52 protein-coding genes, 2 tRNA genes and 1 riboswitch (2 of these 55 only partly in view) are annotated in these 56,437 nt (G+C 72.1%); of the genes, 34 read left to right on the forward strand and 20 right to left on the reverse strand.

Going from position 1 to position 56,437, the window contains the following annotated elements:
* From gyrA to ACFYE1_RS02495, 6 genes are all read left to right on the forward strand, one after another.
* A protein-coding gene (gyrA, locus tag ACFYE1_RS02470) for a DNA gyrase subunit A (RefSeq protein WP_387739592.1) crosses the window boundary here: on the forward strand, positions 1–2,662 show its 3' portion. It extends 32 nt beyond the left edge of the window; 2,662 of the gene's 2,694 nt are visible here — the last part of the coding sequence; the start codon falls outside the window, past its left edge; the stop codon is at positions 2,660–2,662.
* Positions 2,659–3,267 (forward strand): DUF3566 domain-containing protein, encoded by a 609-nt coding sequence (locus ACFYE1_RS02475; protein WP_387739594.1) that lies wholly within the window; start codon positions 2,659–2,661, stop codon positions 3,265–3,267. Before gyrA ends, ACFYE1_RS02475 begins: the two co-directional genes overlap by 4 nt.
* Positions 3,268–3,361: 94 nt before the next feature.
* Positions 3,362–3,435: transfer RNA gene (locus tag ACFYE1_RS02480), tRNA-Ile, on the forward strand.
* A 32-nt stretch (positions 3,436–3,467) separates the two neighbouring features.
* Positions 3,468–3,590 (forward strand): DLW-39 family protein, encoded by a 123-nt coding sequence (locus ACFYE1_RS02485; RefSeq protein WP_387739596.1) that lies wholly within the window; start codon positions 3,468–3,470, stop codon positions 3,588–3,590.
* 12 nt (positions 3,591–3,602) lie between these two features.
* A tRNA-Ala gene (locus ACFYE1_RS02490) sits at positions 3,603–3,678 on the forward strand.
* 224 nt (positions 3,679–3,902) lie between these two features.
* Positions 3,903–5,180: an Nramp family divalent metal transporter gene (locus ACFYE1_RS02495; protein ID WP_387739908.1), complete on the forward strand. Its 1,278-nt coding sequence runs from the start codon at positions 3,903–3,905 to the stop codon at positions 5,178–5,180.
* A gap of 76 nt (positions 5,181–5,256) precedes the next feature.
* On the opposite strand, the gene ACFYE1_RS02500 is transcribed toward ACFYE1_RS02495, so the two are convergent.
* Positions 5,257–6,129: a hypothetical protein gene (locus tag ACFYE1_RS02500; RefSeq protein ID WP_387739598.1), complete on the reverse strand. Its 873-nt coding sequence runs from the start codon at positions 6,127–6,129 to the stop codon at positions 5,257–5,259.
* A gap of 159 nt (positions 6,130–6,288) precedes the next feature.
* Here ACFYE1_RS02500 and ACFYE1_RS02505 point away from each other — a divergent pair, with 159 nt between their 5' ends.
* The 4 genes from ACFYE1_RS02505 to ACFYE1_RS02520 all read left to right on the forward strand — a co-directional run bounded on the left by ACFYE1_RS02505 (position 6,289) and on the right by ACFYE1_RS02520 (position 10,268).
* The gene (locus tag ACFYE1_RS02505; protein WP_387739601.1) at positions 6,289–6,834 is read left to right on the forward strand and encodes a peptidylprolyl isomerase; all 546 of its coding nucleotides are present in this window, start codon (positions 6,289–6,291) and stop codon (positions 6,832–6,834) included.
* A gap of 154 nt (positions 6,835–6,988) precedes the next feature.
* Positions 6,989–7,789: a rhomboid family intramembrane serine protease gene (locus tag ACFYE1_RS02510; protein WP_387739602.1), complete on the forward strand. Its 801-nt coding sequence runs from the start codon at positions 6,989–6,991 to the stop codon at positions 7,787–7,789.
* Between the two features lie 341 nt (positions 7,790–8,130).
* On the forward strand, positions 8,131–8,823 hold the full coding sequence (locus ACFYE1_RS02515) for a response regulator transcription factor (protein WP_387739604.1): 693 nt from the start codon (positions 8,131–8,133) through the stop codon (positions 8,821–8,823).
* Positions 8,820–10,268 (forward strand): sensor histidine kinase, encoded by a 1,449-nt coding sequence (locus ACFYE1_RS02520; protein ID WP_387739606.1) that lies wholly within the window; start codon positions 8,820–8,822, stop codon positions 10,266–10,268. Before ACFYE1_RS02515 ends, ACFYE1_RS02520 begins: the two co-directional genes overlap by 4 nt.
* 7 nt (positions 10,269–10,275) lie before the next feature.
* On the opposite strand, the gene ACFYE1_RS02525 is transcribed toward ACFYE1_RS02520, so the two are convergent.
* From ACFYE1_RS02525 to ACFYE1_RS02535, 3 genes are all read right to left on the reverse strand, one after another.
* Positions 10,276–11,076, reverse strand: a complete 801-nt coding sequence (locus ACFYE1_RS02525; RefSeq protein WP_387739608.1) for a GntR family transcriptional regulator — start codon at positions 11,074–11,076, stop codon at positions 10,276–10,278.
* Positions 11,073–12,074, reverse strand: coding sequence for a zinc-binding dehydrogenase (locus ACFYE1_RS02530; RefSeq protein ID WP_387739611.1), 1,002 nt, complete (start codon positions 12,072–12,074; stop codon positions 11,073–11,075). The genes ACFYE1_RS02525 and ACFYE1_RS02530 overlap by 4 nt, the downstream gene beginning before the upstream one ends.
* Positions 12,075–12,160: 86 nt before the next feature.
* Entirely contained in the window at positions 12,161–13,003 is an 843-nt protein-coding gene (locus tag ACFYE1_RS02535) for an MSMEG_6728 family protein (protein WP_387739613.1), read from the reverse strand.
* Positions 13,004–13,085: 82 nt separating this feature from the next.
* Between ACFYE1_RS02535 and ACFYE1_RS02540 the strand changes: the two genes are divergently transcribed.
* Positions 13,086–14,444, forward strand: a complete 1,359-nt coding sequence (locus tag ACFYE1_RS02540; protein WP_387739615.1) for an MFS transporter — start codon at positions 13,086–13,088, stop codon at positions 14,442–14,444.
* Between the two features lie 100 nt (positions 14,445–14,544).
* Here the strand turns inward: ACFYE1_RS02540 and ACFYE1_RS02545 are convergent, their stop codons facing one another.
* The 4 genes from ACFYE1_RS02545 to ACFYE1_RS02560 all read right to left on the reverse strand — a co-directional run bounded on the left by ACFYE1_RS02545 (position 14,545) and on the right by ACFYE1_RS02560 (position 19,796).
* Positions 14,545–16,221 (reverse strand): thiamine pyrophosphate-dependent enzyme, encoded by a 1,677-nt coding sequence (locus ACFYE1_RS02545; RefSeq protein ID WP_387739617.1) that lies wholly within the window; start codon positions 16,219–16,221, stop codon positions 14,545–14,547.
* Between the two features lie 285 nt (positions 16,222–16,506).
* Complete coding sequence (locus tag ACFYE1_RS02550; protein ID WP_387739619.1) at positions 16,507–17,922, reverse strand: sugar porter family MFS transporter; 1,416 nt, start codon at positions 17,920–17,922, stop codon at positions 16,507–16,509.
* A 222-nt stretch (positions 17,923–18,144) separates the two neighbouring features.
* On the reverse strand, positions 18,145–19,338 hold the full coding sequence (locus ACFYE1_RS02555) for an ROK family transcriptional regulator (protein WP_387739621.1): 1,194 nt from the start codon (positions 19,336–19,338) through the stop codon (positions 18,145–18,147).
* A gap of 125 nt (positions 19,339–19,463) precedes the next feature.
* Positions 19,464–19,796, reverse strand: coding sequence for a glutaredoxin domain-containing protein (locus tag ACFYE1_RS02560; protein WP_387739623.1), 333 nt, complete (start codon positions 19,794–19,796; stop codon positions 19,464–19,466).
* A 425-nt stretch (positions 19,797–20,221) separates the two neighbouring features.
* Between ACFYE1_RS02560 and ACFYE1_RS02565 the strand changes: the two genes are divergently transcribed.
* On the forward strand, positions 20,222–21,055 hold the full coding sequence (locus ACFYE1_RS02565) for a phosphatase PAP2 family protein (RefSeq protein WP_387739626.1): 834 nt from the start codon (positions 20,222–20,224) through the stop codon (positions 21,053–21,055).
* 161 nt (positions 21,056–21,216) lie between these two features.
* Here the strand turns inward: ACFYE1_RS02565 and ACFYE1_RS02570 are convergent, their stop codons facing one another.
* From ACFYE1_RS02570 to ACFYE1_RS02580, 3 genes are all read right to left on the reverse strand, one after another.
* Positions 21,217–23,448: an MMPL family transporter gene (locus tag ACFYE1_RS02570; RefSeq protein WP_387739629.1), complete on the reverse strand. Its 2,232-nt coding sequence runs from the start codon at positions 23,446–23,448 to the stop codon at positions 21,217–21,219.
* A gap of 125 nt (positions 23,449–23,573) precedes the next feature.
* The gene (locus ACFYE1_RS02575) at positions 23,574–23,963 is read right to left on the reverse strand and encodes a universal stress protein (protein WP_387739631.1); all 390 of its coding nucleotides are present in this window, start codon (positions 23,961–23,963) and stop codon (positions 23,574–23,576) included.
* A 39-nt stretch (positions 23,964–24,002) separates the two neighbouring features.
* The gene (locus ACFYE1_RS02580; RefSeq protein WP_387739634.1) at positions 24,003–25,466 is read right to left on the reverse strand and encodes an APC family permease; all 1,464 of its coding nucleotides are present in this window, start codon (positions 25,464–25,466) and stop codon (positions 24,003–24,005) included.
* Positions 25,467–25,594: 128 nt separating this feature from the next.
* Between ACFYE1_RS02580 and ACFYE1_RS02585 the strand changes: the two genes are divergently transcribed.
* The gene (locus ACFYE1_RS02585) at positions 25,595–26,674 is read left to right on the forward strand and encodes a nitronate monooxygenase (RefSeq protein ID WP_387739636.1); all 1,080 of its coding nucleotides are present in this window, start codon (positions 25,595–25,597) and stop codon (positions 26,672–26,674) included.
* A 15-nt stretch (positions 26,675–26,689) separates the two neighbouring features.
* Here ACFYE1_RS02585 and ACFYE1_RS02590 read toward each other — a convergent pair whose 3' ends face one another.
* Both ACFYE1_RS02590 and ACFYE1_RS02595 read right to left on the reverse strand, forming a co-directional pair.
* On the reverse strand, positions 26,690–27,529 hold the full coding sequence (locus ACFYE1_RS02590; RefSeq protein WP_387739638.1) for an aldo/keto reductase: 840 nt from the start codon (positions 27,527–27,529) through the stop codon (positions 26,690–26,692).
* 180 nt (positions 27,530–27,709) lie between these two features.
* A complete protein-coding gene (locus ACFYE1_RS02595; RefSeq protein WP_387739639.1) occupies positions 27,710–28,534 on the reverse strand; it encodes an SIR2 family NAD-dependent protein deacylase in 825 nt (274 codons plus the stop codon).
* Positions 28,535–28,644: 110 nt separating this feature from the next.
* Between ACFYE1_RS02595 and ACFYE1_RS02600 the strand changes: the two genes are divergently transcribed.
* The 9 genes from ACFYE1_RS02600 to ACFYE1_RS02640 all read left to right on the forward strand — a co-directional run bounded on the left by ACFYE1_RS02600 (position 28,645) and on the right by ACFYE1_RS02640 (position 35,996).
* Complete coding sequence (locus ACFYE1_RS02600; protein ID WP_387739641.1) at positions 28,645–29,028, forward strand: hypothetical protein; 384 nt, start codon at positions 28,645–28,647, stop codon at positions 29,026–29,028.
* 103 nt (positions 29,029–29,131) lie between these two features.
* Positions 29,132–29,284, forward strand: coding sequence for a hypothetical protein (locus ACFYE1_RS02605; protein ID WP_387739643.1), 153 nt, complete (start codon positions 29,132–29,134; stop codon positions 29,282–29,284).
* A gap of 91 nt (positions 29,285–29,375) precedes the next feature.
* On the forward strand, positions 29,376–32,315 hold the full coding sequence (locus ACFYE1_RS02610) for a DUF4040 family protein (protein ID WP_387739646.1): 2,940 nt from the start codon (positions 29,376–29,378) through the stop codon (positions 32,313–32,315).
* A complete protein-coding gene (locus tag ACFYE1_RS02615) occupies positions 32,315–32,761 on the forward strand; it encodes a sodium:proton antiporter (protein WP_387739648.1) in 447 nt (148 codons plus the stop codon). The genes ACFYE1_RS02610 and ACFYE1_RS02615 overlap by 1 nt, the downstream gene beginning before the upstream one ends.
* On the forward strand, positions 32,758–34,263 hold the full coding sequence (locus tag ACFYE1_RS02620) for a monovalent cation/H+ antiporter subunit D family protein (protein ID WP_387739651.1): 1,506 nt from the start codon (positions 32,758–32,760) through the stop codon (positions 34,261–34,263). The genes ACFYE1_RS02615 and ACFYE1_RS02620 overlap by 4 nt, the downstream gene beginning before the upstream one ends.
* Positions 34,260–34,670: a Na+/H+ antiporter subunit E gene (locus ACFYE1_RS02625; RefSeq protein WP_387739653.1), complete on the forward strand. Its 411-nt coding sequence runs from the start codon at positions 34,260–34,262 to the stop codon at positions 34,668–34,670. Before ACFYE1_RS02620 ends, ACFYE1_RS02625 begins: the two co-directional genes overlap by 4 nt.
* Positions 34,667–34,924 carry a monovalent cation/H+ antiporter complex subunit F gene (locus ACFYE1_RS02630; protein ID WP_387739656.1) on the forward strand — a complete coding sequence of 86 codons (258 nt, stop codon included), beginning with the start codon at positions 34,667–34,669 and terminating at the stop codon, positions 34,922–34,924. Before ACFYE1_RS02625 ends, ACFYE1_RS02630 begins: the two co-directional genes overlap by 4 nt.
* On the forward strand, positions 34,921–35,322 hold the full coding sequence (locus tag ACFYE1_RS02635) for a cation:proton antiporter (protein ID WP_387739658.1): 402 nt from the start codon (positions 34,921–34,923) through the stop codon (positions 35,320–35,322). Before ACFYE1_RS02630 ends, ACFYE1_RS02635 begins: the two co-directional genes overlap by 4 nt.
* The gene (locus tag ACFYE1_RS02640; protein WP_387739661.1) at positions 35,319–35,996 is read left to right on the forward strand and encodes an MOSC domain-containing protein; all 678 of its coding nucleotides are present in this window, start codon (positions 35,319–35,321) and stop codon (positions 35,994–35,996) included. Before ACFYE1_RS02635 ends, ACFYE1_RS02640 begins: the two co-directional genes overlap by 4 nt.
* Before the next feature lie 73 nt (positions 35,997–36,069).
* Here ACFYE1_RS02640 and ACFYE1_RS02645 read toward each other — a convergent pair whose 3' ends face one another.
* A complete protein-coding gene (locus tag ACFYE1_RS02645; protein WP_387739663.1) occupies positions 36,070–36,750 on the reverse strand; it encodes a hypothetical protein in 681 nt (226 codons plus the stop codon).
* A 74-nt stretch (positions 36,751–36,824) separates the two neighbouring features.
* Here ACFYE1_RS02645 and ACFYE1_RS02650 point away from each other — a divergent pair, with 74 nt between their 5' ends.
* From ACFYE1_RS02650 to ACFYE1_RS02665, 4 genes are all read left to right on the forward strand, one after another.
* A complete protein-coding gene (locus ACFYE1_RS02650; RefSeq protein WP_387739665.1) occupies positions 36,825–37,313 on the forward strand; it encodes a MarR family winged helix-turn-helix transcriptional regulator in 489 nt (162 codons plus the stop codon).
* Between the two features lie 61 nt (positions 37,314–37,374).
* On the forward strand, positions 37,375–37,851 hold the full coding sequence (locus tag ACFYE1_RS02655; RefSeq protein WP_387739668.1) for a DoxX family protein: 477 nt from the start codon (positions 37,375–37,377) through the stop codon (positions 37,849–37,851).
* Positions 37,852–38,137: 286 nt separating this feature from the next.
* Positions 38,138–39,985 (forward strand): ABC transporter ATP-binding protein, encoded by a 1,848-nt coding sequence (locus ACFYE1_RS02660; protein WP_387739911.1) that lies wholly within the window; start codon positions 38,138–38,140, stop codon positions 39,983–39,985.
* Between the two features lie 60 nt (positions 39,986–40,045).
* Positions 40,046–40,558 carry a DUF421 domain-containing protein gene (locus ACFYE1_RS02665; protein ID WP_449274633.1) on the forward strand — a complete coding sequence of 171 codons (513 nt, stop codon included), beginning with the start codon at positions 40,046–40,048 and terminating at the stop codon, positions 40,556–40,558.
* Between the two features lie 126 nt (positions 40,559–40,684).
* Here the strand turns inward: ACFYE1_RS02665 and ACFYE1_RS02670 are convergent, their stop codons facing one another.
* The 6 genes from ACFYE1_RS02670 to ACFYE1_RS02695 all read right to left on the reverse strand — a co-directional run bounded on the left by ACFYE1_RS02670 (position 40,685) and on the right by ACFYE1_RS02695 (position 48,729).
* Complete coding sequence (locus ACFYE1_RS02670) at positions 40,685–42,115, reverse strand: L-serine ammonia-lyase (protein WP_387739672.1); 1,431 nt, start codon at positions 42,113–42,115, stop codon at positions 40,685–40,687.
* Between the two features lie 339 nt (positions 42,116–42,454).
* Positions 42,455–43,576, reverse strand: coding sequence for a glycine cleavage system aminomethyltransferase GcvT (gene gcvT / locus ACFYE1_RS02675; protein WP_387739675.1), 1,122 nt, complete (start codon positions 43,574–43,576; stop codon positions 42,455–42,457).
* A gap of 51 nt (positions 43,577–43,627) precedes the next feature.
* The gene (gene gcvP, locus ACFYE1_RS02680) at positions 43,628–46,498 is read right to left on the reverse strand and encodes an aminomethyl-transferring glycine dehydrogenase (protein WP_387739678.1); all 2,871 of its coding nucleotides are present in this window, start codon (positions 46,496–46,498) and stop codon (positions 43,628–43,630) included.
* Positions 46,499–46,647: 149 nt separating this feature from the next.
* Positions 46,648–46,749: riboswitch (glycine riboswitch) on the reverse strand.
* 126 nt (positions 46,750–46,875) lie between these two features.
* The gene (locus ACFYE1_RS02685) at positions 46,876–47,112 is read right to left on the reverse strand and encodes a DUF6953 family protein (protein ID WP_387739680.1); all 237 of its coding nucleotides are present in this window, start codon (positions 47,110–47,112) and stop codon (positions 46,876–46,878) included.
* Between the two features lie 34 nt (positions 47,113–47,146).
* Positions 47,147–48,163, reverse strand: a complete 1,017-nt coding sequence (locus ACFYE1_RS02690; RefSeq protein WP_387739683.1) for a class I SAM-dependent methyltransferase — start codon at positions 48,161–48,163, stop codon at positions 47,147–47,149.
* Between the two features lie 38 nt (positions 48,164–48,201).
* Positions 48,202–48,729: a 2'-5' RNA ligase family protein gene (locus tag ACFYE1_RS02695; RefSeq protein ID WP_387739684.1), complete on the reverse strand. Its 528-nt coding sequence runs from the start codon at positions 48,727–48,729 to the stop codon at positions 48,202–48,204.
* A gap of 118 nt (positions 48,730–48,847) precedes the next feature.
* Between ACFYE1_RS02695 and ACFYE1_RS02700 the strand changes: the two genes are divergently transcribed.
* The 8 genes from ACFYE1_RS02700 to ACFYE1_RS02735 all read left to right on the forward strand — a co-directional run.
* Positions 48,848–49,957: an ABC transporter ATP-binding protein gene (locus ACFYE1_RS02700; protein WP_387739686.1), complete on the forward strand. Its 1,110-nt coding sequence runs from the start codon at positions 48,848–48,850 to the stop codon at positions 49,955–49,957.
* Positions 49,954–50,628 (forward strand): ABC transporter permease, encoded by a 675-nt coding sequence (locus tag ACFYE1_RS02705; protein ID WP_387739687.1) that lies wholly within the window; start codon positions 49,954–49,956, stop codon positions 50,626–50,628. Before ACFYE1_RS02700 ends, ACFYE1_RS02705 begins: the two co-directional genes overlap by 4 nt.
* Entirely contained in the window at positions 50,625–51,296 is a 672-nt protein-coding gene (locus ACFYE1_RS02710; RefSeq protein ID WP_387739688.1) for an ABC transporter permease, read from the forward strand. Before ACFYE1_RS02705 ends, ACFYE1_RS02710 begins: the two co-directional genes overlap by 4 nt.
* A 41-nt stretch (positions 51,297–51,337) precedes the next feature.
* The gene (locus ACFYE1_RS02715) at positions 51,338–52,270 is read left to right on the forward strand and encodes an ABC transporter substrate-binding protein (protein ID WP_387739691.1); all 933 of its coding nucleotides are present in this window, start codon (positions 51,338–51,340) and stop codon (positions 52,268–52,270) included.
* Between the two features lie 383 nt (positions 52,271–52,653).
* Positions 52,654–54,609 carry an amylosucrase gene (locus tag ACFYE1_RS02720; RefSeq protein ID WP_387739693.1) on the forward strand — a complete coding sequence of 652 codons (1,956 nt, stop codon included), beginning with the start codon at positions 52,654–52,656 and terminating at the stop codon, positions 54,607–54,609.
* Between the two features lie 4 nt (positions 54,610–54,613).
* Positions 54,614–54,931: a DMT family transporter gene (locus tag ACFYE1_RS02725; RefSeq protein ID WP_387739695.1), complete on the forward strand. Its 318-nt coding sequence runs from the start codon at positions 54,614–54,616 to the stop codon at positions 54,929–54,931.
* The gene (locus ACFYE1_RS02730; protein ID WP_387739698.1) at positions 54,921–55,307 is read left to right on the forward strand and encodes a DMT family transporter; all 387 of its coding nucleotides are present in this window, start codon (positions 54,921–54,923) and stop codon (positions 55,305–55,307) included. The genes ACFYE1_RS02725 and ACFYE1_RS02730 overlap by 11 nt, the downstream gene beginning before the upstream one ends.
* 609 nt (positions 55,308–55,916) lie before the next feature.
* Positions 55,917–56,437, forward strand: partial view of an SRPBCC family protein gene (locus ACFYE1_RS02735; protein WP_387739700.1) — the 5' portion only. Its footprint extends 10 nt past the window's final position; only the first 521 of its 531 coding nucleotides appear in the window; it begins with the start codon at positions 55,917–55,919; the stop codon falls past the right edge of the window.

The raw sequence follows: 56,437 nt of genomic DNA on the forward strand, positions 1-56,437 counted from the left end.
GGAGGACGCCGGCCTCGCCGGCGACCTGGAGCACACCCCCGTGCTGACCGACCGCGTGGAGCAGGTGGACCTGCAGACCGAGATGCAGCGGTCCTACCTCGACTACGCGATGGCCGTCATCGTGGGCCGCGCCCTGCCGGACGTCCGCGACGGGCTCAAGCCGGTGCACCGGCGCGTGCTCTACGCGATGTACGACGGCGGCTACCGACCGGACCGCTCCTTCAACAAGTGCGCCCGCGTGGTGGGCGAGGTCATGGGCCAGTACCACCCGCATGGCGACTCCGCGATCTACGACGCCCTCGTGCGGCTGATCCAGGGCTGGGTGATGCGCTATCCGCTGGCCCTGGGCCAGGGCAACTTCGGCTCCCCGGGCAACGACGGCGCGGCAGCCCCGCGGTACACCGAGACCAAGATGGCGCCCATCGCCATGGAGATGGTCCGGGACATCCACGAGGAGACCGTCGACTTCCAGGACAACTACGACGGCAAGAATCAGGAGCCGTCGGTGCTGCCGTCCCGGTTCCCCAACCTGCTGGTGAACGGCTCCTCCGGCATCGCCGTGGGCATGGCCACCAACATCCCGCCGCACAACCTGCGCGAGGTCGCGGACGGCGTGCAGTGGTACCTGCAGCACCCGGACGTCTCCAACGAGACGCTGCTCGAGGAGCTCCTGCAGCGGATCAAGGGCCCGGACTTCCCGACCGGTGCCCAGATCCTCGGCCACAAGGGCATCGAGGACGCCTACCGCACCGGCCGCGGCTCGATCGCCATGCGCGCCGTGGTCAACGTCGAGGAGATCCACAACCGCACCTGCCTGGTGGTCACCGAGCTGCCCTACCAGGCGAACCCGGACAACCTCGCGATGAAGATCGCCGACCTCGTCAAGGACGGCCGGATCACCGGAATCGCCGACATCCGGGACGAGACCTCCGGGCGCACCGGCCAGCGCCTGGTGATCGTGCTCAAGCGCGACGCCGTGGCCAAGGTGGTGCTCAACAACCTCTACAAGCACACACAGCTGCAGGACAACTTCTCCGCCAACATGCTCGCGCTCGTGGACGGTGTGCCCCGCACCCTGAGCCTCGACGCGTTCATCCGGCACTGGGTCACCCACCAGATGGACGTCATCGTCCGCCGCACCCAGTACCGCCTGCGGCAGGCCGAGGCCGAGGCCCACATCCTGCGGGGCCTGCTCAAGGCGCTCGACGCCCTCGACGAGGTCATCGCGCTCATCCGCCGCTCCCCGACGGCCGACGACGCCCGCACCGGGCTCATGGAGCTCCTGCAGATCGACGAGGACCAGGCGCAGGCCATCCTCAACATGCAGCTGCGCCGGCTCGCGGCCCTCGAGCGGCAGAAGATCCAGGACCGGCACGCGGAACTCGAGCGGCTCATCGCCGAGTACACCGAGATCATCGCCTCCGAGGAGCGCCAGCGCGGCATCATCTCCTCCGAGCTCGACGAGATCGTCACCCGCTACGGTGACGACCGCCGGTCCGAGATCATGTACGGCTACGACGGCGACATGTCGATGGAGGACCTGATCCCCGAGGAGGAGATGGTCGTGACCATCACCCGCGGCGGATACGTCAAGCGCACGCGCTCCGACCAGTACCGCTCCCAGCGGCGCGGCGGCAAGGGCGTGAAGGGTGCGCAGCTGCGCGGGGACGACGTCGTGGAGCACTTCTTCGTCACCACCACCCACAACTGGATCCTGTTCTTCACGAACCTGGGGCGGGTCTACCGCACCAAGGCGTACGAGCTGCTCGAGGCGGGCCGGGACTCCAAGGGCCAGCACGTGGCCAACGTGATGGCCTTCCAGCCGGGGGAGCGGATCGCGCAGGTCATGGAGCTGCGCTCGTACAGCGACACCCCGTACCTGGTGCTCGCCACCCGCAAGGGGCTGATCAAGAAGTCCCGGCTGATGGACTACGACACCAACCGCACGGCCGGGGTGATCGCGATCAACCTGCGCGACGACGACGAGCTCGTCTCGGCCCAGCTGGCGTCCGCGCAGGACGACCTGCTCCTGGTCTCCCGCAACGGCATGTCCCTGCGCTTCACCGCGAGCGACGAGGTGCTGCGTCCCATGGGGCGGGCGACCTCCGGTGTCACCGGCATGAAGTTCCGCGACGGCGACGAGCTGCTCTCCGCGAACGTGGTCACCGACGACGCCTACGTCTTCGTGGTCACCGAGGGCGGCTACGCCAAGCGCACCAAGGTGGAGGACTACCGGGTCCAGGGCCGCGGCGGCATCGGTATCAAGGTGGCGAAGCTCGCGGAGCAGCGCGGCCGGCTGGTCGGCGGGATCATCGTGGGCGAGGAGGACGAGGTCCTCGTGGTCATGGAGTCCGGCAAGGTCGTGCGCACCGGTGCCTCCGAGGTCCCGGCCAAGGGCCGTGACACGATGGGCGTGATCTTCGCGAAGCCCGCCCTGGGCGACGCGATCACCGGGGTGGCCCGCAACGCCGACCGGGAGATCGCCGAGGAGGTCGACGCCGAGGCCGTGGCCGAGGTCGACGTCCAGCTCGACGAGACGATGGAGACGGCCGACGTCCTGGACACCGGAGAGGACGACGAGCTCGGCCGCGTCCCCGGTTCCGGGGACATGACGGACGATGAAGTAGCGTTGGACCCGAACAACAACGGAGGTAACGCATGAGCTCGAGTTCCGGCTCCAACGCCGCCGGCAAGTCCGGACGCTCCCCGCTGGCGTCCGCACCCCGCGCAGGGACCGGGGCGCCGTCCGGGACGGCGAAGCCCTCGACGAGCGCCCGGACCGCGCCGAAGCCGGCGAAGTCCGGTCCCGCGAAGTCGAGCACCACCTCGTCCGGCTCCGGCCCGGCGAAGAGCTCCCGTCCCGCGAGCTCGACCAAGGGCCTGGTCCGCCCGGCCCCCCGTCCGCGGGTGCGCCGGGCAAGGCTCGTGGTCTCGAAGGTGGACACCTGGTCGGTGCTCAAGCTCGCGTTCCTGCTGTCGGTGGCGCTGGGGATCATCACGGTGGTCGCCGCGGTCGTGCTGTGGATCGTCCTGGACCTCACGGGCCTGTTCGACGGGATCAACGAGCTGCTCGGGATGCTGGGCGGCGCGGGCGGGGCCCTGAACATCAAGGACTTCCTGTCCCTGGGGCAGATCGCGATCTTCGCGACCATCGTCTCCGTGGTCAACGTCATCCTGCTGACCGCCCTGTCGGTGCTCGCCGCGCTGCTGTACAACATCGCGGCGGCCCTCGTGGGCGGGGTCGGGCTCACCCTCACGGACGACTGATCTGGCGCGGTCGCCGGGGTCCGGCCCGGCCGGAGCGATTTGGCACGGGTCGGCAACTCCGGTATCGTTTCTTCTCGGTCCGCAAGGGCCGGAAGGGCGTATAGCTCAGACGGTTAGAGCGCTTCGCTGATAACGAAGAGGTCCCAGGTTCAATTCCTGGTACGCCCACGGTTCCCTTTTCCGCAGGTCAGGAGGCAGGCGTGAACAGGAAGATGGCCGCGGTCCTCGCCCTGGTCGGGGCATCGGTCGCGGTGCTCACCAGGCTGCGGGAGGCCGACGCCGAAAGGAGCGCCTGGGCGGACGCCACCGACGAGGTGGAATAGCCCGGACACCACGGGGGCGTGGCGCAATTGGTAGCGCATCTGCTTTGCAAGCAGAGGGTTAGGGGTTCGAGTCCCCTCGCCTCCACCACATCGGATCCCGATCGAGCACACGCTCGGTCGGGATCTCGTCGTTCCCGACCGGGTCCCCACCCACCCCGGGGCCACCGCGTGGCGGGGCCGAGGTCTCGTGGCAGACCTGGCGCGTCCCCGACCGTCCTCCCGGCAGGCTCCCCGGCAGTTGTCAGGTGCGCCGCCCGGAACCCGGGAGAAGCCATGCCCTGAGACGACTTCGCCGACAAGGCGCTCACCCCTCTGCCGGGCATCGACCCCGGCGAACCGCTCGAGAAGGTCAACGGCTGGAAGGTCGTGGGACCGGGCCTGGTGGTCGCGGCCACCGGTGTGGGCGCCGCGGACCTCGTGGCCACGCTCACCGCCCGCTCCCGGTTCGGCTACGGCCTGCTCTGGGCCGTCGTGCTGGGCACGATCCTGAAGATCATCCTCGTCGAGGGCGCCGGCCGGTACTCCCTGGCCACCGGGCGCACCATCTTCGAGGGGTGGCGCTCCCTCGGCCGGTGGACCACGGTCTACTTCGACCCCTACATCATTTTCGGGTTCGTCTACGGCGCCACCGCCATGTCGTCGGCCGCGCTGCCGCTCGCGGCGCTGTTCCCGATCCTGCCCCTGTGGGCGTGGGCGATCTTCATGGGCCTGCTCGGCTTCGCCATGGTCTGGTTCGGCCGCTACGCCCTCGTGGAGAGGCTCGCCGCGCTCATGGTGGGCATCATGTTCGTCGTGGTCGTGGGACTGGCCGTCATCGCGGTCCCCAACGTCCCCGCCATGCTCGCCGGTTTCGTGCCGATCTTCCCGGAGGGCGGCCTGGTCCACACCCTGGCGTTGGCCGGCGGCATCGGGGGCACCATCACGCTGGCCGCCTACGGCTACTGGCTGCGGGAGAGGGGCTGGTACCGGCCGCGCTGGATGCGGGTGATGCAGCTGGACAACGCGGCCGCCTGCACGGTCACCGGCATCTTCGTGGTCGCGATGCTCATCGTGGGCGTCGAAGTGCTCTACTCCGCGGGCTACGCGATCAGCGCCGGGGACGAGGGCCTGCTCGAGCCGGGCGAGATCCTCAAGGACCGCTACGGGGACGTCATCGGCACCGCGTTCCTCGTCGGGTTCTGGGCGGCGTCCTTCTCCTCGCTGGTCGGCGTGTGGTCCGGCGTCGCCCTGATGCTCGCCGACTTCTGGGGCGACATCCGCGGCAAGCACAGCGGGCACCCGGACACCGTGACCGGTGGCGAGTACTTCCGGTTCTACCTGCTCTGGCTGACGTTCCCGCCGATGCTCCTGTTCATGCTGGGCCGGCCGGTGTTCCTGATCCTGCTCCATGGCGTGCTGGGCGCCCTGTTCATGCCGTACCTGGCCCTGACCCTGATCTGGCCGCTCAACACGCGGCGCACCACCGAGCGCTGGCGCAACGGCGTCGCCACGAACGTGATTTTGGGCCTGTGCGTGGTGCTGTTCACGGTGCTCGGCCTCCACCAGGCGTGGGACACGCTCCAGGACGTGATCGTCTGGTTCCAGGGCTGAGCGGCCGGCCCCGCTCGACGGCAGAGGCCCCCGCTCCCGGAGGGGAGCGGGGGCCTCTGCCCGGACCGGGCGGGGATCAGCCCTCGTTCTCGTCCTTCTTGCCCTGGATCTGCTCCTTGACCTCGTGGATCGTGGTCTTGGCGTCCTCGCCGACGGACTTGGCGTTGTCCTTGACCTCGGAGGCGGCCTCCGAGACACCGCCGGACTGACCGGCCGGGGTCGTCGCGTCCTTGACGTCGTCGACCTGCACGCCGGTGCCGGCGGCCACGGTGGACTCCTGGGCCACCGGGGACGCGGTCACCCGCGGGGACGTGGCCGCGGGGGTCTTCCAAGGATCCTCGACGGGGCGCGACGCCTTCCAGGCGGCCACGCCGGCCGCACCACCGGCAGCGAGCAGGCCCAGCAGCAGCAGGCCCTTGTGGGACTTCTGGTCCTTCTTCTGCTGCTTGGCGTGGTCCTTGACGACCTTCGCGGCGGCCTTCTTCGCGTTGGCCACGGCCTTCTTGTCACCGGTCAGCTTCGCGACGATGGCCTCGAGCTGCTCGGGGGTGTCCGCGTCGGCGAACTTGCCCGCGAGCAGGGCGGCGGCACCGGCGTACTTCGCCTGCAGGGCGGCGCGGCTCTCGGTGGCCCGGTCAGCGGCCTTCGCGGCCACGGGGGCGGCGGTCTTCGCGGCCTTCGCCGCGACCGGGGCGGTCACCGCGGCCGCCTTCAGCTTCGCGGAGCCGGAGAGCTCGTGGGCGCGTCCCAGGCCTTCCTGCACCTTGGGACCGGCGGTCGCGACGCCACCGGCGAGGGCCGCGGCGCCCGCCTCGACGCTGTGCTGGAGCCGGGGCGCGAGGTCACCGATCTCCTTGGACGCCCACTTGCCGGCGTCCAGGACCTTGCTCTCCGCGGCCTTCTGCGCCGCGACGGTCTTCTTCTCGCTCTTGGACTTCTTGAAGCTCATGAATCCATCCCTCCTCGGGTCGTGACAATCCACTGTCAGCATACGGGCAGAGCCGTCACGGCAGGAGGGTGCGCCGTGCAATCCCGGGCCTTTTCACTGTGCGCTGAACCCCGGGACCCCACCGGGGAGGGCCTCCGGGGGTCGTGCAAGAATGAGCGCATGACTTCTGCCATCCCCACCGCCAAGGCGACCATCCACACGAACCACGGCGACATCGTCGTGAACCTGTTCGGCAACCACGCCCCGAAGACCGTCAAGAACTTCATCGGACTCTCGGACGGCACCCAGGAGTGGAGCGACCCGCGCACCGGCGAGAAGCAGACCGTTCCCCTCTACCAGGACGTGGTCTTCCACCGCATCATCCGGGACTTCATGATCCAGGGCGGGGACCCCCTGGGTCAGGGCATCGGCGGACCGGGCTACGAGTTCGACGACGAGATCCACCCCGAGCTCGACTTCAACGAGCCCTACGTCCTGGCGATGGCCAACGCCGGCAAGCGCAACGGCAAGGGCACCAACGGGTCCCAGTTCTTCATCACCACCGCCCCCACCACCTGGTTGCAGGGCAAGCACACGATCTTCGGCGAGGTCGCCGACGACGCGTCCCGGAAGGTCGTGGACGAGCTGAACAACGTCCGCACCGGCGGCATGGACCGCCCGGTCGAGGACTGCGTGGTCACGTCGATCGACATCGAGCAGCTCTAGACCCGAGCACTCTTCCCGACCCGGTACGGCCGGGCGGGGACCAGCGGCGCGGGCCCGTCCGGAGCGATCCGGACGGGCCTGCGCCGTTCTCGTCCAGTCCTGTCCACCCCCGTCCATCGATCCGGGCCCGCAGGCCGGCCCAGGAGGAGTTCCAGTGAGCGGCGAGCGACCGCAGTACGGCGCGTCCACCGGAGGCGACGTCCCGGTGTGCCCGCGCCACCCCGATCGGCCGGCGTACGTGAGGTGCCAGCGGTGCGGCCGGCCGACGTGCCCGGAGTGCCAGCGCACGGCCGCGGTGGGCGTCCACTGCGTCGACTGCGTGCAGGAGGCGACGCACTCGCGTCCCGCCGTCCGCACGAGCTTCGGCGGACGGGCTGCGCAGGGCTCCCCGATGCTCGTCACCTGGTGGCTCATCGGCGCCAACGCCGTGGTCTACGCGCTGCAGTGGCTCGTGCAGGCGGTGGGCGTGAGCCTGCTGCAGCTGTTCGCCTACGCCCCGGTGACCACGACCTCCGAGCCGTGGCGGATGCTCACGAGCGGGTTCCTGCACTCGATGTCCAGTCCGCTGCACCTGCTCCTGAACATGTACATGCTCTATCTGTTCGGGCGGATGCTCGAGCCGGCGCTGGGTCGTGGCCGGTTCCTGCTGCTGTTCCTGCTCTCCGTCCTGGGCGGTTCCGTGGGCGTCCTGCTGCTGTCGCACCCTCTCAGTCTCGTGGTCGGCGCCTCCGGGGGAGTCTTCGGCCTTTTCGGTGCCCTCTTCGTGCTGCAGCGCCACCTGGGGCAGTCCATCACGCCCATCGCGGTGCTGATCGGCGTGAACGTCGTCTTCGGGTTCCTCTTCCCGGGCATCGCCTGGCAGGCGCACCTCGGAGGGCTCGTCACGGGCGCGCTCGTCGCGTTCGGCTACACGGCCGCCTCCCGCCGCCACCGTGGTGCCGGACGCCGTCGGTGACGCCTTCCCGCACCCGCCCGGGAGCGCTCGCGGTCCGGGGGTCGGCCGCTTTCTCCACAGGGGTTGTCCCCACCTGTCGACAAGTGACAGCGGTGGAATTCCACACCTGTGAGCAACGGTGTGGACAGGGCGGGGGCGGCTTCCACAGCTGTTAATAACGCTGTGGAGAGGGAACTGTGCACACGGTTCTCCACACCTGTGGACAACGTTGTGCACCGGTTGGGGAGAAGGGGAACGGCTGCGCCACCCGGGACGGCGTCCTCAACCGATCCTCAGGCGGCGTGCGGAAGACTGGACGGGGGCGGATCCCGCCGCGCCCACGGACGAGGACGGGAGGACGCGTGCGCGTGCTGCTGGTGGAGGACGAGGTGGACCTGGCGGAGTCGCTGCGCCGTGGTCTCACGAACGAGGGCTTCGTCGTCGACGTCACCCACGACGGCATCACCGGAGGGTGGCTGGCCCACGAGAACCCCTACGACGTCGTGGTCCTGGACCTGATGCTTCCGGGCAGGAACGGATACGCCGTGCTCGAGGACCTGCGCGCCGCCGAGAACTGGGTCCCCGTCCTGATGCTCACCGCCAAGGACGGCGAGTACGACCAGACCGACGCCTTCGACCTCGGCGCCGACGACTACCTGACCAAGCCCTTCAGCTTCCTCGTGCTCGTGGCTCGGCTGCGCGCCCTCATCCGCCGAGGGGCGCCCGAGCGGCCCGTGGTGCTCACGGTCGGGTCCCTGCAGCTCGATCCCGTCCGCCGGACCGTGAGCCGCCGCGGGCAGGTGCTCGAGCTCACCGCCAAGGAGTACGTCATCCTCCAGTACCTGATGCAGAACGAGGAGAAGGTCGTCTCGAAGCTCGAGATCATGGACAACGCGTGGGACGCCGGCTTCGAGGGGTCCGAGAACATCGTGGAGGTCTACGTGGGCTACCTCCGGAAGAAGATCGACGCCCCCTTCGGCCTCTCCACCCTGCAGACGGTCCGCGGCATGGGCTACCGGCTGGTCCCGGACGAGCCCGGGACCCCGGCGTCGTGATCTCCTCCGGGGGAGGCCTCCTCGACCGCTGGGGGGTGCGGGAGCGCAGCACGGCCGCCGCGGCGCTGCTCATCCTCCTGGTGATGGCCGTGGCCGGGGCCGTGCTGCTCGAGGTGCTGAGCCGCGCGGCCGTGGGGGCGGCCCACGACCAGGCCGTGACCCGGCAGACGGAGATCCTCCAGGAGCTGGGGCTGCCGTGGGGGCCGCGCAGCGCCGAGGGGGGCGCGGGGCAGACGGCGGTGTTCACGCAGGCCGGGCTCGGCGAGCTGATGCTGCGGCTCGGCCGTCCGGGCGTCATCGTGCAGATCCAGGACGCGGAGGGTCGGGTGGTGGCCGCGTCCCCCGCCAGCGCGCTGGACACGGACCTGTCCGTGCCGGTCCTGGAGCCGGGACAGTCCTCCGACTCCTCGGCGACCAGGAAGGAGGACGCGCTCGGGACCGACGACTTCGTATATGTCGCCCATGGCATGTACATTGACGGCGTGTCCCTGACGCTCACCGTGGCCGTGCCCATGGCACTGCAGCAGGGCACCCTCGAGACCGTCTCGCTCTTCCTGCTGGTCGGCGGTCCCGTGCTAGCCCTGCTCGGGGCGGCGCTCATGTGGTTCCTCGTCGGCCGCTCCCTGGCCCCGGTGCGCCGCATCACCGGACAGGTCCGGCGCATCGGCACGGCACGCCTGGGGGAGCGTGTCGACGTACCCCCCACCCGGGACGAGATCGCGGCGCTCGCCGCCACCATGAACGGGATGCTGGACCGGCTGCAGGCGTCCGACCGCGCGCAGCGGAGGTTCGTCGCGGACACCTCCCACGAGCTCCGCAGCCCGCTGGCCACCCTCACCACCACGATCGAGGTGGCGGCCTCCGACCCGTCCGGGGCGACGTGGCCCGAGGTCTCCCCCGTCCTCCGGTCCCAGTCCCGCCGGATGGGCCGGCTCGTGGAGGACCTCCTGACCCTCGCCAAGGTCGACGACGCCGGGCTGCGGCTGCGCACCGCGGACACCGACCTCGACGAGGTGGTCCGGGAGGAGGTCGCCCGGATCCGCCCGGCCTCGCGGCACGAGGTGCGCGTGCACCTGGACCCCGTGCGCATCCGGGGGGACGCCAGCCGGCTGCAGCAGGTGGTCCGCAACCTGCTCTCCAACGCGGAGCGGCACGCGGCCACCTGGATCACCGTCTCCCTGCGGGCGGAGGCGGAGGAAGCGGTCGTGGCCGTGGTCAACGACGGCGACACCATCGCGCCGGAGGACCGGGACCGGGTCTTCGAGCGGTTCGTGCGGCTCGACGACTCCCGGACCCGGGACACGGGCGGATCCGGACTGGGCCTGGCCATCAGCCGGGAGATCGTCGCGGCCCACGGGGGAACGATCAGCGCGGGCGAGGATTCGCGGGGCCACTGCCGGTTCGAGGTGCGTCTCCCGCTGGAGGACGGGGTCCCCGCGGGCTGAGCGCCGCTCAGTATCCGGCGGCTGCGGCTCCCCAGACCTGTGCGGTGAGCTCGTCGACGCGCTCGACGGGCCTGCGCTGGGCTCGCAGGGCCTGGGCGACGAGCCGCTGCGCGGTCGAGGCGAGATGCTCTCGCATGGCGCGTGCCGCCGCCTCCTCGTCCCGGGCGAGCACGGCCCGGACCAGCACGTCGTGCTCGCCCGCGAGCTCTCCGACGGGCCGCTGAGACGTGGCGGCCACGACGCCCAGGAAGGACGTGGTGGTGCGCAGCCGCTCCACGAGCTGGACGGCCTGGGTGTTGCCGGCGAGCAGCAGCAGCAACCGGTGCAGCCCCTCGTCGGCCTCCGCGGTCGCCTCGAGGTCCCCTGTCCGGGCCGCCCCGTGCAGTGCCTCCCACCGGGCCCGGACGCGGTCGAGCTCCTCGGGCTGTGCGAGCCGGGCGACCCGGCGGGCGGCCGGCACCTCGAGGGCGGTGCGCACCGCGAAGATCTCCGCGACGTCCGCGGGGCTGACCTCGACGATCTCGAAGCCGCGGTTGCGGTGGAACCGGATCAGCCCGGCCTCGCCCAGCCGCAGCAGGCCCTCCCGCACCGGGCTGCGGGAGACGTCCATGGCGGAGGCCAGCTGCTGCACCGAGTACAGCCGCCCGGGCTCCATCTCGCCCGCCGTGATCGCCCGGCGCACCGCGGTCATCACCTGCACGGCGAGCGAGCTCCCGGTCGTGGCGGTGACGGACGGCAGAGCGGGGACCGTCGCTCCGGGTCGGCCGTCGGCCGGCGACCCGGCGACGGGGCGGTGTGGGGTGGTCACGGCGTGATCGTCAGCTTGATGTCCCCGGACCGGTGCTCCTCGGCCCGCTGCATGGCCTCCCCGATCCACTCGAGGGGGAACTCGGGCCCGAGACAGTGCTCCACGTCGATCTCGCCCTCGGAGATCCGGCGCAGGGCCTCCCGGAAGGACGTGAGCCCCGGCTCCGACTGCGCCGCCACGGAGCACTGCAGCCGCAGATTCTTGCGGAACGCCGTCCACAGCGGGACCTCGGTGGGCCCGTGCCGCTCCGGCAGGCCGAAGAAACCGACGACGCCCCGGTCGGCCGCGAGCTCGACGGCCTGGTCGCGCAGCACGTCGTGCCCCACGGCCTCGATCACGAGGTCGGCACCGTGGCCCCCGGTCACCTCGGCCACGACCACGGCGAGGTCCTGCTCCGGCACCCGCACGGGGAGGGCGCCCAGTCTGCGGGCGACGTCGAGCCTGCCGGTGTCCAGGTCGGACGCGACGACGTGCGCGAAACCCAGTCTCCGGGCCTCCTCGACGAAGAACAGCCCGGCGGATCCCGCTCCGATCACCACGCAGGTGTGCGCCCGGCGGGCGGGCGTCTCCACGGGCCAGAACTGGCGCATCGCGTAGAGGCAGGTGCCGTACTGCTGCGCCATCATGAGCCGCCGCAGCTGCAGGGAGTCCCGCGGGTCCGTGCCGGCGGGCAGCTCGACGACGTGCAGGTCGTCCAGCAGCTGGAGCTCCGCGAAGCACCCGCCCATCTCGCCCTGGGGGACCGTCAGCACCAGGGCGCCCTCCGGGACGCGCTCCGACCGGGACTCCACCACCACGCCGACGCCCTCGTGACCGGGGTAGCCGGGGCGGCTCGGGCCCTCCGCGTGGAGCAGCCCGTGGAAGGCCGCGTGCAGGTCCGATCCGCAGATCGAGGCGTGCAGCATGCGCACCACCAGCTGACCGGGCTCCCGGGCCTGCGGATCGGGCCAGTCGGTGATCGTGACCGTGCCCGTGGTGGGGACGTGGGATCCTCGCATGCGCGCCTCCTGGTGTCGGGCGCGCCGGGCGCCGGTGGGTGACATGCTACCCACGGTTCGACCCCCGGCACGGGCGTGACGCCGGATTAAACCCGTGGGGCCCCGGGCTCCGCGCCCACGGCCTCGGCGGGGACCGCGAAGACGGGGCGGGGAGACTGCAGCCGGGCTGGCGCCGGCAGCTTGCGGCGCAGGATCCGGTCCCCCCGCTCGAGCTTGAGGGAAAATCCCGCGACGGCGTGGTGAACGTCCTCGCTCAGCACCGTCCGCTCCACCACCTGTTCCGGGCCGGGCGCCCCGTGCAGCAGCAGCACGGGCTCGCCCTCGCGCAGCTCCTGCTCGACGCGGGCCACTGCCTGCATCCAGTGGCTCTCCCGCACGCCCTCCGGGACGCGGAACGGCACGACGACGGCGCCGCCCGCCGCCTCGTGGGCGCCCGGCGCCAGGACCCACGCCCGCCGGCCGGGCGGCGGCTCGGCGGGAGGCGTGCGGCCCTCCGCGGGCACGGGCCACACGTAGTCCAGTCCGGCGGGGTCGTCGGGGAAGACGGCGCGGTAGAGGTCCTCGTCCTTGCGCAGCAGGTTCGACCGGTGCGAGAGGTGCAACGCCTCGTCGCCCAGCCAGGGCGGCGGCGCGTCGTCGTCGTCGGGCCAGCGGTCCCAGGCCTCGGGGGCGAACTCGCGGATCTGCCACCCCGTGCTGTCGGCCCCGCCGCGGGCGGTCCACTCGTCGACCATCGCGCGGCCGTAGGCGACCAGGGCGGGCACGTGCCCGGACCACATCGCCGTGGCCGGATGGCGGTACCACCCGTAGCCGGGCACGGTGGCCGCGCGCAGCACCTGCAGGGTCTCCACCCGCTGCTTGCCGAGTCGCCTGCGGTCGAGGACGCGCGCGGAGCGGGCGAAGTCCGGGTACGGGAGAAAGGTCTGCACCGCCCCAGTCTCCTACGGATCCGCGGCCTCCACCACCGCACCGGCCCGTGCGCGGGCGCCCGCACGGGGGGACACTGGGAGCATGCCCCTGCCCCGCGCGCTGGAGCCGTTCCGGCTCGGCCGGTACCGTGTGCTCGCCTTCGCGATGTTCGTCAGCGTCTTCGGCGCAGGGATGTGGGCGGTGGCACTCGTGCACCAGGTCCTGCAGCTGGACGGGTCGGCCGTCGACCTCTCGGCCGTGGCGGCCGTGGGCGCGCTGGGCATGCTCGCCTTCGTGCTCGTGGGCGGGATCGCGGCCGACCGCTTTCCCCTGGCCCGGGTGCTGCGCCTCATCGAGACCGCCAACCTCCTGACGGCGGGGACGGTCGCCGTCCTGGTCCTGGCGGGCGGACTGCGCCTGTGGCACCTCGCCGCCGCGGCGTTCGTGTTCGGCGCAGGCCTCGGCTTCTTCTATCCGGCCTACTCGGCCTCGCTGCCCAGGATCCTGCCCGCCCGGCAGCTGCTCGCGGCCAACGGGGTGGAGGGCACGGCGCGCCCGCTGCTGCAGCAGGCGGCGGGCCCGGCCGTAGCCGGTCTGCTCATCGGGCTCGTCGCGCCCGGCGGCGCGCTCGCCCTGATCGCGCTCTGCCACGCCGCCGCCCTCGCGCTGCTGCTGCGCCTGCACGTGCCCGGCCACGACCACGGCGCGCACTCGGAGCCGGCCGCGGGACCGACCGCGCGGTCGACCGGCAACTCCGCCCCGGAGCAGCTCACGGCAGCGAGAGGCACGGCCCCGGGGGAGCCGTCCCGGCCGGCCGAGGTCGTGGGCGCCCTGCGGTCCGTGCGGCAGGACCTCATGGAAGGCGTGAGCTACACGGTGCGGACGCCGTGGCTGCTGTGGACCCTGCTGTGGGCGGTGCTCGCGGTGTTCCTGCTGCTGGGGCCCCTGGAGGTCCTCGTCCCCTTCCTGGTCCGGGACCGGCTGGGCGGGGACGCCTCCACGTTCGGCTACCTGCTGGCGTGCTACGGCGGTGCCAGCGCGGCAGCCTCCCTGATGGTCGCGTCGCTGCCCCTGCCGCGGCGCTATCTCAGCTGGATGATCGCGCTGTGGGGGTTCGGGACGCTGCCGTTCGGTCTCGTCGCGACCACCGACTCGTTCTGGGTCATGGCGCTGTGCCTGGCGTTCGTGGGCGCCGGGGACGGCGCGGGCATGGTGCTGTGGGGGACGCTCCTGCAGCGGAGGGTCCCGCGCCACATGCTGGGGCGGGTCTCGAGCCTCGACTTCTTCGTCTCGATCGCCCTCATGCCGGTGTCGATGGCGGTCGCCGGACCCGTGGCCCAGGTGGTGCCGCTGCCGGTGATCTTCTGGACGGTGGCCCTGCTGACCCCGGCGCTGGGGCTGGTGGCCCTGTGGGCCGGGCGGATGCGCGAGGACGAGCTGGCGCACCCGCTGGCCGGCTGAGCACCGCCACGGCGCCTCGGGGAAGGACCGGGGCAGGGCCGCGTCCCGCGTGGGCGCGGCCCTGCCCCGGTCACCGCCCGAGCGGTGGACGGGCTGCGCGTCAGTAGGCCTTGACGCGCTGCTCGACGATCAGGTGGATCAGGGCGAAGCGGCCCTCCTCGTCGATCGCCTTCAGGGCGGCCTCGAGCGCGCCGGGGATCTCGGCATCGTGCTCCACGCGCACCCCGAATCCGCCGAAGGACTGGGCCATGAGGGCGAAGTCCGGGTTCTTGAGCTGGGTGCCCGAGACCCGGTCCGGGTAGTCGCGCTCCTGGTGGGTGCGGATCGTGCCGTACTCCTGGTTGTCCATCACGATCACCAGCGGCGTGGCCCCGTACTGGGCCGCGGTGGCCAGCTCCTGGCCGTTCATCAGGAACTCCCCGTCCCCGGCGACCGTCACCACCCGCCGTCCCGGGTAGCGCAGCGAGGCGGCCACCGCGGAGGGCACCGAGTAGCCCATGGAGCCGTTGCGGGCCGAGATCATCGCCGCGTACCCCTTGGCGGGGAAGTAGCGGTGGGCCCAGTTGGTGTGCTCGCCGGCGCCGAAGGTGCACATGGCGTCGTCGGGCAGATCCGCCACGAGGTGGGCCATCAGGGTGTCCATCCGGGCCCGTCCCTCGGTCGGGGCGGTGGAGGCGGGGGTGGAGAACTCGACCTGCTTGGCCCGCAGCCGGGCGGTCCACTCCTTCCACGCCGGCTTGGCCGGCAGATCGATGCGCACCAGGTCGCGCACGAACACGTCGGGCTTGGCCACGATCTGGTAGGACACCGGCCCGGAGCGCCCGCGCAGGGACGGGTCGATGGTGACCAGGAAGTTCTTCTTCTCCCAGTCCTGGCGGACCAGGAACCCGTTGGTGATCACGTCCCCGGGGACGGTGCCCACGAAGACCAGCAGGTCGGTCTCCTCGAGCATCTCGAAGGTCGCCTTCGGGCGGCCGTAGCCGATCGGGCCCACGTAGGAGTCCGAGTCGAACGGGACGGTGCCCTCGGTGCGCCACTCCGCCGCGGCCGGCAGGTGGTGCTCCTCGAGCCAGTCGGTGAGGCCCTGGGCGCCGGCGTGGGTCCAGTCGTTGCCGCCGGTCACGAACAGGGGCTTCTCCGCCCCCGAGAGCGCATCGCGCAGGGCCTTCCAGTCCTTGACCGTCATCCCGCCGTGGGCCACGGGGATCGGCGGGTGCAGGGTCGCGTCGATCTCGGCCCGGATGATGTCCTCGGGCAGACCCACCACCACGGGGCCGGGGCGCCCGGAGTTGGCGGCGAACATCGCCTCGGCCACGATCTCGGAGGCCCGCTCGGCGTGGTCGAGGACCATCACGCGCTTGGCCCCGGAGTCGAACCACGCGTGCGGGTCGAACTCCTGGAACGCCTCCCGGTCTCGGTGCTCGAACGGGATCAGGCCCACGAACAGCACCATCGGGGTGGAGTCCTGCCACGAGGTGTGCAGCCCCACGTGGGCGTTGGCCGCGCCGGGTCCGCGGGTCACCATGGCCACCCCGGGCACCGGGTTCATCTTGCCGTCGGCCTCGGCCATGTAGGCCGCCCCGCCCTCGTGCCGGCACACGACGGTCTCGATCGGGGAGGAGTGCAGCCCGTCGAGAACGTCCAGGTAGGACTCACCGGGCACCACGTAGGTGCGCTCGACGCCGTGCGCCACGAGGGTGTCCACGATGACGTGGCCCGCCGACTTGTGGACAGTGGTCTGTGCGGGGGATGCGGGGTCCGCAGTGGTCTGGGTCAACGTGGGTCCTTTTCGCCGTTGAAAATGGAGCAGTGGGTGTGGTCGGGCCGGGACCGGCTCGGGGGGCCGGGCCTGGCGCAGCTCATCCGAAAATACCCGATGCCGGCGGCGATCCGTGTCCTGGCGGTCACGGAGGAGTAAAGAAGGACGCACAGCACCCGCGGTGCGCTGTGCGGTCCCGGGCCGGGACGGCCCCCCGGGCGCCGGCGTCCGGGCACGACGACGGCGGTGGTGGTCCCCCGGGAGGGGAGGACCACCACCGCCGTCGTGGACCCTGCGCGCTGGTCAGTCCTGCATGTCCTCGAGCTCGATGCCGGTGGTCTCGCGCACCATCTTGATCGTGAAGATCAGGGAGATCAGCCCGAAGAACGCGTAGAGCCCGTACGCGAAGCCCAGGGAGAAGTCGGCCAGGGACGGGAAGGTCACGGTGACCACCCAGTTGGCGATCCACTGCACGAACCCGGCCACGGCGAGGGCGGCCCCGCGGATCTGGTTCGGGAACATCTCGCCGAGCAGCACCCACATCATGGGACCCCACGAGACGCCGAAGAAGACCACGAACAGGTTGGCGGCCACGAGGGCCAGGGGGCCGGCAGTGGGGCCGAGCTCGGGCTGGCCGTTCACGACGTCCGCGGTGGCGAACAGCACCGCCAGGGTGGCCAGGGACAGGGTCATGCCCGCCGAGCCGATGAGCAGCAGCCGGCGGCGGCCCACCTTCTCGACGAGGGCGATGGCCACGATGGTCACGGCGACGTTGACGATGGACGTGATCACGGTGATGGTGAACGAATCGGCCTCGGTGAAGCCCACGGCCTGCCAGAGCACGGTGGAGTAGTAGAAGATCACGTTGATGCCCACGAACTGCTGCAGGGCGGCCAGGCCGATGCCCACCCACACGATGGGCTTCAGGCCCGCGGCCCGGCCCCTCAGGTCGCTCAGACGCGGCTTGTGCTCCCGCACGAGCGACTCCTGGATGAGGCGCACGCGCTCGGCCGCCGACGCGGAGCCCTGCAGGTTGGCCAGCACCGCCTCAGCCTCGTCGGAGCGTCCGTCCTCCACCAGGTAGCGAGGGGACTCCGGGATGGTGAAGGCACCGATCAGGTACGCGAGGGCGGGAACGACCTCGGCCATGAACATCCACCGCCAGGCGTCGAGGCCGAGCCACAGCTCCTCGGAGGCGCCGCCGGCCATGGCGGCCAGCCAGGCGTCCACGGCCAGGGAGATGAAGATGCCGAGCACGATGCCCATCTGCTGCAGCGAACCCAGCCTGCCGCGGATGGATGCGGGGGCCACCTCGGCGATGTAGGCCGGGGCGATGACGGAGGCGACACCCACGCCCACGCCGCCGACGACGCGCCAGAAGATCAGCCACTCGAAGCTGTCGACCACGCCGCAGCCGATCGCGCTGACCAGGAAGAGGATCGCGGCGATCTTCATGACCGGGACCCGGCCCAGGGCGTCGGCGAACCGTCCGCCGAAGAACGCGCCCGCCGCCGCGCCGAGCAGGGCCGAGCCCACGGCCAGGCCGATGGCAGCGGAGCCGACACCGAAATCCTCTCGGATGGCGGCGACCGCGCCGTTGATGACGGCGGAGTCGTAGCCGAAGAGGAAGCCGCCGAAGGCGGCGACGATGCTGATCCGGAGGACCGCCGAGGTGTTCGGGTGCTCCGCGACCCTCGGGGTCGTGGCGTCTTGGCTCATCGGACAGCTCCCTTGCTGGTGGAGAGATTGGCTGCTGGTGGAGAGATCGGCTGCTGGTGGAGGAAACGGCTGCTGGTGGAGGAAGCGGCGTGGGGCCGGGATGGGCCGCCGCACCCCGGGGCGTCCGCACCTGCCGACGCCGAGGGCTTCGTGTGACGCGGTCCACACTAAAACTCGGTGGGTTGGATGTCCATTAGTCGAAGACAGGAGTTGTCCGGCGCCTCATCCTTCCGGAACGGCCCCGGCAGGCAGCTCCGCGTGCTGCAGCGCGAGGATCACGGTGCCCACCACGTGGGCCTCGATCCCCAGCAGGGCGGTCTCGATCCGCAGCCCCCGGACGCTGCCGCGGATCCCGTGGCGGGAGACGACCTCGCGCAGCGGGCCGAGCAGCAGCTCACCGGCGCGGGCGATCTCGCCGCCCACGACCACGAGCTCCGGGTTGATGGTGTTGCACAGGCCGGCCACCGCCGTGCCGAGCAGACGACCGGTGTCGCCGATGACCCGCGCGCAGCCGACGTCACCGGCGAGGGCCGCGGCCACGAGGTCGGGCACGGTCAGGTCGGCACCGTGGGTGGTGGCCAGCAGGCCCGTGGTGTCCCTGGACGAGACATAGGTCTCGAGGCATCCTCGGTTGCCGCACCGGCACACCCGACCGTGCTCGTCGACCGTCGTGTGGCCGAGCTCCCCGGCGGACCCGGTGGCGCCGCGGAACAGGGACCCGTTGAGGATCAGCCCCGCGCCCACGCCGTGGCCGATCTTGAGGTAGGCCATGTGCTGGGCCCCGCGTCCGGCGCCCCAGGCGTGCTCCCCGAGGGCGCCCGCGTTGGCGTCGTTCTCGACGACGACGGGCAGCCCGAGCCGGCGTCCGGCCTCCTCGCGCACGTCGATCCCGCTCCACGCCGGCAGGATGGCGCTCGCACTGATCAGCCGGCCCTCGAGGTCCACGGGAGCCGGGAGGGTGAGACCTGCGGCGAGCAGGCCGGACCGTGGGATGCCGTGGTCCCGGAGCAGGGCGTCGAGGGTCCGGCCGACCAGCTCGAGGTCCTCGGCGAAGCGGTGCTCGTCGGGCAGCTCGTGTCGCCGCTGGGCCAGGATCCTCTGATTCAGGTCCGCGACGGCCACCGTGACGTGGCGGTGTCCCACGTCGATGCCGACCACATGACCGGCGGAGCCCCGGAAGCCGATGAGCTGACCCCGGCGGCCGGCGCCGTCCACCTCCATCACGAGCAGTCCGGCGTCGATCAGCTGGTGCACGATGCTCGACACCGTCGACGGCGCCAGCGCGGTGCGCCTGGAGATCTGGGCCTGGGTGAGGTGGCCGTCCCGGCGCACCGTGTCGAGCACCCGGCGCTGGTTGGCGTTGCGCAGGGACGTCTGCGAACCGGGCGGAACGGGGGACTCCACGGACTCGGCCATCGTCGTCATCTTTCACCGGTGAACGTGAGCAGGAATGTCATCCTAAGCAGCGTTCACAGGTCGAAGACAGGTGGGAAGGATTGACGCCGACGTCCGGACCGTTCCGGCACGCCGCCCGGAATTCTTCAGAGGACCTTGCCGGCCTCGGCGATCAGCCCCTTGGCGGCAGCGACCTTCGCGGGGGAGGCCGCGACGAAGTGCTCCGTTAGGGTCACCACCGTGGGTACCGTGGCGTTGCCGTCGTTGAGGGACTCGACGAACGCCAGGGCCTCCTGGTCCTCCCAGATGTTGGTCCACGCGGCACGCTCGGCCTCCGGACCCAGCCCGCGCTCGAGCATGCCGCAGAACGGGCACCCGGGGCGCCAGTAGATGGCCACCCCGCCCTCCTCCACGTGCTGCACGGCCTCGGCGTGGGAGGCGGCCGGGCGTCGGTTGCGGGACGGGTGCTTCGTGAACACGGATGCTCCTCGCGGGTCGGTCGGTGGGGTGGGGATGACGGCCCAGTCTAGCCGGGCCACCCTCCGTCAAGACCTGTCCCCTGATCAGGGGACGGACGTGGGGACGGCATGAGCAGGCCGGTGTCCCACAGCGGGGTTGAACCTCGACTGAGACAGCCTCTGAAGGTTGATTTTTGTTTTCTGTCGTGACGTTCCACGTGAAACTCCCGATTGGTGGCCGTACATCAGCTTCTTACGGGTGAGGAACATGAGCTGACCCGGAGAGGGACGCGGAACGTCACACAGATGTGCTCGCAGCACCCCATTCGCCCCTCAACTTCATGATTTGTCATTTTCTGTACCGTTTCGGGGAATTTTTCCCCGACTCTCTTGCGGTACGGGGATGCGGGCACCCGAGGAACGCGGCGTGTGCCATGGTGGTGGGCATGGCAATTCCGGCGCAGCATTCTTCCCCCCGGCCGGCCCGCTCCACCTGGTCCCTCCCCCAGCTGCACCAGTGGGTGGTCGTCCCCTTCATCGTCGTGCTGGTCACGGCGACCGTGGGACGGCTGCTGGTGTACTCCCCCGGGATCGCGGCACAGGAGATCGAGGTCCTGCAGCGGCTCGACGCGGCACGTCTCGGCGTCCTCGACGTGCTGGCACTCGTCCTGCACCACGCGTTCTCCACGCCGGGTGCCTTGGCGATCATCGCCGCTCTCACCGCGTGGCTCGCGCTCGCGCGCCGGCGCCCGTGGGACGCCGCCGGCTTCGCCGTCACGGCGCTCTCCGGATGGGCCGCCATCGGGATGGTGAAGGTCGCCGTCGGCCGCCCCCGCCCGGACAGCACGGCGTTCCCGGAACCCCTCGTCCTCGTGGAGGGCCTCACGTCCTTCCCCTCCGGGCACGCGGGAGCCGCCCTGGCCGTCGCGGCGGCGTTCTGCCTCGCGATGCGTCGTTCCAGGTTCGCCGCCGCCGTCCTCGTCGCGGGACTGGGCACGGCCGTGCTCGTCGGGCTGTCCCGCCTCTACCTGGGCGTGCACTACCCCCTCGACGTCCTCGCCTCGTTCCCCGTCGCGTGGGCGGGCCTGGCCGTGGGCTGCGGTGTCGCCAACCACCTCGTGCCTGCGCTCGCCTACGGTTTCGGCTGGCAGCAGGAGGATACGGCGTGGCAGGACGCCGAACAGGGTCCCGTCACCGATGAGGACCCGGTCGAGGACGCTCGTCCTGACACCGCGCGGATGCCGGTCGTGGCCCGGCGGACGGGCCACCACGCCGCCTGACGCACTGCCCGCACCGGCCGGACGGCCACGGATTCGGGAGGTCACGGGCCCGGAGCGGCTGCGAACCCGTGAGGGCCCAGGTCCGCGAGGTCGGCCCGGGCCCGGCGGTCCCGTCGGACGGGGGCAGCCGGCGCCGTGGCTCCGGCTGCCCGCGCCGGTGCTCAGGGCTCGATCCGCCGGTGGAAGGGCCACCAGATGGCCCGGCCGATGTCATAGGTCAGCGCCGGCACCAGCAGCGACCGGACGATCAGCGCGTCCAGGAGCACGCCGAACGCCACGATGAAGGCCAGCTGCACCAGGAACATGATCGGGATGACGGCCAGCGCCGCGAACGTGGCCGCGAGCACGATGCCGGCCGAGGTGATCACCCCGCCGGTGAGGGTGAGCCCCCGGAGGATGCCCGCCCGGGTGCCGTGGACCAGCGACTCCTCCCGCACCCGGGACATCAGAAAGATGTTGTAGTCGATGCCCAGCGCCACGAGGAACACGAAGCCGAAGAGCGGGACCGAGGGGTCCGCGCCGGGCAGGTCCAGGACCTCGTTGAACACCAGGGCGGAGACGCCCAGGGCCGTGAAGAAGGAGACCACGGTCGTGAGGATCAGCAGCACCGGCGCCAGGACGGAGCGCAGCAGCAACATGAGGATCAGGGTGATGACCACCAGGATCACCGGGATGATCAGCGTGCGGTCGGCGATCGAGGTCTCGTTGGTGTCGATGTTCGTCGCCGTGGTGCCGCCCACGAGGATCTCCGCGTCGGCCGCCCGCACGTTCTCGCGCAGCTCCCGCACGGTCTGCTCGGCCTCGGGGGAGTCGGCGGCGTCGGACAGCGTGGCCTGGAGCTGGTAGAGACCCTGCGCCTCGGTCGGCGCGGCCCCGGCGAACGGCCCGGCGGTCGGGGCGGCGTCCTCCCCGAGGGGCAGGGTGCCGGACGGCGAGTCGTCGGAGACGGCGACGACGTCGGCGACCCCCTCGGTGCTCTCGACCGCCCCGACCGCGGCGTCCAGGGACCCGGTCGGGACGAGCAGGACCGCGGGGCTCCCGGAGCCGCCGGGAAAGTGCTGGGCCAGGACTTCCTGGCCGTCCCGGGCCTGGGACTCGCCGAGCACCAGTTCGCTCTGCTCCACACCGGAGGCCTGGAACTGGGTGCTGAATCCGGCGAGGGCGAGGAGAACCACCGTGGTCACCACTGAGATCGCCCGCGGGGCGCGGGCCACGAAACGGGCCACCGAGGCCCACACGCCGCGGCCCTCGACGGTCGGACGGGTGCCGGCCCCGTGCTCCACCACGCGCACGCGCTCCGTGCCCGAGGCGTCGTACCGGGGTCGGAACGGCCAGAAGGCTCCCCGTCCCGTGGTGTAGAGGACAGCGGGCAGGAAGGTCAGGGCCGCCAGGACGGACATGACGATGCCGACGGAGGCCACCGGGCCCAGCGCCTTGTTCGAGGCGAGGTCCGAGAGCAGCAGGCACAGCAGGCCCGCGATGACGGTGGCGCCGGAGGCGACGATCGGCTCGGCCGAGCCCTTGAGGGCCGCCCGGGTGGCGTCCGCCCGTCGCCGGTGGTGCAGCAGGGCGTCCCGGTACCGCGCCGTGTACAGCAGCGAGTAGTCGGTGGCGGCGCCGACCACGAGGATGAACAGGATGCCCTGCACCTGGCCGCTGATGGTCACGAGCTCGTTGGCCGCCAGCCAGTACACGACCAGGATGGCGGCGCTGAGGGCGAAGACCGAGGTCAGCAGCACCAGGACGGGCAGCACGGGGGACCGGTAGACCACGAGGAGGATCACGAAGACCACGGCCAGCGCCACCCCCAGCAGGATTCCGTCGATACCCTCGAAACCGGCCACGAGATCGGCCGTGAACCCGGCGGGGCCCGTGACGTAGCTCTGCAGTCCCTCGGGCCGGTCCGCCTCGAACTGGGCCGTGAGCGCCTCGACGTCGTCGACGACCTCGCCGTCGGGGAGGGGGACGACGAGCTGGAGGGCCTCCCCGTCCTCGGACGGGATCAGCGGCGAGGTCTGCCCTTCGGCAAGACCGCTCTCCTGCACCGACGCGGCGGCCTCCTGGGCCCACTCCCGGTCGGCGGCGCTCAGCCCGCCCTCCCGGGCGAGGAGGACGATCGCGGGGATCACGTCCGAGTCCCGGAACTCGCCCTGCAGCCGGGTGACCTGCGTGGACTCGGTGGACTCCGGCAGGAAGCTGGACTGGTCGTTGGTGGAGACCTCGGAGATCTTCCCGAAGTACGGCCCGCCCACGCCGGCCACCGTGAGCCACCCGACGATCAGCAGCGCCGGCAGCAGGATCCGCAGCAGCGCGGCCCAGCGGGGACGCCGTGGGGGCTCGGGGGTCTCGGCCCAGGGGGCAGGGCGGGACGCGGTGCGTGCCGGGGTGGTCATGGCTGGCCTTTCGGAGCGGCAGAAGCAGGTCGGAGCCGCGGGGTCCGTCGGTCCCCGCGCAGGACCGGAGGCGCCGGGGCCTGGGACCAGACTAATATTTCGAAAACAGAAATAAAATCCCGGGCTCAGTCGTAGACGGCCTTGACGCACAGCACCGGGCACGGGCTCTCCAGCAGGACGCGCTGTGCCGTGCTCGCCATGATGATCTTGCCCACGGGTGAGCGCCGCCGGATGCCCAGCACGATGAGCTCGGCCCCGTGGTCGCGGGCGGTGTCGAGGATGACGTCGGCGGGGTCGCTGTCGTGGTCGGGTTCCCGCAGCTCGTAGCGCACCCCGGCGCGGGCGAGCTTCTCCCGCTCCACGTCGATGTCGGCGGCGATCTCCGGAGGCTGGTGGCGCCTCGGCCGGGGCTGCACCACGACCAGGTCGGTGCCGCGGCGCGCGGCCTCCAGGATGGCGGCGTCCAGGGCCGCGTGTCCGGGGGCGGTGGGCATGTATCCGACGACGACGGTCACGGGTTCTCCTGGGGTGGCGGCACGATGGGTCGGGACAGGTCAGGGGCCGCGGTGCGGGTCCTGCTCCCCGGGCTCGTCCTCCATGCGGGCGAGGGCCTCCGGGTCCTCGAACCGCACCTTGCGGCCGAGGAACAGGCGGTCGTACAGGAAGTTGATGATCCACAGGCCCAGCCCGATCAGCAGCAGGACCACGGCGATCTGGTACTCGATGAGGTCCTGTGCCCACGGCCCGACGAGGTAGGCGCAGGTGATCGCGCCCAGATAGGGCAGGACCCGGGGGGCGTGGAAGTAGTCGTGGGTGGGGCTGTGGTCCTTGCGCAGGATGATCGCCGCGATGTTGACGATGGTGAACACGCCCAGGAGGAGGAGGGCCGTGGTGCCGCCGAGGGCGCTGGCCGTGCCGCTGCCGAGGATGTTGTTGATCACGATGATCAGGCCCATCGCCAGGAGGGTCGTGAACACGATGGCCGACCAGGGGGTGCGCCGGCCGTGCAGGACGTGGCCCAGGAAGTCCGGCAGCACGCCCTGGCGGGCCATGCCGTAGAGCAGCCGGGAGGCCATGAGCATGTTGATCAGGGCGGTGTTGGCCACGGCGAAGATCGTCAGGAACGGGTAGATGGTGTCGATGGGGATGTTGGGGGCGCCGATCCGGACCATGTCGAGCAGCGGCGTGGTCGACTCGCCGAGCACGCCGATGGGGACGACCGCCACGGTGAAGATCGAGACCAGGATGTAGATGGTGCCCGTCAGGCCGAGGCCGAAGAGCATCACGCGCGGGAAGTCGCGGCTGGGGTTCTTGGTCTCCTCGACCATGTTGACGGAGTCCTCGAAGCCCACGAAGGAGAAGAACGCGAGCGAGGTCACTGCGGTGAGGGCCAGGAAGATGCCCTTGTCCTCGGAGGTCTCGAAGACCATCGTCTGGCTGAAGTCTGCCTGGCCCTGGAAGGACGCCCAGAACCCCACGAGGATGACGATGAGCAGGCCGGTGAGCTCGATGGAGGTCAGCACCACGTTGAAGGCCAGGCCCTCGGTGATGCCGCGGACGTTGATGGCGGCGAGGATCGCGATGAAGCTCACCGCGATCACGGTGATCCCGGTGGTGCCCACCTCCAGGCCGAAGCCGCGGGCGAAGTTCGAGGCCACCGCGGAGGCCGCCGTCGAGGCGGAGGTCAGTCCCGAGCTGAGCACGGCGAACGTCACCAGGAAGGTGATGAAGTGGATGCCGAAGGCCTTGTGCGTGTACAGCGCGGCGCCCGAGGCGCCGGGGTACTTGGTCACGAGCTCGAGGTAGGAGAACGCCGTGATGGTGGCGACCACGAACGCCACGAGGATCGGGGCCCACGCAGCGCCGCCGATCTCGCCGGCGATGTTGCCGGTGAGGGCGTACACGCCGGTGCCGAGGATGTCGCCCACGATGAACAGCAGGAGCAGGCCGGGACCCATGACGCGCTTGAGCTCCGGCTGCGGACGGGACCGGGTCGTGGAGTCGGCTGACTGGGCCATCGGATGCCTCGAATCGCTGGTGACGGACTGCGGACCCCGGAGGGCGGTGACCGTGGCCACAGCCTATGCCACGACCTGCGCCCGGCCCAGGTGGTGACGAGGAGCCGCAGTGTTCCTAGCCTGGGACCATGACGAGCACCGAGAGCCGCTTCCGGCTGACCGATCTCCGCCTCCCCTTCGTGGGGGCCCCGATGGCCGGTGGGCCGTCGACCCCTGCGCTGGCCGCGGCGGTCACGGCTGCCGGCGGCCTGGGCTTCCTGGCGGCGGGCAACCGTCCCGTGGCGGGTGTCCGCGCGGACGTCGAGCAGGTCCGGGCGCTGACCGAGGGCCCCTTCGGGGTGAACCTCTTCGTCCCGCAGGCCGCGAACACCGCGGCGCCCGGGACGGCGGTCGACCCCGCCGTGCACCTGTCGGTCGCGGCCTACCGGGAGGCGCTGCAGGACACGGCCCACCGGTACGGGGTGGAGCTGCCGGACACGGACCCCGCCGACGACGACGGATGGGCGGCCAAGCTGGAGCTCGTCGAGGAGCTGCGGGTGCCGGTCGTCTCGTTCACCTTCGGGCTCCCCGCGGCCGCCGTGCTGGAGCGGCTCGCGGCGGTGGGCACCACGACGTCCGTCACGGTGACCTCGGTCCCGGAGGCCGAGGCCGCGGTGCGGGCCGGCGCCCGCCTGCTGACGGTCCAGGGCCCGGCCGCCGGCGGGCACCGGGGCACCCACCGCGCGGAGGACGTCCCGGGCGAGGAGCCTCTGGTGGAGCTCGTCGCCGCGGTCCGCGCCGCCGTGGCCGTCCCGATCGTCGCCGCGGGCGGCATCGCCTCCGCGGCGGCGGCGGACACAGCCCTGGCCGCCGGTGCGGACGCCGTCCAGATCGGCACGCTCCTGCTGCGCACGCACGAGGCGGGGACCTCCGCCGCGTACCGGGAGGCTCTCGGCTCGGGTCGCTACACGGAGACGGCCGTGACCCGGGCGTTCTCGGGCCGGCTGGCGCGCGGCGTGCGCAACGGTTTCATCGACCGCTTCTCCGATATTGCTCCAGCGGCATATCCGCAGGTCAACCAGCTGACCAAGCCCATTCGGGCGGCCGCGGCGCAGACCGGGGACCCCGAGGCCATCGCCCTGTGGGCCGGTCCGTCCTTCGCGGCCGCCCGGGAGGTCCCCGCCGCCGAGGTGGTGCGCGGAATCCTCCACGCCCCGTCCTGCTCCTGACAGCGGGGGCAGGACTCAGTTGAAGTCCTTCGGGTCCGAGCCGATCCGCCCGCCGTTGTCGAGGCCGCTGATCGCCTGGACGTCCTCGTCGTCCAGCCGGACGTCGAGAGCCGCGTAGTTCTCGCGGATCCGCTCCGGCGTGACGGTCTTGGGGAAGACCACGTTGCCGATCGCCAGGTGCCACGCGATGATGACCTGTCCCGGGGTGGCGCCGTGCTTGCGGGCGATCGAGCCGATCGCCGGATCCTGGAGCAGGTCGCCGCCCTGGCCCAGGGGGGACCACGCCTCGGTCAGGATGCCGTGGGAGGCGTTGAAGTCCCGCAGCGCGGCCTGGTTGAAGTAGGGGTGCAGCTCCACCTGGTTCACCACGGGGACCACGCCCGTCGCGTCGATGATCTCCTGCAGCTCCTCGCGCGGGAAGTTCGAGACGCCGATGGACCGGGCCTTGCCGCTGTCGCGGATCTCCTGGAGCGCCTTCCAGGTCTCCACGTACTTCCCGTGCTTCGGAGTGGGCCAGTGGATGAGGTACAGGTCGACGTACTCCAGGCCGAGCCGCTCCAGGGAGGCGTCGACGGCCTTCAGCGCGGAGTCGTGGCCGTGGTCGCCGTTCCACAGCTTGGTGGTCACGAAGATCTCGTCGCGCGGGAGGCCGCTGTTCGCGATCGCGCGGCCCACGCCCTCCTCGTTGCCGTAGATCATGGCGGTGTCGATGTGGCGGTAGCCGGCCTCGAGCGCCTGGCCCACCACGTCCTCCGCGATGTCGGCGTCGACCTGCCACACGCCGTAGCCGAGCTGCGGGATGGTCTTGCCGTCGTGCAGGGTGAGGACCGGGGACTGGGTCGTGGACTGGGTCATGGACCGTGCCTTTCGTGGGGAGACAGCCCGCGGGGGCTGACGGGGAGGGCCGGGAAGAAGTCACCCGCGCCCGGTGTCCGTCGATCAGTCTCCAGTTGTCGCCGCGCCCTGACAAGAAGGAAAGCGTGCTTTCTGCTCTCAGCAATCGGCATGCGGGGATCCGGCTGCGCTACGAGCCGGTCAGCGGCCGGTGCCCGCCGGCCGGGTCTGGGGGCGCCGGTCGTCCTGCGGGGGCAGGAGGCGGGGCAGCACCTCGGCGGAGCCGGCCCGGACGGTCCGGTCCGCGTGCGGGGTGAGCGCGGTGTCCTCGGGGTTGATCTCGACCACGGGCGTCCCGCGGCCGGCGGCGATCAGCGGCAGGGAGGCGGCGGGCTGCACGAGCCCGGACGTGCCCACGACGAGCACGAGGTCCGCCTCCGCCACGGCCGCGGCGGCCCGCTCCATGGCGCCCTCGGGCAGCGGCTCCCCGAACCACACGACCGCCGGCCGCACCGCCCCGCCGCAGGCGCGGCACACCGGAGGGCGCTCGCGGCCCGGTTCCCCGGGGTCGGGCGGTGCCTCCGGACCGGTGCCGGGTGCCAGTCCGGGGACGAGGCGTTCCGGGAACGGGGCGCCGCAGCCGGAGCAGCGGAACGCGAACAGGCTGCCGTGCAGGTGGGCGAGGACCGCCGAGCCCGCCCGTTCGTGGAGGTCGTCGACGTTCTGGGTGACCACGTGGACGCGGGCGCGGTCCGCCCACCGGGCGATCGCCCGGTGCCCGGCGTTGGGGCGGAGCCGGCGCAGCTGGCGGGCCCGCCAGAGGTACCAGGACCAGACGAGCTCGGGATCGGCCTCCCACGCCTCGGGGGTGGCCAGCTCCTCGGGGGACCAGCGGGCCCACAGGCCGGTGCCGGCGTCCCGGAAGGTGGGCACCCCGCTCTCCGCCGACATCCCGGCGCCGGAGAGCACGGTCACGGTGCGGGCGGAGCGCGCCAGCTCGAGCAGCTCGGGGTCGAGGTCGTCCATGCCGCCGACGGTATACGCACGGAGGCGCCCGGGCCAGGGTTCGCGCCCCGGGGCGGGAAACGCTCCAGCCCGTTGGTCGATCCGCACGCGCGCGTGGTGGAATGGAAACCATGAAGTTCAACGTCCAGCGCGTGCTGACCCCCGCCTATCTGACCTCCGTCGCCCTCGTCGTGGTCGGAGTGGTCCTCGCCCTGGCGTGGTACCCCAAGACGGCGTGGCTGTTCGTGCTCGCCGGCCTCGCGCTCAACGCGGTGGCCGTGTCCGTCACCGAGATCAACGACACCCCGCGCCGGCGTTCCTCCCACGCTCCGCTCGACGGTGACCGCGGTGGTGACCCGGACGGCGAGCTCGTCCGTGGCCGTGCCGACGACCTCGGCGACGTGCTCCCGCCCGAGGGGCCGGGACGCGGCACGCTCGTCGAGCCGGACGCCGAGACCGCCGCCACCCCCACCGTCCCGCACTCCGGCTCGAGCCCCCTGCGGAAGCGGCGTTGACTCCGCCACCGGCGGGACGGCGGCCGGACCGTGCGCGGAGGCGCCGCGGGCCGCTCTGCAGCTCCGCCGGAGTTGTGGTGGACGTCATGGTAAATTCGGGGCGATGACCAGCCCCAGGAACCGCGCCGACGACCTCGGCCGCGCCGTGCCACCGGGCCGCGTGCTGTCCACGGTGGTCCGGAGCGTCTCCAACGGGACGAACGGCTACGTCAGCTCCTGGGGGCCGCTGCTCTCCGGTTGCCCCCGGGACGCCTGAGCGCTTCGGCCGGGACACCGGCCGCCACGGCCGGCCAGTCGACGGCCGAGTCCACCTCGTTCCCATCCCACCGACCGGACGGTTGCCAGGCGTGTCTCTCCTGATCATTCTCGCTCTCACCGCACTGCTGTGCCCTGTGGCCGCCGTTCTGGGCCGCAAGGCGGGCCGCGAGGCCGGCTGGCCGCTCGCCGCGGGCCTGCTCGTGCTCGCCGGTGCGCTGGTCGCGGTGTGGAACGGCAGAGGAGACAGCGACGAGGTCTCCCAGCAGGTCCCGTGGATGCCGAGCCTGGGCGTGTCCTTCCACCTGCGGCTCGACGGACTGGGCCTGTTCTTCGGTCTCATCGTGCTGGTCATCGGCGCGGTGGTCCTCGGCTACTCGGCGCGCTATCTCGCCAAAGGTTCGCACAGCGCCTTCTACACCCTCATGACGTTCTTCGCGGCGGCGATGCTGGGGTTGGTCCTGGCCGACGACGTGGTCCTCCTGTTCGTGATGTGGGAGTTCACCACCCTGTGCTCCTTCCTGCTCATCGCCCGCTCGGGCCCGCACGCCAGGGACCCGGCGATCCGGACGTTCCTGGTGACCGTGGCCGGTGGACTGTGCCTGCTCGCAGCAGTGGTCGCCCTGTGGGTGGCCACCGGCACCACGCGCCTCAGCGCGATCCTCGTCGACGACGTGTGGTCCACGTCCCCGGGCTTCGCGGCGTTCGTGGCGGTGCTGATCGCCCTCGCGGGCTTCACCAAGTCCGCGCAGTTCCCCTTCCATGCCTGGTTGCCCGACGCCATGGTCGCGATCATCCCCGTGAGCGCCTACCTGCACGCCGCGGCAATGGTGAAGGCCGGCATCTACCTGATGCTGCGCTTCTCCACCGCGCTCAGCGAGGTGCCGGTGTGGAACGTCCTGCTCATCTCGGTGGGCCTGTTCACCGCCCTGATGGGCGCGGTGCTCGCGCTTCAGCGCCACGACCTCAAGGAGATGCTCGCCTACTCCACGGTCAGCCAGCTGGGCTTCCTGACGGCGACCATCGGCATCGGCACCTCCTACGCCGTGGTGGGGGCCGTGGTGCACGTGGCCGCCCACGCGCTGTTCAAGTCGGCGCTGTTCATGTCCGTGGGGGTCATCGACCACCAGGCCGGTACACGGGACATCCGCAAGCTTTCCGGGCTGGCGCGGACGATGCCCGTCACCGCCGTCGTCATGACCCTGGCGGCGGTCTCGATGGCGGGGGTCCCCCCGCTGTTCGGCTTCATCTCCAAGGAAGCCATGTTCAAGGCCATGGCCGAGAGCCCGGCACCCCCGGCGGCCGTGTGGCTCGTGGGCGCCGTGGCGGTCCTGGCCGCGTCCTTCACCTTCGCCTACTCGGCCCGGATGATCATCACGATCTTCCCCGGCCGTCCGGTGCAGGACCCGCCGAAGGAGGCTTCCGGCGCCTTCCTGGCACCCGTGGTGCTGGTCTCCGCGGCCGGTCTGGCGCTGGGACTGGCGGGCGTGCTGGCCGAGCCGCTGCTCGGTGCCGCCTCCGCATCCGTCGCCGGTCCCGACGCCGAGCCCCACCTGGGCCTGTGGCACGGCTTCGCCCCCGAGCTGTACATGTCCCTGGCGGTCTTCGCCCTCGGCGGCGCGCTCGTGCTGGCCCGAGGCAAGGTGGACCGGCTCCTGGACCGGAAGCTGTCGCCCATCACCGGGGTGGGCGCCGTCGAGGCGTTCCGCAACGGCTCCGTCGCCCTAGGCGAGCGGATCGGCGGCCTCACCCGCGCCGATGCCCCCTACCCGCACCTGGTCCCGCCCGCGGCCGTGCTGGTGCTGCTGACGGTGGTGGGCCTGTTCACGGTCGAGGTCCCGCCGTTGAACGGGAACGTGACGAACCCGCTGGACTGGGTCCTGCTCGGCGTGGTCCTGGTGGGGGTGCTCCTGGCCCTGGGCGTGCGCAGCCGGATCGCCCTCGTGACCATCATCGGCGTGGTGGGATTCGCCGTCGCGCTGTGGTTCTACGAGCTCGGCGCGGCCGACGTGGCGCTGACCCAGCTGCTCGTCGAGATCCTGACCGTGGTGGTGATCGTCCTGCTGCTCAACCGCCTGCCGTCCACCTTCCACCGCACGGGGAAGCGGCGGACGACCACGGCGGCCGTCGTCGCGGTCCTCTCGGGCGCCTCCGCCGCCGTGGCCACGTGGGCGCTCACCGGTCGCCGCGGGCTCTCCGACGCGGGGCAGTACTTCCTGACGGAGGGCGAGACGGAGACCGGCGGCACGAACGTGGTGAACACCATCCTTGTGGACTTCCGTGCCCTGGACACCCTCGGTGAGCTCACCGTGCTCGGCGTGGCCGGCATCGCGATCGTCGTGGCCCTGGAGTCGCGCGGTCTGCTGCCCAAGCTGCACAGCCCCATCACGGAGCCGCAGGGCTCCCCGATCAGCGGGGCCGAGGACAACACGATGACCCTGCGGGTCACCGACCGCCTGCTGGGCCCGGTGATCATCGCCCTGTCCCTTTTCTTCCTGCTCCGCGGGCACAACGACCCCGGAGGCGGCTTCATCTCCGCCCTCATCGGCGCCGCAGGCATCTCCCTCGTCTATTTCGCCGCCCAGGACGACCGGGTCAGCCGCCTCGGACTGCCCTACTTGAAGCTCATCGGCGCCGGGGTGGTCGTGGCGGTGGGGGTGGGCCTGCTGGGCCTGGCCGAGGGGTCCTTCCTCCGCCCGTTGCACTTCTACGTGCTCGACCTCCACATCACCACGGCGCTGATCTTCGACGTCGGCGTGTATCTCGCGGTGGTCGGCGTGATCCTCGCCGCGATCAGCCGCCTGGGCGTCGAGGAGAAGGAACCGCCGCCCCTCCGGAGGGTGGGCTCCACCGCGGTGCCGTCCCGGGGTCCCCAGGCGACCAGCACCACGGACGAGCCGCACCACCCCAGCACGGCGCCCCTGGACCTCAGCAGGATCCGGCTCCTCGACCGGACCTCCGGCCGACCGCCCGGGACGAACTCCGGAACCCCGGCCGACGACGCCGACCGACCCCGAGGAGACGATCTCTGATGGCACTCGCACTGACCGTGGGCGTGCTCATCGCGGGCGGCGTGTTCATGATGCTCCGGCGCGGCATGGTTCGCCTGATCATCGGCTTCGCCCTGCTCAGCCACGGTGTGAACCTGCTGATCATGGCCGCCGGCGGCGTGGACCGGCGGGGTGAGCCCCTGGGAGCCGACCCGGACCTCGCGACCACGGCGGATCCTCTGCCGCAGGCGTTCGTGCTGACGGCGATCGTCATCGCGTTCGCCATCACCATGTACATGCTCGTGCTCGCCGTGACCGGCGACGACGACGACGACACCGATCTCGAGCTCACCGGCCGGGAGATGGAGACCCCTGATCTGATGGACGACCCCGCAGACAGCGCCGGCACGCACGGCGGCGCACCCGAGGACCCGGACCCGGTGGGCATCCGACCGGAAGGGAGCCACGGGCGGGGTGGTCGCGCATGAGCGCGGACCTGATCTCGTTCTTCGTCATCGTCCCGCTGCTGGCCGCCGGTCTGCTGGTGCTCGCCGGGAACTCTCTGCGGATCGGCAAGGCGGGGCTGCTCGCCGTCCTCGGAGCGGACGTGGTGTGGGCGGGGTGGCTGGTGGCGACTCTCCTGGACGGCGGCACCGTGCTGGTCCATCGCATCGGGCTCTGGCCCTCCGGCATCGCCATCCCGTTCGCGGCCGACCTCTTCACCGCGCTGATGCTGACGGTGACCGGCTTCGTGACACTGGTCAGCGCCTGGTTCGGGGTGGTCTCCGGGCAGGCGGAGAAGCGCTACTTCGGGTCCCTGGTGCTCGTGCTCACCGCGGGCTTCAACGGGGCCCTGCTCACGGCGGACCTGTTCAACCTCTTCGTGTTCATCGAAGTCATGCTCCTGCCGTCCTACGCGCTGATCATCCTGGCCCACCGCGGCCGGGGACGGCTGATGCAGGTCACGTCCTCGCGGATCTACGTGAGCGTCAACCTGCTGGCCTCCACGATCCTCCTGGCGGGCGTGGGGCTGGTCTACGGCACGGCGGGCACCGTGAACATGGGCGAGCTGGCGGGCCGGGCGGCGGAGTCCACCGCTGTGGCGGTGTCCGTGGCCGTGGTCCTGTCCGCCCTCGCGATCAAGGCGGCCGTGGTGCCCGTGCACGGGTGGCTGGCGCGCACGTACCCCTTCATGTCACCGACCGTCACCGCGCTGTTCTCCGGGCTGCACACGAAGATCGCGATCTACGCGATCTACCGGATCTACGCCGTGATCTTCGACGGTGCGGAACGGTACTTGTGGATCGGGGTCGTGGTGTTCTCCGCCAGCATGGTGATCGGTGTTTTCGGTGCCGTGGGGGAGCGGGACGCGCGCGCGATCCTCGCCTACTCCACGGTGAGCCAGGTCGGCTACATCCTGCTGGGCGTCGCCCTGTTCGGGGCCGTGGGACTCACCGCGGGCATCTTCTACCTCCTGCACCACACGGTGGTGAAGGTGTCCCTGTTCCTGTCCACCGGCGCGGTGGAGATCGCCTACGGGCGGCAACCGCTGGGCGAGGTCACCGGCTTGCTCCGGCGGGAACCGCTCACCGCCGTGGTGTTCTTCGCCGCGGCCATGTCCCTGACCGGCATCCCGCCGTTCTCGGGGTTCGTGGCCAAGCTGTCGCTGGTCCTGGCCGCGTTCGAGGAGCAGCAGGTCGCGGTCGCCCTCGTGGCGGTCGGGGTCAGCCTGTTCACGCTGCTGTACACGCTCAAGATCTGGGGGAAGATGTTCCTGGGGAAACCGGAGGAGTCCTCGAGCGAGGTCGTCGCCGCCGTGGGCACGAAGGAGCGCCGCATCTCGCTGGGCCTCATCGCCCCCGCTCTCGTCCTGGCGGTCATCACCCTCGGCTTCGGTGTGGGCGGTGAGCTGCTGCTCGGCGTCTCGGCCGCGGCCGCCGACGGTCTCGTGGACACCAGCGCGTTCGTGGAGGCGGTGACCTCCTCGTGAAGTGGTTGACCTGGCCGTTCCGGTTGCTCGGCTTCCTGCTCTGGTACGCGTGGGAGCTGGTCCTGTCCAACGTCGCGGTGACGCAGGACGTGTTCACGCGCCGTCACCGCTCCTCGCCCATCGTGGTGCGCTATCGCACCCGGTGCCGCAGCGAGTTCGAGACCGTCCTGCTCAGCGTGCTCATCTCGCTGACGCCGGGCACATTGACCCTGGCCACCGTGGCCCGGCCCCGTGACGGCGCGGACGGCGCCGGTTCCGCCGGCGACGACGGGGACGCCCGCACGGAGGGCTACGACATCTTCGTGCACGCCATGTACTCGGAGGGACCGCAGGACGCCCGGTCGAGCCTGCAGGAGATGGAGACCCACATGCTGAACGGCATCCGACCGGGAGGTGCACCCCGATGATCGGCATCCTCTTCGGCGTGCTGGTGCTCGCCGTCTCCGTCCTAGTCGCCGGGGTGCGGATGTTCCGCGGCCCCAACGACGCGAACCGGGCCATCGCCTCCGACCTGCTGTTCTTCGCCGTGGTGGGCCTCATCGCCCTGTTCGGCGTCCTCGCGATGAGCCCCACGGTCTTCGACCTCGTTCTCATCGCGACCCTCGTGGGCTTCCTGGCGACCCTGTCCCTGTCCCGCGCACTGACCAAGGGGAGGCGATGACCGTGGAATTCGACCCGATCATGCACGACACCCTGTGGATGAGCGTCGTGGGGCAGGCGTTCATCGTCCTGGGCTCGCTGGTCTTCCTCACCGCCACGGTGGGGCTCATCCGACTCCCCGACCTCTACACCCGGTCCTCGGCGATCGCCACCGCCGCGGGCATCGGCGTCTCGTTCGTCCTCACCGGGGCGTTCTTCTTCCTGCCCGGCGTGGAGAACGCCGTGAAGCTGCTTGCCGCGGTGATCCTGCAGCTGGTCACGTCGGCCGTGGGCAGCATGGCGCTGGCGCGCTCCGGATACCTCATCGGCTCCGCGGTGTACTCCCCGACCCACCACAACGAGCTGGACGAGAGCGCCGGGGACGAGGTCGGCCGCTCCGGCGAGGACGTCAGGTCGTGACCGCCCGCGTTCGCAGCGTCAACGTGGGGCGGCCCGAGAGCAACGCCGCCAGGAGGAACCGGCCCACAGGCATCCGCAAGCGCCCCGTGGACGGTCCCGTGGAGGTTCGCGATCCGGGTCCGCGCAGGGGCGGCCCCGGCGCGGGCCTGGCCGGGGACTTCATCGGGGACGGCAAGCACCACGGAGGCACGGACCAGGCGGTGTACGCCTTCGCGCGCGAGGAGCTGGACTTCTGGGAGCAGCAGCTGGGGCAGGAGATCCCCGACGGCTCCTTCGGGGAGAACCTCACGCTCTCAGGCTTCGAGGTCGACGACGCGCGGCTGGGCGACGTCTGGCGGATCGGCGACGTGCTGCTGCAGGTCACGGACGCCCGGATCCCCTGCGGCACGTTCCGCGCGAGCATGGAGGTGCGCGGCTGGCTGCGCATCTTCACGGAGCGGGGCCGCTCCGGGGCCTACCTCAAGGTCCTGTCGCCGGGCACCGTGCGTGCGGGTCTGCCGGTCGAGCTCACCCGCCGCGCCGGGCACGGGGTGGGCGTGGTGGACGCCTTCCGGGTGCAGACCACGGAGCGGGACCGGCTGCCGGATCTGCTGCGGGCGGGGGAGGACCTGTGCGAGCAGCTCCGGCGGCGGGTCGAGAAGGCGCAGCGGGTGGTGGAGAGCCGCAGCGGGTGAGCCGCCGCGGCCTGCCGGGACGGCACGAACGCACTGCCGCGGCAGGACCGCACGGCGCGGGCCCGCCGCGGTGTCAGTTGAGGGCGGCGCCCCGGTAGACCTGCGCGACCTGCTGCTCGGAGAGCCGGGTGTCGATCACGGTGGTCCCCGCCGGGTCGTCCCGCAGGAACCGGACGGGACCGTGCGAGCCGACCTCCAGGAGGAGCGCGGCATGGGCGTCGTAGAGGGCCTCCACGGAGGTGCTGAAGCGGTCCCCCTGCACCGGGGTCACGGACAGCTCGAGCCGGGCGCGGACACGGCCGCCGCTCGTCGCGGCGTCCCCAGCGGTGTGGCCGGCGGTGTTCCCGGCGGCTCCCGCGTCCTCGGCGAACGGCTCGAGGTCGATTCCCCGGACGACGCCCACGCCGTGGTCCACGACGTTCGCCAGGCGTGCGCCCAGGCGGCCCTGCGCGGTCGCGAAGGCGCGCTTGAGCCGGGCCGTCCACCACAGGGCCGTGGCCACGAGCACCACCGCGATGAGCGCGAGGAGCACCGCCGAGCCGGACCGGGACCACTGCTGCCACAGCAGGACCACGGCGAGCGCGGTCAGCACCGGGACCACGAGCAGCAGCGACATGCCCAGGCGCTCGCCCAGGGAGGGACGGTCGGGCGCCCCGTCGTCGCCGCGGGCGGTGCGCAGCCGCCGCATGACCTGGACGTCGAAGTCGCGATCGTCCGCGGGTACGGGCCGGGGCCAGGTGCCGAGGGAGTCCATGGGTTCCATTATGGGGCGAGCCCGGCGGACGCGTTCCCATGAAGCGTCAAGGACCGGCTCGTAGGATCGGGCCCATGACGCAGACCCGATGGCTGTCCCCCGAGGAGCGCGAGGCCTGGCTGGCGCTCGTCTCCATCATGTTCACGCTGCCCGGCAGCATTGAGTCCCAGCTGCAGGCGGAGGCGGACCTCAGCCTCGCCGAGTACCTGGTGCTCGCGATGCTCTCCGAGGCGCCCGACCGGCGGCGGCGCATGTCGGACCTCGCGGTGGCCACCAACACTTCCCAGTCCCGGCTGTCCCGGATCGTCGCGCGCCTCGAGCGCGACGGCCTCGTGGTGCGCGCCGGCGGCGAGCAGGACAAGCGGGTGGTGCTCGCCGAGATCACCGACCGCGGCCTGGAGCGGGTCGAGCAGGTGGCCCCGGGCCACGTGGAGCACGTCCGGCGGACGGTGATCGACCGGCTGACGCCCGTCCAGGTCCAGCAGCTTGCGCTCATCGGCCGCATGGTCGACGACGCCGCGGCCGGCCCCACGGCTCGAGGACTGGCCTCCGACCAGCCGTGACGCCGTGGACACTCCGACAAGAAGATTGTCAGGGAAAGTAAAATTGCGCTACAGTCATGACATGTCCACAACTCAGACGCCTCAGCGCACCGCCGCCCCCGCCGGGTTCTCCGCGGACTCCTCCGCCGCGACCCTCGGCCTGACCGTCCTGCGCGTCGTCCTCGGTGCCACGTTCCTCCTGCACGGCTGGCAGAAGGTCACCGAGTGGACCATCGCCGGCACCCAGGCCTCCTTCGCCCAGATGGGCGTCCCGGCGGCCGAGCTCGCGGCGCCGGCCGTCGCCGTGCTCGAGCTCGTGGGCGGGCTGCTGCTCGTCCTGGGCCTCGGCACCCGCGTGGTCGCCGTCCTGCTGGCCCTGACCATGCTGGGCGCCCTCGTGCTCGTGCACCTGCCCGCAGGCTTCTTCGCCGCCGACGGCGGGGTCGAGCTCGTCCTGCTGCTCGCTGCCGCAGCCGCCCTCTTCGCTCTGGCCGGTGCCGGCCGCTGGTCGCTGGACCACCTGATCGCCGCCAAGCGCCGGTCCGCCGCCCGGGCCTGACCCCGCCAGAGCGCTCCTGAGGCCCCGTCCCGGAAACCGTCCGGCACCGGAGCGACCAGCCCCCGCCCGCAGCAGCCTGCGGCGCGGGGGCTCGTCGTCGTCCCCTGGCGGAGCCCCGCCGGAGTCCCGTCGGGGTCCGCGGCGGGCGCGCGCGGACGTGTCGGCGCGGACGCGTAAAATCGTCCCCGGTGCGGCGCGCACGACCACCACGGTGCCGCGCCGGATCCAGCGCGGGTGATCCCCGCAGATCGGGGTTGGCCGCATGAGCATGCAGAACTCGCCGTACATGGTGCTGTGGCGCACTGTCCAGGGCCAGGAGGTCAAGGGCCGGAAGATCGACCGGGGCACGCTCCGGCGCATCGTCTCCTTCGCGCGCCCGCACAAGGCGAGGCTCACGGTGTTCCTGGTCGTCTCGGTGCTCACGGCCCTGCTCGGCGTGGTCACCCCCATCCTGGCCGGTGACGTGGTCCGTGCGATCAACGCCGGGGACGAGGTCTCCGTGGTGGTCTGGCTCGCGGTGGCCATCGCCGTCGTGGCGGTCGTGGACGCCGGGCTGAACGTCCTCAACCGCTGGCTCTCCTCCCTGATCGGCGAGGGGCTCATCCTGGACCTGCGCACCGCCGTCTACGAGCACGTGCAGCGGATGCCGATCGCCTTCTTCACCCGCACGCGCACCGGGGCCCTGGTCTCCCGGCTCAACAACGACGTGATCGGCGCCCAGCGGGCGTTCGCCAACACGCTCTCCGGCGTGGTGAGCAACATCGTCTCCCTGATCCTGACCGTGATCGTCATGGTCTCGATCTCGTGGCAGGTCACCGCGCTGTCCGTGCTCCTGCTGCCGATCTTCCTGGTCCCGGCCCGGGCCATGGGCGGGCGCCTGGCGAACCTCCAGCGCGAGGCGGCCCAGCACAACGCGTCCATGTCCACGCAGATGACCGAACGGTTCTCCGCCGGCGGTGCCACCCTGGTCAAGCTCTTCGGCCGGCCCGACGCCGAGGCCGCGGAGTTCGCCCGCCGCGCCGGCCGCGTCCGGGACATCGGTGTGCGGGTGGCGATGCTGCAGACCGTGTTCGTCACCGCCCTGACGCTGGTCTCCGCGCTCGCCCTGGCCCTCGTCTACGGGCTCGGCGGCGCGCAGGCGATCCTCGGCAACCTGGACGCGGGCGCAGTCGTGACCCTCGCCCTGCTGCTCACCCGGCTGTACACCCCGCTGACGATGCTCGCGAACGCCCGGATGGACGTCATGAGTGCCGTGGTGAGCTTCGAGCGGGTCTTCGAGATCCTCGACCTCGTCCCCCTGATCCAGGAGCGGCCCGGGGCGCGGTCGCTGCCCGCCGGGCCCGCGTCGGTGGAGTTCGACGACGTCCGGTTCGCCTACCCCTCCGCCGAGGAGGTCTCGCTGGCCTCGCTCGAGGACGTCGCGGTGCTCGACGGCCGGGGCGGCGAGGAGGTGCTCCACGGCGTCGGCTTCACCGTCCTGCCGGGGCAGACGGTGGCCCTCGTCGGCTCCTCCGGCGCGGGCAAGTCGACCATCGCCCAGCTCGTGGCCCGGCTCTACGACGTCACCTCGGGGGCCGTCCGGATCGGGGGCACGGACGTGCGGGACGCCACCTTCGCCTCGCTGCGGGAGACCATCGGGATGGTGACCCAGGACGGGCACCTGTTCCACGAGTCGATCCGGGACAACCTCGCCCTCGTGCGGCCGGAGGCCACGGACGAGCAGCTGTGGGACGCCCTCGCCCGGGCCCGCATGGAGCACGTGATCCGCTCCCTCCCGGACGGGCTGGACACCGTGGTGGGCGAGCGCGGCTACCGGCTCTCCGGCGGCGAGCGGCAGCGGCTGACCATCGCCCGCCTGCTGCTCGCGGCCCCGCGCGTGGTGATCCTCGACGAGGCCACGTCGGCGCTGGACTCCACCAACGAGGCCTACGTCCAGGCGGCGCTGGGCGAGGCGATGGAGGGGCGCACCGCCCTGGTCATCGCCCACCGGCTCTCGACCATCCGCTCCGCCGACCAGATCCTGGTGGTCGAGGACGGCCGGATCGTGGAGCGCGGCCGGCACGCCGAGCTCCTCGCCGTGAGCGGGCGCTACGCCGAGCTCTACGAGACGCAGTTCGCGGACCAGGAGGTCTGACCCGTGCTCGACGACGCCGTGGCACGCCTCGGCGTGGACGCCCCCGGAGCGCTGGTGGTGATGGCCTCGGCCGTGGGGATCTACCTGGCGTTCCTGGTCATGGTGCGGCTCCTCGGGCAGCGCGTGCTGTCCCGGCTGTCGACCTTCGACGCGGTCGTGGTGGTCATGCTCGGTGCCGTCGCCGGGCGTGCGGTCCTGGGGGACACGCCCACTCTGGCCGCGGGCGTGCTGGGGCTCGGCACGCTGTTCGCCCTCGAGGCGGGTTTCGGCCGGCTCCGCGCGGGGATCCGCGTTGCCGCGCTGATGAACAACCGGGCGGTGCTGCTGATGGCCGGCGAACGGGTGCTCGAGGCCAACCTCCGCCGGGTCCACGTGGTGGAGTCCGAGCTCTTCGGCGCCCTGCGGCGCGCGGGCGTGCGCAGCCCTGACGAGGTCGCGTGCGTGGTCTTCGAGGCCGCCGGCACGATCAGCGTCCTCCGGCGCGGCAGGCCGGTCGACCCCCGGCTGCTCGAGGGCGTCCGGGACGCCCACCTGGTCCCGGCGGACCTCCTGCGGGAGCCGGACGGCAACTGAGGACTGCCTCACGTCCCCACCGGTGCCCCTCCCCGTGGGGGGACCGCGCCGCGCAGCCCTCGAGGGTGCATCGATCCGGGCCGTCCGGACAGGACCGCCCGAGCCGGCGGGCTCAGCGTCTCGCGGTCAGCACTCCACCACATTGACGGCGAGTCCGCCCAGGGCGGTCTCCTTGTACTTGTGGCTCATGTCCTTGCCGGTCTCGCGCATGGTCACGATGACCTCGTCGAGGCTGACCCGGTGGGTGCCGTCGCCCCACATCGCCATCTTGGCGGCGTTGATCGCCTTGGCCGCGGCGATCGCGTTGCGCTCGATGCAGGGGATCTGCACCAGTCCGCCGATGGGGTCACAGGTCAGCCCGAGGTTGTGCTCCATGGCGATCTCCGCGGCGTTCTCCACCTGCGCCGGCGTCCCATCCAGGACCTCGGCGAGACCGGCGGCGGCCATCGAGGACGCGGAGCCGACCTCGCCCTGGCAGCCGACCTCGGCCCCGGAGATCGAGGCCTGCTCCTTGTAGAGCACCCCGACCGCCCCGGCCGTGAGCAGGAAGCGGACCACGATGTCGCGCCTGGCCGCCGCGAGCGCCTCGGGGCCCTCCGCGGCGGCGGCCCGGGCGGCCGGGGAGTAGTGGGTGGCGTAGAAGAGCACCGCCGGGATGATGCCGGCCGCACCGTTGGTGGGGGCGGTGACCACGCGCCCGCCGGAGGCGTTCTCCTCGTTGACCGCCAGGGCCACGAGGTTCACCCACTCCGGCCAGAAGCCGGGGTCACGGTCCGGGTCCTCGGTGCGCAGGCGCCGGTGCCAGCCGGGGGCGCGGCGGGCGACGTTCAGCCCGCCCGGCAGCGGGCCGGTGCGCCGGAGGCTGGAGTCCTTGCACTCCTCCATCACGGTCCAGATGTGCAGCAGCTGCTCCCGGATCTCGTCCTCGCCGCGCCAGGTCCTCTCGTTGGCGAGCATCACGCCGCTGATCGGCATGCCGGTGCGCTCGCAGTGGGCCAGCAGCTGCTCGGCGGTGCGGAAGGGGTGGGGCACCTGGGCGCTGGCGGCGTCCAGCTCGGCCGCGGCGGCGTCCTCCTCGCCCTCGCGGACGATGAACCCGCCGCCCACGGAGAACCAGGTCTCCTCGGCCAGCACGGCGCCGGAGGCGTCCAGGGCCTGGAAGCGCATGCCGTTGGTGTGCCGCTCCAGGACGGTCAGCGGGTGCTGCACCATGTCCTCGACCCGGTAGGGGAGGTCCGCACGGTGGCCGAGGGCCGCGCACAGCCGCAGCGTCCCGGTGGCGGCGAGGTCCGCGAGCCGCTCTTCCACCTCGTCGGGAAGGACCGTCTCGGGGTCGTAGCCCTCCAGGCCGAGCAGGATCGCGGTGAAGGTGCCGTGACCGCGGCCCGTCGCGGCCAGTGACCCGTAGACGTCCACGTGTAGGTCCGCGGTGCGCTCCAGCAGCCCGCCCCCGGTCAGGGTCTCGGCGAAGCGCCGCGCGGCGCGCATGGGTCCGACGGTGTGGGAGCTCGAGGGGCCGATGCCCACGGTGAACAGTTCGAAGACGCTGATGGCCATGACGGTGATGCTCCCAAGGAGGTGGTGCCCCGGTGCGGGACGGCGGTGGGTGGAACGGTCGTGGTGCGGGCCGGGGCCCGGCCCGCACCACGGTGCTCGACGGGATCCGGGTGCGGCGCGTGCTCAGCCGTCGCCCAGCGGTGCCGGGCCCCCGTGGGGCGAGAGGTCCGGGTCCAGGGTCTCGGGGTCCTGCCGCGTGCGCGTGCGTGCTCCTCCTGGGCCTGCGCGTACTGCTCGGCGGAGTAGCGCAGGTGGGAGGGGACGGTGCTCATGGTCGGGAGCCGTTCAGCAGGAGGGACAACGACGGGCGACGGACCGGACGGCCGGTCCGGGGCCGGGTCACTGCCCGCGCCGGTAGAAGGGCAGGGCCACGACCTCGAACGGCGCCGGCCTGCCGCGCAGGTCGACCTGCACCTGCGTGCCGGGCTCGGCGTGCTCGTCGTCGACGTAGGCCATGGCGATGGGGTAGCCCAGGGCCGGGCTCAGCGCCCCCGAGGTGACCTCCCCGACGACCTCGCCGTCCACGCTGATCGGGTAGTGGCCGCGGGCCGCGCGCCGGCCCTCGCCGCGCAGGCCGACCAGCGTGCGGTGCGCCCCGGCGGCCTTGCGGGCCTCGAGGGCCGTGCGGCCCACGAAGTCCTCCTCCTTCGTGAAGGAGACGACCCGGCCGAGGCCGGCCTCGTAGGGGGTGAGGTCCCGGGTGAGCTCCTGGCCGTAGAGCGGCATCCCGGCCTCGAGGCGCAGGGAGTCGCGGCAGGCGAGCCCGCAGGGGATGAGCCCGTGGCTCTGCCCGGCCGCCAGGAGGGCCTTCCACAGCGGCACGGCCCGGCTGTCGGACACGTAGAGCTCGAAGCCGTCCTCCCCCGTGTAGCCGGTGCGGGCGAGCAGCACGTCGATCCCGGCCACGGTGGCCGGCGCGGCGGAGTAGTACGTCAGCCCGGCGACCAGCTGCTGCTGCTCGGCGGGGACGAGTTCCTGCAGGACTGCTTGCGCGGACGGGCCCTGGACGGCGACGAGCGAGGTGTCGGCGGACTCGTCGGCCACGGTGACGTCGAAGCCGGCGGCCCGCTCCTGGAGGGCGGCGAGCACGGCCGGGGCGTTCCCGGCGTTGGGCACCACCAGGTACTCGTGCTCGGCCAGCCGGTAGTTGATCAGGTCGTCGATGATCCCGCCCTCGGGCGTGCAGATGAGGGAGTACTTGGCCCGGCCCACGGCGACGGCGGCGAGGTTGCCCACCAGGGCCGTGTTCAGGAAGGTCGCCGTGTCCGGGCCGCTCACGCGGATCTCGCCCATGTGGGAGAGGTCGAACAGGCCGGCGGCCGTGCGCACGGCGCGGTGCTCGGCCAGCTCGGAGCCGTACTTCAGGGGCATGTCCCAGCCGCCGAAGTCGGTGAAGGACGCTCCGAGAGCGGCGTGCTCGTCATGCAGGGCGGTGTGCCGGGAGGTGGTGCTGACGCTCATGTCGGTGGGTGCCTTTCGTGGCGGTGCGGTGCGTGGCAGGGCGGTGCCGGATCAGTTCTCGAAGGCCTCTGGGGCCGGGCAGGAGCAGACCAGGTTGCGGTCCCCGGCCGCGCCGTCGATGCGGCCGACCGGCGGGAAGTACTTGTCCTGGCGCAGCGCCGGGACGGGGAAGACGCCCTGCTCGCGGGGATAACGGCGGTCCCAGTCGCTCGCGGCCACGACCTCGGCGGTGTGCGGGGCGTGGCGCAGCGGGCTGTCCTCGGCGCTGAGCTCGCCGCGGGCGACCTGCTCGATCTCCTCGCGGATGGTGGTCATCGCGGTGATGAACCGGTCGATCTCGGGGAGGTCCTCGGACTCCGTCGGCTCCACCATCAGCGTCCCGGCCACCGGGAAGGAGAGGGTCGGGGCGTGGAAGCCGAAGTCGATCAGCCGCTTGGCCACGTCCTCGGCGGTCACCTTGGTGCGGGCCGTGAGCGCTCGCAGGTCCAGGATGCACTCGTGGGCGACCAGCCCGTTGTTGCCGGTGTAGAGCACGGGGTAGTGCTCGTTCAGCGCGGTGGCGACGTAGTTCGCCGTCAGGAGCGCGGTCTGCGTGGCCCGGGTGAGGCCGTCGCCGCCCATCATCGCGATGTAGGCCCAGGAGATCGGCAGCACTCCGGCCGACCCGAACATCGTGGCCGAGATCGGCGCGCCGGCCGCCCCGTCCGCCTCGGCGCGGGTGGCGTCGCCGGGCAGGAAGGGCGCCAGGTGCGCGGCCACCGCCACGGGCCCGACGCCGGGCCCGCCGCCGCCGTGCGGGATGCAGAAGGTCTTGTGCAGGTTCAGGTGGGACACGTCCCCGCCGAACCGGCCCGGCTGGGCCAGACCGACCAGGGCGTTGAGGTTGGCCCCGTCGAGGTACACCTGGCCACCCGCGGCGTGGACGGCGTCGCAGACCAGGCGCACGTCGGCGTCGTAGACCCCGTGGGTGGAGGGGTAGGTGATCATGATGGCGGCCAGCTGCTCGCGGTGGGCCTCGATCCTGGCCTCGAGGTCGGCGTGGTCGATGGTGCCGTCGGCCGCCGTCTTCACCACGACGACCTTCATGCCGGCCAGGACCGCGGAGGCGGCGTTGGTGCCGTGCGCCGAGGCCGGGATGAGGCAGACGGTGCGCTGCTCCTCGCCGCGGGACCGGTGGTAGCCGCGGATGGCCAGCAGACCGGCCAGCTCGCCCTGGGAGCCGGCGTTGGGCTGCAGGGACACGGCCGCGTAGCCGGTGATCTCTCGCAGGCGGTCCGTCAGGTCGGCGATCAGCTCGCGCCAGCCGGTCGTCTGGTGGGCCGGGGCCAGCGGGTGGATCGAAGCGAACTCGGGCCAGCTCATGGCGGTCATCTCGGCGGTGGCGTTGAGCTTCATCGTGCAGGAGCCCAGCGGGATCATCGTCCGGTCCAGGGCCAGGTCCCGGTTCTCCAGACGCCGCAGGTAGCGCAGCATCTGCGTCTCGGAGCGGTGGGCGGAGAACACCGGGTGGGTGAGGAACTCCGTGGTGCGCCGCAGCCCCTCGTCCAGCTCGGGGCCGCGCGGCCCGGCGGCGACGGCCGCGGCCGCGTCCGCCACGCCGAAGGCCTCGGCGACGAGCACGAGGTGCTGCTCCATGGTCGCCTCGTCGCAGGAGATCCCGACGTGGTCGGCGTCGACGTGCCGCAGGTTCACACCGCGCGCCTCGGCCGCGCGGACCACCTGCTCCGCCCGCTCGGGGACCCGCACGGTGAGGGTGTCGAAGAACTGCTCCGCGACGAGCTCGTGACCGGCGCCCCGCAGCACGGTGGCCAGGGTCCGGGCGCGGTCGTGCACGCGCAGGGCGATGGCCTTCAGCCCCTCGGGGCCGTGGTGCACGGCGTACATGCCGGCCACGACCGCCAGCAGCGCCTGGGCGGTGCAGATGTTGGAGGTGGCCTTCTCCCGGCGGATGTGCTGCTCGCGCGTCTGCAGCGCCAGGCGGTAGGCCGCCCGTCCCGTGGCGTCCTTGGAGACGCCCACCAGGCGGCCGGGCAGGTTCCGCTCCAGGCCGGAGCGCACCGCCATGTAGGCCGCGTGCGGACCGCCGAAGAACAGGGGGACCCCGAAGCGCTGGGAGGAGCCCACCGCGATGTCCGCGCCCTGCTCACCGGGCGGGGTGATCAGGGTCAGGGCCAGCAGGTCGGCCGCGACCGTGACCATCGCCCCGCGCTCCTTCGCCTCGGCGATCACCGCGGCGTGGTCGACGACCCGCCCGGAGACCCCGGGCTGCTGCAGGACCACGCCGGAGATCTCGCCCTCGGGCAGGCCTGCCGCCAGGTCGGCGACCTGCACGGCGAAGCCCAGCGCCTCGGCGCGGGCCAGCACCACGGCCAGGGTCTGCGGCAGCGTGTCGGCGTCGACGACGATGGTCCCGTTGCCGCGAGCCTTGTTGGCCCGGCGCATCAGCAGCACGGCCTCGACCACCGCCGTGGCCTCGTCCAGCAGTGAGGCGTTGGCCACCGGCAGCCCGGTGAGGTCGGCGACCATGGTCTGGAAGTTCAGCAGCGCTTCCAGGCGCCCCTGGGAGATCTCGGGCTGGTAGGGGGTGTAGGCGGTGTACCAGCCCGGGGACTCCAGCACGTTGCGCTGGATCACCGGGGGCGTGTGCGTGTCGTAGTAGCCCTGCCCGATCATCTGCACGGCCGTGGTGTTGCGCTCCGCGAAGGCGCCAAGCTGCTCGAGCACCTCCTGCTCGCTGAGCGCCGCGGGCAGGTCCAGCGGGGCGCGCTGACGGATGTCGGCAGGCACGGCGGCGTCCGCCAGGTCGTCGAGGCTGGCGCGGCCCACGCGGGTGAGCATGGTCTGCACGTCGTCGGGGCGGGCGCCGATGTGCCGGTCGGCGAAGACCGTCGTCGGGGACGTGGTCGCGAGCTGGATCGTCAAGAGGAACTCCCGGGTGCTGCACGCCAGGGTGGCGTGGATCGGTTCGAGTTCCTCCCCGCTCTGTCTGGGACCTGAGAGATTCCGCGGCCGGGGCCGCTTGCACCGTCGGTGAGTCCGGCGACGCGCGCCGGACTGCTTTCCAGAGTTGCCGAACCGTGGTGGTACAGGGGCCTGAGAGTTTCCTGGGGAGGAATTGCTCCTACGGCGCCCGCCGGTCGGGGTGGACCGGGGGACTCTCCCACCACAGTTCATGGGCGTCTTCTGCTCCCAGGATAGCCGGAGCCGGAAAGGGGTGTCCACCGTCACGCGGGGGCACCCGGCGACGTGAGGCTCCCCGGGGCGCCCGTGCCCGGCGCCCCGGGGCGCCGGCCGGTGGGTCAGCTCTTGGGGGACCAGAAGCGGCGGTCGCGGTCCCACTGCACCGTGCCGCCGTGGGCCTTGCGGAACTCCGTGAGGACCTCCTTGCTGATCCCGGTGTGCCCGTTCTCCAGGGTCCGGACCCACTCCGGGCCGAAGGTGCCGGGGATGTCCTGGACGGCCTGGTCCTGGGACAGCCGTCCCTCGGTGCGGATGCGGTCGATCATCCAAGTGGCGATGTCCTGTGCGCTCGTCATGCCCCCGAGCCTACGCGGCTGGGCGCACGCCGGATCACGGTGCGGGCGGAGCCGGGCGTCCTCGCGGGCCCACGACGGCGACGGCGAAGCCGGCCGCGTCCGGCCGGTCGCCTGCACCGGGCCCGAAGGCGCGGTACTCCTCCAGCACCAGTCCCTGCGCCGCGAGGAACGCGGCGATCCGCTGCCGGGCCGGGGGAGCGGTGTCGAGGCCCAGCACCAGGGGCTCGCCGGTGTAGGCGGTCGCCGCCCGGGCCCAGCGCAGGAACAGGGACCGGGACTCGAGGACCTGGGCCGAGAAGAAGTCGAAGGCCACGGCCGTGCCCTCCGCGGTGCCGGCGATCCGGCGCAGGGTCCCCTCGACCGCCGCGAGGTCCAGATACATCGTCACGGCCTCCCAGAGGAAGACGCTGCGCCGGGCGGGCTCGAAGCCGGCCGCGAGCAGCCGCTCCCACCAGTCCTCCGCGAGGAGGTCGGCGGGCACGTGGACGACGGCCCCCGGATCCGCGCCGACCGCGCGCACCAGGGTGCGCTTGAGCTCCTGGGTCCTCGGCTCGTCCACCTCGAAGCACCGCAGGGACGTCCCGGCGGGGAGCCGGTAGGACCGGGTGTCGAAGCCCGCACCGAGGACCACGAGCTGCCCCGCGCCGTCGAGGTGGCGGGCCAGAGCGGTGTCGTAGAAGGTGGTCCGTGCCGCGCTCTGGTGCCGCAGCGGAGGCTCCCCCTCGTAGGGCCACCGGTAGATCGCCGGCACGTGCCCGGTCAGCCGGTGCGCCGCCCGGGTGGGCGCCGTCAGCACGGCCAGCGCCCCCGGGGAGACGCCGGGCATGGCGAGGAACAGCCGTGCGGCCAGCTCGTCCGGGCGAGTGCCCAGCCGGTGCTGCAGGTACCGGGTGTACAGAGACGCCGTCACGGTGGCGGAGGTGCCCGCGCGGCGCGCGGCGCGGAGGAACCGGACGACGAAGACCGCGTAGGCGAGCACCGCGGCCGGGAACAGGCCCGCCTGGACGAGGCGGAAGACGGCACCGGCCGCGCGTTCGCTGGGTGCTGCCACGGGATCTCCTCCTCACGGGCCGGCCAACGGGCCGGCGCTCAGGCCAGGTGCACCACGGTGCGGGTGTCCGCGTCCCAGCGGCGCAGGGCCACGGCGCGCAACGGCTCGGGGTGCGGGGCCAGGACGTCGAGCGCGGCGGCCACCTGGTCCGGGCGCATCCGGCGCGCCAGGGTCACGTGCGGGGTCCAGGCGCCGGGGAACGAGGTGCGCGCCTGCCCGGGGACCGTGCCCACGGCGGCGCAGACCCGCCGGTGCAGCTCGAGCAGCTCGGGGGTGGTCACGACCTGGCGGACCACCACGTAGCCGCCCCGGCCCGGACCGAAGAGCAGCACGCCCGCACTGGTCAGCGGCAGGTCCACGAACCCGGCGGCCGCGGCGACCCGATCGTCGACTCCCGGCACGGTCTCCGGAGCCAGGGACGGGGCGGCCACCAGGGTGATGTGGGGGCGGTTGGACGCCGAGCGGTGCCGGCCGGAGCTGGGCAGACCCGCCTCGGCCAGACGGTGCCAGTCGGCGCGCACGGCCGCCTCGGCGTCCTCGCCGAGCAGCAGCTCCAGGCTGTGCATCGTCCACCTCCTCCGCGTCGGCCGGCGGTCCCGCGGGAGCCGCTTCCGGTGGACGCGAGTCTAGCCGGGCGTCCGCCGCGCTTGCCTATACTGGCCGGACGGCAACGGGAGGACCTCCATGACCGACATCGCGATCCGTTTCGAGGGCGCCGGCAAGACGTACCCGGACGGGACGACTGCCGTCGAGGCCCTCGATCTCGAGATCCCCCGCGGGTCCCTCACCGTGTTCGTGGGGCCCTCCGGCTGCGGGAAGACCACCTCCCTGCGGATGATCAACCGCATGGTGGAGCCCACCTCCGGCACCGTCACGGTGGAGGGCCGCGACGTCACGTCCGTGCCCGCCCACGAGCTGCGCCGCTCCATGGGCTACGTCATGCAGCAGTCGGGTCTCCTGCCGCACCGGACCGTGGTGGACAACATCGCCACCGTCCCCCGGCTCAACGGCGTCCCGAAGAAGCAGGCGCGGGAACGGGCCCGCGAACTGCTGACCACCGTGGGGCTCGACGAGGCCCTGGGCTCCCGCTACCCCTCCCAGCTCTCCGGCGGTCAGCAGCAGCGCGTGGGCGTGGCCCGGGCGCTCGCCGCCGATCCACCGGTGCTGCTGATGGACGAGCCGTTCTCCGCCGTGGACCCCGTGGTGCGCCAGGACCTGCAGGGCGAGCTGCTGGACCTCCAGCGCCGGCTGCACCGCACCATCGTGTTCGTCACCCACGACATCGACGAGGCGGTCCTGCTCGGCAACCGGGTGGCCGTCTTCGCCACGGGCGGGCGTCTGGCGCAGTACGCCACCCCGGAGGAGCTGCTGCGCGCGCCGGCCGACGACTTCGTGGCGGACTTCGTGGGCCGGGACCGCGGCTTCCGCTCCCTGACCTTCGACTCCGCCCACGACATCCCCGTGCACCCGGTGGCCACCGTGCGCCCGGACGGCATCCAGGGCGTGGTCGGGGCCGGGGACTGGCGCGTCCCCGACGGGTGGATGCTGCGGGTCGACGACGACGGCGCCCCCCGCGGCTGGGTGCGCCCCGGCGCGGAGGACGACCCCGTGGTCGGCGGCACCCTGCACCGGCCCGGCAGCTCCCTGCGCAGCGCCCTGGACGCGGCCCTGTCCTCGCCGTCGGGGCTTGCCGTGGTCGTCGACGAGGACGGCCGTGCGGTCGGGATCATGCATCCGGGGGAGATCATCGCGGCCATCGAGGACGCGCGGCTCGGCGGACGGACGCCCCGGTGACCTGGACGAGCCGGAACTGGCCCTACGTCCTGGAGCTCACGGGCACGCACCTCGTCCAGTCGGTGCTGCCCCTGCTGCTCGGCGCCCTGATCGCGGTCCCGGTGGCCCGGCTCGCGGCCCGCAACCGCACGCTGCGCCCGGTGCTCGTCACGGGCTCCTCCCTGCTCTACACCATCCCGTCCCTGACCCTGTTCGTGGTGCTGCCCCTGCTCCTCGGCACGCAGATCACCTCGGTGGTGAACGTGGTCGTGGCGCTGACCGTCTACGTGGTGGCCATCCTGGTGCGCTCCTCCGTGGACGCCTTCGAGTCCGTGGACCGCGACATCCTGCAGGCGTCCACCGCGATGGGCTACCGCCCCCTGCGGCGCTTCTTCGCGGTCGAGCTGCCCCTCGCCGTGCCCGTGCTGGTCGCCGGGCTGCGGGTCGCCTCCGTCAGCAACATCTCCATGGTCAGCGTGGGCGCCGTGATCGGCGTGCAGTCCCTCGGCACCCTGTTCACCGACGGGCTGCGACGGTCCATCCTCGAGGAGATCGCGGTGGGCATCGTCCTGACCGTGGTGCTGGCGGTGCTCCTCGACCTCGTGCTGCGGGGGGCCGGCCACGCGCTGACGCGCTGGCAGCGGGCGGGCGCGGCCCCGGTCCCGCGCGTGCGGAGAGGGGCGGTCGCATGAGCCTCGTGGGTGCCGCCCTGGCGTGGCTGACCGATCCCGAGAACTGGTCCGGGTCCGGCGGCATCCCCGCGCGGATCCTCGAGCACCTGACGTACAGCGGCATGACGATGGCCGTGGCCCTGGCCGTGGCGGTCCCGCTGGGCCTGTGGGTGGGGCACACGGGGCGCGGCTCCGGCGTCGTCGTCGGCCTGGCCGGTGCGCTGCGCGCCCTGCCCACGCTGGGTCTGCTCACGCTCTTCACCCTGCTGCTCGGGCTCGGCCTGGTGCCGCCGATCATCGCGCTCGTCCTGCTGGCGATCCCCCCGATCCTGTCGGGCACCTACGCCGGGGTCGCGAACGTGTCCCCGGCCCTCAAGGACGCCGGGGCGGCGATGGGGATGACCGGGAGCCAGGTGCTGACCCGCGTGGAGGTGCCCAACGCCCTGCCCGTGATCCTGGGCGGGATCCGCAACGCCGCCCTGCAGGTCGTGGCGACCGTGACCGTGGTCGCCTACATCAACCTCGGCGGCCTCGGCCGCTACCTCATCGACGGCCTGGCGGTGCGCGACTACGACCGGATGCTCGGCTCCGTGGTGCTCGTGGCCGTCCTGGCGCTCGCCGTGGACGCCGTCCTGGGGCTGGCCCAGCGGCTGTCCACCTCGCCGGGTCTGCGCCTCGCCGCTCCCTGACCCACCGACGTCCCGTGCCACCGACCGACAGGAGAACCACCATGACCACCGCTCCCGTGCTGCGCCGCGCCACCGCACCAGCCCTGGGCGCCGCCCTGCTGCTGGGCCTGACCGCCTGCGGAGGCGGCGACCCCCTCGCCGAGGAGGAGGGGTCCGCGACCGCGTCCTCACAGACCGTGACCGTGGGCTCCGCCGACTTCCCGGAGAGCCAGATCGTGGCCGAGCTCTACGCCGGTGCGCTCGAGTCCGCCGGGGTCGAGACGGAGACGTCCCTGGGCATCGGGGCCCGCGAGGCCTACGTGGGCGCCGTTCAGGACGGGTCCGTGGACGTGGTCCCGGACTACTCGGGCAACCTCCTGCTCTTCGCGGACCCCGAGGCGACCGCGAGCTCCGCCGACGAGATCGTGGCGGCCCTGCCGGACGCGCTGCCCGAGGGCCTGACCGTGCTGGAGGCCTCCGAGGCGGAGAACAAGGACGCCATGGTGGTCACCTCCGGGACCGCGCAGCAGTACGGGCTCACGAGCATCGCGGACCTGGCGGAGGTGTGCGGGGAGCTGGTCGTCGCGGGTCCGCCGGAGTTCGCCGAGCGCGCCTACGGCCTCGACGGCCTGGAGGAGAAGCACGGCTGCGTGCCGGAGTCCTTCGAGCCGATCAACGACGGCGGCGGCCCGCTCACCGTCCAGGCCCTCCTGAACGGCGACGTGGACGTCGCCGACATCTTCACGACCACCCCGGCGATCGCCGACAACGACCTCGTGGTGCTGGAGGACCCGGAGAACAACTTCATCGCCCAGCAGGTCCTGCCGCTGGCCGCGGCGGACCGGCTGCCCCAGGAGGCGGTGGACGCCCTGAACGAGCTGTCCGGCAGGCTCACCACGGACGACCTCATCGACCTGAACCGGCAGGTCAGCGGCGAGGACCAGGTCAGCCCGGCCGACGCCGCGCAGGAGTGGCTCTCCGCCAACGGGTACTGAGCCCTGCGCCACGTCCCGGGTCCGTGCTGCCTGGGTCCGTGCTCCCGAGGTGCGGCACCCGCCCTGCACAGGGTTCTCCACACGCGCGGCGACCTCGCCCCGGGGCCGGCCGGCCCGCAGGCCCGCCCCGGGGAAGGCCGCGGCGGGCCTTTCCACCGGTGTCCCCAGGGCTCGTCCACACCTGTGGACAACTCTGTGCACAGGCATGTGGAGGAACGCCCGGGCCAACCGCTGAAAAGCCGGGGGCGCATCAGTATGCTGAGGGGCGGACCGCGCTCACCGACCGGTGCAAGCAGGTCCCTGACCATCCGAGGGCTCGTCGTCAAGGAGGATCTCGAGTTCGGAGACCGCCCCGCCCCGGGGTGGACGACCGAAGGAGCAGTGTGCCCACCACCAGTACGCCCGGGATCCCGGGCCTGTCGCCGGAGAACCAGGCACGCGTGATCACCGCGTGCGTACGCCAGAAGGTGCAGGAACGTCGCCCGGCGGACCTGCCGGGCACCGGATGGACGGACTTCGACCGCCGGTTCGACGAGCACTTCCCTCAGCTGACGTTGCTCTTCGCCGAGATCTACGGCCACCGCGAGGACTTCCTCGAGCAGCTCGGCGAGCTCGGGCTGCAGCTGGCGCGCTCCTGGGCCGAGCGCCCCGACGACCTCAAGGCCCTGGACTGGCGGCGCGAGCAGGACCCCGCGTGGTTCGGCGCGCGGCAGATGCTCGGCGGGGTCTGCTACGTGGACCGGTACGCAGGAAACCTGCAGGGGATCCGGGAGCAGATCCCGTACTTCCGGGAACTGGGCCTGACCTACCTCCACCTCATGCCCCTGTTCGAGGCGCCGGAGGGCAACTCGGACGGCGGCTACGCGGTGTCGTCCTACCGCCGCGTGGAGCCGAAGCTGGGGACCATGGAGGAGCTCGCCGGGCTGAGCCGCGAGCTGCGCCGGAACGGGATCAGCCTGGTCCTCGACTTCGTCTTCAACCACACCTCCGACGAGCACGAGTGGGCGCGCCGGGCCGCTGCGGGGGAGCAGGAGTACGAGGACTACTACTGGATCTTCCCGGACCGCACCGTCCCGGAGCAGTTCGAGCGCACCACGCGGGAGATCTTCCCGGACGACCACCCCGGCTCCTTCACGCGGGTCCGGGCGACCGAGGAGGACCCCCGGTGGGTGTGGAGCACGTTCTACTCCTTCCAGTGGGACCTCAACTACACCAACCCCGCCGTCTTCCGGGCGATGGCCGCGGAGCTGCTCTTCCTCGCCGCCCAGGGCGTCGAGGTCCTGCGCATGGACGCCGTCGCGTTCATCTGGAAGCAGCTGGGCACCACGTGCGAGTCCCGGCCCCAGGCCCACGTGCTGCTGCGCGCGTACAACGCGCTGTGCCGGATCGCCGCGCCGGCCGTGCTGTTCAAGTCCGAGGCGATCGTCCACCCGGACGAGGTCGCCCGGTACATCGAGCCGGGACAGTGCCAGCTGTCCTACAACCCGCTCCAGATGGCCCTGACGTGGGAGGCGATGGCCACCCGCGAGCCGAGGCTGCTGGCGCAGGCCCTCGAGGAGCGCCACGCCCTCCCGCCCGGCACGGCATGGGTGGACTACGTGCGCGGCCACGACGACATCGGCTGGACGTTCTCGGACGAGGACGCCGCCCGGCTGGGCGTGAACGGCCAGGACCACCGCCGCTTCCTCAACGCCTTCTACACCGGCCGCCACCCCGGCAGCTTCGCGGACGGCGTCCCGTTCCAGGAGAACCCCCGCACGGGGGACTGCCGCGTGTGCGGGACCACGGCCTCGCTGCTCGGCCTCGCCGAGGACCCGGGCCCAGCGGTGGACCGCGTCCTGCTCGCGCACTCCGTCGCGATGAGCACCGGCGGCATCCCCCTGTTGTACCTGGGGGACGAGGTCGGCCAGCTCAACGACCCCGCCTGGGGCGAGGACCCGGACCACGCCGGTGACGCCCGGTGGGTGCACCGCCCGCCGCGGCCGGTCCAGGACTACGAGCGCCGCCACGAGCTGTTCTCCGTGCAGGGCCGGATCTTCGGGGGCATCCGCCGGATGGTCGAGCTGCGCCGGAACTCCCCGGAGTTCGACGGCAACACGCTCGTCCCGTTCGACTCGCGCAACCCCCACGTGCTGGGCTACCAGCGCCCGGGCGGCAACACGGTGGTGCTGTGCCTGGCCAACTTCTCCGATTGGTCCCAGTTCGTCACGGGCGAGACCCTCTCGGGGTTCCTGCCCCAGGCCGTCGAGCTGCACGGCAACACCGAGCTCGACCTGCGCCACGGCCTGCTCCTCGACGCCCACGGATTCCTCTGGATCCGTGCGGTCCCGAAGCGCTGACCCCGTGGGTGCATGGACGGTGCTGGTGCTCTCGGGCGTCCTCGAGGCGGTGTGGGCGTCCGCCCTCGCGGCCTCGGACGGCCTCCGCCGGCCCGTGCCGGCCGCGGTGTTCGCGGTGACGGCCACCGTGAGCCTGGCCGGGCTCGCCTACGCCATGGCCGAGCTGCCCACGGGCACTGCGTACGCCGTCTGGGTGGGCATCGGAGCGGCCCTGACCGTGGCCTGGTCGATGCTGACCGGCCGCGAGTCCGCGACGCCCCTCAGGATCCTGCTGGTGCTCGGCATCGTCGGCTGCGTGATCGGGCTCAAGGTTGTCGGCTGAGACCGGGGCGGCGCAGGCCGTGCGGGACCGGCGAGCCCGTGCCTGGGCGCTGCTGGTGGTCAGCGGGGTCCTGGAAGCGGCCTGGGCCACCGCTTTGGGCGCGTCCGAGGGCTTCTCGCGGCCGGGTCCGGTCCTGCTCTTCGCCGTGACCCTGGCGCTGAGCATGCTCACCCTGGCGCGCGCCGCCCGGGTGGTGCCGATGGGCACCGCCTACGCCGTATGGACGGGCATCGGCGCCGTGCTCACGGTCGCGTGGGCGGCCGGAACGGGGCAGGAGCACATCTCCTGGGCGAAGGCCCTCTGCCTCGCCGGGATCGTCGCCTGCGTCGTCGGACTGCACGCCGCCGACCGGGCGTCCCCGGGGAAGGACCGGTGACCCGGGACCGCAGGCCGGGGCCGCACCTCAGGCTCGTGCTCACCGCCACGATGGCGGTGGGCCCGCTGCTGACCCACAGCCTCTCGGCGACGAGCCCCTCGTGATCGCGGACCTGGAAGCTCACCGCGGCGCAGTTCGGGCTGCTCGCCACCACCACGTTCTTCGTGGCGGCCCTCACCGCGGTGCGGACGGGCCGCTGGACGGGCCGGCTGACCACCTGCACCCTGCTGGTCGTGATGTTCGGGGGTCCGCTGAGGTCCTGTGCGACGCTCCGTGACGTCCGGGCACGGTCTTCTCAACAGCTTCTCCACAGGAGTTGTCCACAGCGTGGATAACTTCCACCGGTGGAATTACGGTCCTGCCGACTCCGCCGACCGCATGCTGACCTGGAACGGCGCCGCTCGCCAGGCACAGGGAGCACCCGTGCTCGCTTCCCGACCACGCTCCTCCACACCTGTGGACAACTTTCTCCACCCCCTGTGCACCCGACGGGCCGGGCGTCGCGGCGGCCGGTCACTAGAGTAGTTGTGTGCACATGCGAATTTCCCCCGTCCGTGCGCGCCGTCCGTCCGCCCGGGGCGCGGACCCGACCGGGGAGCAGAGGACACCATGCTGAAGGGCACCACGACGTTCCGGCTGGTGGACACCGCCGTGGTCGCGGCGGATCCGCCCCTGGTGGAGCGCTTCCTGCTCGATCCCGGTTGCCTGCGCCGCTGGAATCTCATCCCGGAGCGCAACTACCAGGTCAGCACGGCCGTGCTGCAGCTCGGCACGTCGATCGAGTCCACGGTCCGCGTCGGCCCCTTCCACTTCTCCTTCGTGAACATCGTCTCCGACCACGTCCCGGGCCGGCGCCTGGGAATGCGCACCACCAAGGGCGTGGTGGATCTGCTGGTGACCATCACCTGGGAGCAGGTGGAGGGAGGGACCCGGATCCGCAAGGTCGTGGACGGGCGGTTCACGGAGTCCAAGGCCTGGCTCTGGCACCTGCTCGAACCGACCTCCCGCCGGAGCGCCCAGCACGCTCTCGAGACGCTCAAGCGGATGATCGAGACGGGCGACTACGAGTTCACCGCCCCGTCCCCGCTGACCCCGGACCCGCCCCGCTGCCCGCTCGAGAGCCCGCCCGA

This window comes from Kocuria nitroreducens, assembly GCF_042879195.1.
Classification (GTDB): Bacteria; Actinomycetota; Actinomycetes; order Actinomycetales; family Micrococcaceae; genus Kocuria; species Kocuria nitroreducens.

Bases quoted from the DNA above. Each gene is read 5' to 3' on its own strand.
- ACFYE1_RS02475 (WP_387739594.1), top strand. From the start codon at position 2,659: ATGAGCTCGAGTTCCGGCTCCAACGCCGCCGGCAAGTCCGGACGCTCC.
- ACFYE1_RS02500 (WP_387739598.1), bottom strand. From the start codon at position 6,129: ATGAGCTTCAAGAAGTCCAAGAGCGAGAAGAAGACCGTCGCGGCGCAG.
- ACFYE1_RS02505 (WP_387739601.1), top strand. From the start codon at position 6,289: ATGACTTCTGCCATCCCCACCGCCAAGGCGACCATCCACACGAACCAC.
- ACFYE1_RS02530 (WP_387739611.1), bottom strand. From the start codon at position 12,074: ATGCGAGGATCCCACGTCCCCACCACGGGCACGGTCACGATCACCGAC.
- ACFYE1_RS02540 (WP_387739615.1), top strand. From the start codon at position 13,086: ATGCCCCTGCCCCGCGCGCTGGAGCCGTTCCGGCTCGGCCGGTACCGT.
- ACFYE1_RS02550 (WP_387739619.1), bottom strand. From the start codon at position 17,922: ATGAGCCAAGACGCCACGACCCCGAGGGTCGCGGAGCACCCGAACACC.
- ACFYE1_RS02555 (WP_387739621.1), bottom strand. From the start codon at position 19,338: ATGGCCGAGTCCGTGGAGTCCCCCGTTCCGCCCGGTTCGCAGACGTCC.
- ACFYE1_RS02565 (WP_387739626.1), top strand. From the start codon at position 20,222: ATGGCAATTCCGGCGCAGCATTCTTCCCCCCGGCCGGCCCGCTCCACC.
- ACFYE1_RS02570 (WP_387739629.1), bottom strand. From the start codon at position 23,448: ATGACCACCCCGGCACGCACCGCGTCCCGCCCTGCCCCCTGGGCCGAG.
- ACFYE1_RS02580 (WP_387739634.1), bottom strand. From the start codon at position 25,466: ATGGCCCAGTCAGCCGACTCCACGACCCGGTCCCGTCCGCAGCCGGAG.
- ACFYE1_RS02585 (WP_387739636.1), top strand. From the start codon at position 25,595: ATGACGAGCACCGAGAGCCGCTTCCGGCTGACCGATCTCCGCCTCCCC.
- ACFYE1_RS02590 (WP_387739638.1), bottom strand. From the start codon at position 27,529: ATGACCCAGTCCACGACCCAGTCCCCGGTCCTCACCCTGCACGACGGC.
- ACFYE1_RS02595 (WP_387739639.1), bottom strand. From the start codon at position 28,534: ATGGACGACCTCGACCCCGAGCTGCTCGAGCTGGCGCGCTCCGCCCGC.
- ACFYE1_RS02600 (WP_387739641.1), top strand. From the start codon at position 28,645: ATGAAGTTCAACGTCCAGCGCGTGCTGACCCCCGCCTATCTGACCTCC.
- ACFYE1_RS02605 (WP_387739643.1), top strand. From the start codon at position 29,132: ATGACCAGCCCCAGGAACCGCGCCGACGACCTCGGCCGCGCCGTGCCA.
- ACFYE1_RS02615 (WP_387739648.1), top strand. From the start codon at position 32,315: ATGGCACTCGCACTGACCGTGGGCGTGCTCATCGCGGGCGGCGTGTTC.
- ACFYE1_RS02620 (WP_387739651.1), top strand. From the start codon at position 32,758: ATGAGCGCGGACCTGATCTCGTTCTTCGTCATCGTCCCGCTGCTGGCC.
- ACFYE1_RS02630 (WP_387739656.1), top strand. From the start codon at position 34,667: ATGATCGGCATCCTCTTCGGCGTGCTGGTGCTCGCCGTCTCCGTCCTA.
- ACFYE1_RS02635 (WP_387739658.1), top strand. From the start codon at position 34,921: ATGACCGTGGAATTCGACCCGATCATGCACGACACCCTGTGGATGAGC.
- ACFYE1_RS02645 (WP_387739663.1), bottom strand. From the start codon at position 36,750: ATGGACTCCCTCGGCACCTGGCCCCGGCCCGTACCCGCGGACGATCGC.
- ACFYE1_RS02650 (WP_387739665.1), top strand. From the start codon at position 36,825: ATGACGCAGACCCGATGGCTGTCCCCCGAGGAGCGCGAGGCCTGGCTG.
- ACFYE1_RS02655 (WP_387739668.1), top strand. From the start codon at position 37,375: ATGTCCACAACTCAGACGCCTCAGCGCACCGCCGCCCCCGCCGGGTTC.
- ACFYE1_RS02660 (WP_387739911.1), top strand. From the start codon at position 38,138: ATGGTGCTGTGGCGCACTGTCCAGGGCCAGGAGGTCAAGGGCCGGAAG.
- ACFYE1_RS02665 (WP_449274633.1), top strand. From the start codon at position 40,046: ATGGCCTCGGCCGTGGGGATCTACCTGGCGTTCCTGGTCATGGTGCGG.
- ACFYE1_RS02670 (WP_387739672.1), bottom strand. From the start codon at position 42,115: ATGGCCATCAGCGTCTTCGAACTGTTCACCGTGGGCATCGGCCCCTCG.
- gcvT (WP_387739675.1), bottom strand. From the start codon at position 43,576: ATGAGCGTCAGCACCACCTCCCGGCACACCGCCCTGCATGACGAGCAC.
- ACFYE1_RS02685 (WP_387739680.1), bottom strand. From the start codon at position 47,112: ATGACGAGCGCACAGGACATCGCCACTTGGATGATCGACCGCATCCGC.
- ACFYE1_RS02695 (WP_387739684.1), bottom strand. From the start codon at position 48,729: ATGCACAGCCTGGAGCTGCTGCTCGGCGAGGACGCCGAGGCGGCCGTG.
- ACFYE1_RS02700 (WP_387739686.1), top strand. From the start codon at position 48,848: ATGACCGACATCGCGATCCGTTTCGAGGGCGCCGGCAAGACGTACCCG.
- ACFYE1_RS02710 (WP_387739688.1), top strand. From the start codon at position 50,625: ATGAGCCTCGTGGGTGCCGCCCTGGCGTGGCTGACCGATCCCGAGAAC.
- ACFYE1_RS02715 (WP_387739691.1), top strand. From the start codon at position 51,338: ATGACCACCGCTCCCGTGCTGCGCCGCGCCACCGCACCAGCCCTGGGC.